The 56,385-nt window shown below is 60.8% G+C and carries 53 protein-coding genes and 1 tRNA gene (1 of these 54 only partly in view); 34 read left to right on the forward strand and 20 right to left on the reverse strand.

Features of this window, described 5'->3' with window-relative positions; genetic code table 11:
* The first annotated feature begins 199 nt into the window (after positions 1–199).
* From ssd to HMPREF2807_RS06170, 7 genes are all read left to right on the forward strand, one after another.
* Positions 200–1,216 carry a septum site-determining protein Ssd gene (gene ssd / locus HMPREF2807_RS06140; protein ID WP_070511212.1) on the forward strand — a complete coding sequence of 339 codons (1,017 nt, stop codon included), beginning with the start codon at positions 200–202 and terminating at the stop codon, positions 1,214–1,216.
* Positions 1,213–2,349 (forward strand): TadA family conjugal transfer-associated ATPase, encoded by a 1,137-nt coding sequence (locus tag HMPREF2807_RS06145; protein WP_070511214.1) that lies wholly within the window; start codon positions 1,213–1,215, stop codon positions 2,347–2,349. Before ssd ends, HMPREF2807_RS06145 begins: the two co-directional genes overlap by 4 nt.
* Positions 2,346–3,095: a type II secretion system F family protein gene (locus HMPREF2807_RS06150; RefSeq protein WP_070511216.1), complete on the forward strand. Its 750-nt coding sequence runs from the start codon at positions 2,346–2,348 to the stop codon at positions 3,093–3,095. The genes HMPREF2807_RS06145 and HMPREF2807_RS06150 overlap by 4 nt, the downstream gene beginning before the upstream one ends.
* Positions 3,095–3,652, forward strand: coding sequence for a type II secretion system F family protein (locus HMPREF2807_RS06155; protein WP_046647875.1), 558 nt, complete (start codon positions 3,095–3,097; stop codon positions 3,650–3,652). Before HMPREF2807_RS06150 ends, HMPREF2807_RS06155 begins: the two co-directional genes overlap by 1 nt.
* A 79-nt stretch (positions 3,653–3,731) precedes the next feature.
* On the forward strand, positions 3,732–3,920 hold the full coding sequence (locus HMPREF2807_RS06160) for a DUF4244 domain-containing protein (RefSeq protein WP_046647874.1): 189 nt from the start codon (positions 3,732–3,734) through the stop codon (positions 3,918–3,920).
* Positions 3,920–4,243 (forward strand): hypothetical protein, encoded by a 324-nt coding sequence (locus HMPREF2807_RS06165; protein WP_070511219.1) that lies wholly within the window; start codon positions 3,920–3,922, stop codon positions 4,241–4,243. Before HMPREF2807_RS06160 ends, HMPREF2807_RS06165 begins: the two co-directional genes overlap by 1 nt.
* Complete coding sequence (locus HMPREF2807_RS06170) at positions 4,240–4,584, forward strand: Rv3654c family TadE-like protein (RefSeq protein ID WP_070511221.1); 345 nt, start codon at positions 4,240–4,242, stop codon at positions 4,582–4,584. The genes HMPREF2807_RS06165 and HMPREF2807_RS06170 overlap by 4 nt, the downstream gene beginning before the upstream one ends.
* Here HMPREF2807_RS06170 and HMPREF2807_RS06175 read toward each other — a convergent pair.
* On the reverse strand, positions 4,581–6,953 hold the full coding sequence (locus tag HMPREF2807_RS06175; protein WP_070511223.1) for a DEAD/DEAH box helicase: 2,373 nt from the start codon (positions 6,951–6,953) through the stop codon (positions 4,581–4,583). The genes HMPREF2807_RS06170 and HMPREF2807_RS06175 overlap by 4 nt on opposite strands.
* A gap of 91 nt (positions 6,954–7,044) precedes the next feature.
* On the opposite strand from HMPREF2807_RS06175, the gene HMPREF2807_RS06180 reads away from it, so the two are divergent.
* Positions 7,045–7,248 carry a cold-shock protein gene (locus HMPREF2807_RS06180; RefSeq protein WP_010189920.1) on the forward strand — a complete coding sequence of 68 codons (204 nt, stop codon included), beginning with the start codon at positions 7,045–7,047 and terminating at the stop codon, positions 7,246–7,248.
* Here HMPREF2807_RS06180 and HMPREF2807_RS06185 read toward each other — a convergent pair.
* Positions 7,245–7,838 carry a DedA family protein gene (locus HMPREF2807_RS06185; protein ID WP_154761934.1) on the reverse strand — a complete coding sequence of 198 codons (594 nt, stop codon included), beginning with the start codon at positions 7,836–7,838 and terminating at the stop codon, positions 7,245–7,247. The two genes, HMPREF2807_RS06180 and HMPREF2807_RS06185, sit on opposite strands and share 4 nt — an antisense overlap.
* A gap of 201 nt (positions 7,839–8,039) precedes the next feature.
* On the opposite strand from HMPREF2807_RS06185, the gene topA reads away from it, so the two are divergent.
* Positions 8,040–10,970, forward strand: coding sequence for a type I DNA topoisomerase (gene topA / locus HMPREF2807_RS06190; protein ID WP_070511228.1), 2,931 nt, complete (start codon positions 8,040–8,042; stop codon positions 10,968–10,970).
* A gap of 544 nt (positions 10,971–11,514) precedes the next feature.
* On the opposite strand, the gene HMPREF2807_RS06195 is transcribed toward topA, so the two are convergent.
* Both HMPREF2807_RS06195 and HMPREF2807_RS06200 read right to left on the reverse strand, forming a co-directional pair.
* Positions 11,515–12,888 carry a DUF418 domain-containing protein gene (locus HMPREF2807_RS06195; protein WP_046647867.1) on the reverse strand — a complete coding sequence of 458 codons (1,374 nt, stop codon included), beginning with the start codon at positions 12,886–12,888 and terminating at the stop codon, positions 11,515–11,517.
* Positions 12,889–12,920: 32 nt separating this feature from the next.
* Positions 12,921–14,453 carry an adenylate/guanylate cyclase domain-containing protein gene (locus tag HMPREF2807_RS06200; RefSeq protein ID WP_070511233.1) on the reverse strand — a complete coding sequence of 511 codons (1,533 nt, stop codon included), beginning with the start codon at positions 14,451–14,453 and terminating at the stop codon, positions 12,921–12,923.
* Between HMPREF2807_RS06200 and HMPREF2807_RS06205 the strand changes: the two genes are divergently transcribed.
* Complete coding sequence (locus HMPREF2807_RS06205; RefSeq protein WP_083306691.1) at positions 14,452–15,699, forward strand: DNA polymerase III subunit delta'; 1,248 nt, start codon at positions 14,452–14,454, stop codon at positions 15,697–15,699. The genes HMPREF2807_RS06200 and HMPREF2807_RS06205 overlap by 2 nt on opposite strands.
* Before the next feature lie 103 nt (positions 15,700–15,802).
* Positions 15,803–15,878: transfer RNA gene (locus tag HMPREF2807_RS06210), tRNA-Thr, on the forward strand.
* A gap of 84 nt (positions 15,879–15,962) precedes the next feature.
* Here HMPREF2807_RS06210 and HMPREF2807_RS06215 read toward each other — a convergent pair.
* Positions 15,963–17,111: a site-specific integrase gene (locus tag HMPREF2807_RS06215; protein WP_070511235.1), complete on the reverse strand. Its 1,149-nt coding sequence runs from the start codon at positions 17,109–17,111 to the stop codon at positions 15,963–15,965.
* On the reverse strand, positions 17,098–17,820 hold the full coding sequence (locus tag HMPREF2807_RS06220) for a hypothetical protein (protein ID WP_070511237.1): 723 nt from the start codon (positions 17,818–17,820) through the stop codon (positions 17,098–17,100). Before HMPREF2807_RS06220 ends, HMPREF2807_RS06215 begins: the two co-directional genes overlap by 14 nt.
* Before the next feature lie 111 nt (positions 17,821–17,931).
* Here HMPREF2807_RS06220 and HMPREF2807_RS06225 point away from each other — a divergent pair, with 111 nt between their 5' ends.
* The 12 genes from HMPREF2807_RS06225 to HMPREF2807_RS06280 all read left to right on the forward strand — a co-directional run bounded on the left by HMPREF2807_RS06225 (position 17,932) and on the right by HMPREF2807_RS06280 (position 25,997).
* Positions 17,932–18,135, forward strand: a complete 204-nt coding sequence (locus HMPREF2807_RS06225) for a helix-turn-helix transcriptional regulator (RefSeq protein WP_070511240.1) — start codon at positions 17,932–17,934, stop codon at positions 18,133–18,135.
* Positions 18,136–18,507, forward strand: a complete 372-nt coding sequence (locus HMPREF2807_RS06230; protein ID WP_070511242.1) for a hypothetical protein — start codon at positions 18,136–18,138, stop codon at positions 18,505–18,507.
* Between the two features lie 15 nt (positions 18,508–18,522).
* Positions 18,523–19,074: a hypothetical protein gene (locus HMPREF2807_RS06235; protein WP_158010532.1), complete on the forward strand. Its 552-nt coding sequence runs from the start codon at positions 18,523–18,525 to the stop codon at positions 19,072–19,074.
* 87 nt (positions 19,075–19,161) lie between these two features.
* Positions 19,162–19,413 carry a hypothetical protein gene (locus HMPREF2807_RS06240; protein ID WP_070511246.1) on the forward strand — a complete coding sequence of 84 codons (252 nt, stop codon included), beginning with the start codon at positions 19,162–19,164 and terminating at the stop codon, positions 19,411–19,413.
* A gap of 178 nt (positions 19,414–19,591) precedes the next feature.
* A complete protein-coding gene (locus tag HMPREF2807_RS06245; protein ID WP_158010533.1) occupies positions 19,592–21,724 on the forward strand; it encodes an AAA family ATPase in 2,133 nt (710 codons plus the stop codon).
* 231 nt (positions 21,725–21,955) lie between these two features.
* Positions 21,956–22,321 carry a helix-turn-helix domain-containing protein gene (locus tag HMPREF2807_RS06250; RefSeq protein WP_070511251.1) on the forward strand — a complete coding sequence of 122 codons (366 nt, stop codon included), beginning with the start codon at positions 21,956–21,958 and terminating at the stop codon, positions 22,319–22,321.
* A 30-nt stretch (positions 22,322–22,351) separates the two neighbouring features.
* On the forward strand, positions 22,352–22,633 hold the full coding sequence (locus tag HMPREF2807_RS06255) for a hypothetical protein (protein ID WP_070511253.1): 282 nt from the start codon (positions 22,352–22,354) through the stop codon (positions 22,631–22,633).
* 5 nt (positions 22,634–22,638) lie between these two features.
* Complete coding sequence (locus HMPREF2807_RS06260; protein ID WP_070511255.1) at positions 22,639–23,145, forward strand: hypothetical protein; 507 nt, start codon at positions 22,639–22,641, stop codon at positions 23,143–23,145.
* Positions 23,146–23,147: 2 nt separating this feature from the next.
* Complete coding sequence (locus HMPREF2807_RS06265) at positions 23,148–24,047, forward strand: major capsid protein (RefSeq protein WP_070511257.1); 900 nt, start codon at positions 23,148–23,150, stop codon at positions 24,045–24,047.
* Positions 24,048–24,073: 26 nt separating this feature from the next.
* Positions 24,074–24,454, forward strand: coding sequence for a capsid cement protein (locus tag HMPREF2807_RS06270; RefSeq protein ID WP_070511259.1), 381 nt, complete (start codon positions 24,074–24,076; stop codon positions 24,452–24,454).
* 16 nt (positions 24,455–24,470) lie between these two features.
* Positions 24,471–24,956 (forward strand): phage protease, encoded by a 486-nt coding sequence (locus tag HMPREF2807_RS06275; RefSeq protein ID WP_070511261.1) that lies wholly within the window; start codon positions 24,471–24,473, stop codon positions 24,954–24,956.
* Positions 24,957–25,481: 525 nt separating this feature from the next.
* Entirely contained in the window at positions 25,482–25,997 is a 516-nt protein-coding gene (locus HMPREF2807_RS06280) for a ClbS/DfsB family four-helix bundle protein (RefSeq protein ID WP_034969882.1), read from the forward strand.
* Here the strand turns inward: HMPREF2807_RS06280 and HMPREF2807_RS06285 are convergent.
* From HMPREF2807_RS06285 to HMPREF2807_RS13500, 4 genes are all read right to left on the reverse strand, one after another.
* Positions 25,966–27,117: a recombinase family protein gene (locus HMPREF2807_RS06285; RefSeq protein ID WP_198531383.1), complete on the reverse strand. Its 1,152-nt coding sequence runs from the start codon at positions 27,115–27,117 to the stop codon at positions 25,966–25,968. The genes HMPREF2807_RS06280 and HMPREF2807_RS06285 overlap by 32 nt on opposite strands.
* Before the next feature lie 38 nt (positions 27,118–27,155).
* Complete coding sequence (locus HMPREF2807_RS06290) at positions 27,156–27,713, reverse strand: DUF4442 domain-containing protein (protein WP_232751635.1); 558 nt, start codon at positions 27,711–27,713, stop codon at positions 27,156–27,158.
* Between the two features lie 165 nt (positions 27,714–27,878).
* On the reverse strand, positions 27,879–29,117 hold the full coding sequence (locus tag HMPREF2807_RS06295; protein WP_070511267.1) for an MFS transporter: 1,239 nt from the start codon (positions 29,115–29,117) through the stop codon (positions 27,879–27,881).
* Positions 29,118–29,513: a hypothetical protein gene (locus tag HMPREF2807_RS13500; RefSeq protein ID WP_070537291.1), complete on the reverse strand. Its 396-nt coding sequence runs from the start codon at positions 29,511–29,513 to the stop codon at positions 29,118–29,120.
* 231 nt (positions 29,514–29,744) lie between these two features.
* Between HMPREF2807_RS13500 and HMPREF2807_RS06305 the strand changes: the two genes are divergently transcribed.
* From HMPREF2807_RS06305 to nagE, 4 genes are all read left to right on the forward strand, one after another.
* Positions 29,745–30,623, forward strand: coding sequence for a poly(ethylene terephthalate) hydrolase family protein (locus tag HMPREF2807_RS06305; RefSeq protein ID WP_070511271.1), 879 nt, complete (start codon positions 29,745–29,747; stop codon positions 30,621–30,623).
* A 176-nt stretch (positions 30,624–30,799) separates the two neighbouring features.
* Positions 30,800–31,957, forward strand: a complete 1,158-nt coding sequence (locus HMPREF2807_RS06310) for an N-acetylglucosamine-6-phosphate deacetylase (protein ID WP_070511273.1) — start codon at positions 30,800–30,802, stop codon at positions 31,955–31,957.
* Between the two features lie 19 nt (positions 31,958–31,976).
* Positions 31,977–32,756 carry a glucosamine-6-phosphate deaminase gene (gene nagB, locus HMPREF2807_RS06315; protein ID WP_049157623.1) on the forward strand — a complete coding sequence of 260 codons (780 nt, stop codon included), beginning with the start codon at positions 31,977–31,979 and terminating at the stop codon, positions 32,754–32,756.
* A 42-nt stretch (positions 32,757–32,798) separates the two neighbouring features.
* Positions 32,799–34,931 (forward strand): N-acetylglucosamine-specific PTS transporter subunit IIBC, encoded by a 2,133-nt coding sequence (gene nagE / locus HMPREF2807_RS06320; RefSeq protein ID WP_070511275.1) that lies wholly within the window; start codon positions 32,799–32,801, stop codon positions 34,929–34,931.
* 178 nt (positions 34,932–35,109) lie between these two features.
* Here the strand turns inward: nagE and HMPREF2807_RS06325 are convergent, their stop codons facing one another.
* Complete coding sequence (locus HMPREF2807_RS06325) at positions 35,110–36,783, reverse strand: acyl-CoA synthetase (RefSeq protein ID WP_049157619.1); 1,674 nt, start codon at positions 36,781–36,783, stop codon at positions 35,110–35,112.
* Positions 36,784–36,958: 175 nt separating this feature from the next.
* On the opposite strand from HMPREF2807_RS06325, the gene HMPREF2807_RS06330 reads away from it, so the two are divergent.
* From HMPREF2807_RS06330 to HMPREF2807_RS06340, 3 genes are all read left to right on the forward strand, one after another.
* On the forward strand, positions 36,959–37,774 hold the full coding sequence (locus HMPREF2807_RS06330) for a GDSL-type esterase/lipase family protein (protein ID WP_049157617.1): 816 nt from the start codon (positions 36,959–36,961) through the stop codon (positions 37,772–37,774).
* Between the two features lie 66 nt (positions 37,775–37,840).
* Entirely contained in the window at positions 37,841–38,992 is a 1,152-nt protein-coding gene (locus tag HMPREF2807_RS06335; RefSeq protein ID WP_070511277.1) for an S-(hydroxymethyl)mycothiol dehydrogenase, read from the forward strand.
* On the forward strand, positions 38,993–39,628 hold the full coding sequence (locus tag HMPREF2807_RS06340) for an MBL fold metallo-hydrolase (RefSeq protein WP_070511279.1): 636 nt from the start codon (positions 38,993–38,995) through the stop codon (positions 39,626–39,628).
* Here HMPREF2807_RS06340 and HMPREF2807_RS06345 read toward each other — a convergent pair.
* The 8 genes from HMPREF2807_RS06345 to HMPREF2807_RS06380 form a co-directional block, all read right to left on the reverse strand.
* Entirely contained in the window at positions 39,625–40,419 is a 795-nt protein-coding gene (locus HMPREF2807_RS06345; RefSeq protein WP_070511281.1) for a cytochrome c biogenesis CcdA family protein, read from the reverse strand. The two genes, HMPREF2807_RS06340 and HMPREF2807_RS06345, sit on opposite strands and share 4 nt — an antisense overlap.
* An 81-nt stretch (positions 40,420–40,500) precedes the next feature.
* On the reverse strand, positions 40,501–41,370 hold the full coding sequence (locus HMPREF2807_RS06350) for a DsbA family protein (protein WP_118783624.1): 870 nt from the start codon (positions 41,368–41,370) through the stop codon (positions 40,501–40,503).
* A 148-nt stretch (positions 41,371–41,518) separates the two neighbouring features.
* Entirely contained in the window at positions 41,519–42,385 is an 867-nt protein-coding gene (rfbA, locus tag HMPREF2807_RS06355) for a glucose-1-phosphate thymidylyltransferase RfbA (protein WP_070511283.1), read from the reverse strand.
* A gap of 117 nt (positions 42,386–42,502) precedes the next feature.
* Positions 42,503–43,867 carry a sugar nucleotide-binding protein gene (locus HMPREF2807_RS06360; protein ID WP_070511285.1) on the reverse strand — a complete coding sequence of 455 codons (1,365 nt, stop codon included), beginning with the start codon at positions 43,865–43,867 and terminating at the stop codon, positions 42,503–42,505.
* A 6-nt stretch (positions 43,868–43,873) separates the two neighbouring features.
* On the reverse strand, positions 43,874–44,869 hold the full coding sequence (rfbB, locus tag HMPREF2807_RS06365; protein WP_198531327.1) for a dTDP-glucose 4,6-dehydratase: 996 nt from the start codon (positions 44,867–44,869) through the stop codon (positions 43,874–43,876).
* A 20-nt stretch (positions 44,870–44,889) separates the two neighbouring features.
* Positions 44,890–46,248, reverse strand: coding sequence for a M1 family metallopeptidase (locus HMPREF2807_RS06370; RefSeq protein WP_070511287.1), 1,359 nt, complete (start codon positions 46,246–46,248; stop codon positions 44,890–44,892).
* Between the two features lie 94 nt (positions 46,249–46,342).
* Positions 46,343–47,422 carry an alpha/beta hydrolase gene (locus tag HMPREF2807_RS06375; protein WP_070511289.1) on the reverse strand — a complete coding sequence of 360 codons (1,080 nt, stop codon included), beginning with the start codon at positions 47,420–47,422 and terminating at the stop codon, positions 46,343–46,345.
* Positions 47,423–47,460: 38 nt separating this feature from the next.
* Positions 47,461–48,882, reverse strand: coding sequence for an alpha/beta hydrolase (locus tag HMPREF2807_RS06380; RefSeq protein WP_070511291.1), 1,422 nt, complete (start codon positions 48,880–48,882; stop codon positions 47,461–47,463).
* A gap of 675 nt (positions 48,883–49,557) precedes the next feature.
* On the opposite strand from HMPREF2807_RS06380, the gene lpdA reads away from it, so the two are divergent.
* The gene (gene lpdA / locus HMPREF2807_RS06385; RefSeq protein ID WP_070511293.1) at positions 49,558–50,970 is read left to right on the forward strand and encodes a dihydrolipoyl dehydrogenase; all 1,413 of its coding nucleotides are present in this window, start codon (positions 49,558–49,560) and stop codon (positions 50,968–50,970) included.
* Positions 50,971–51,468: 498 nt separating this feature from the next.
* Here the strand turns inward: lpdA and ramB are convergent, their stop codons facing one another.
* Positions 51,469–52,875 carry an acetate metabolism transcriptional regulator RamB gene (ramB, locus tag HMPREF2807_RS06390; protein ID WP_046647846.1) on the reverse strand — a complete coding sequence of 469 codons (1,407 nt, stop codon included), beginning with the start codon at positions 52,873–52,875 and terminating at the stop codon, positions 51,469–51,471.
* Positions 52,876–53,276: 401 nt separating this feature from the next.
* Here ramB and HMPREF2807_RS06395 point away from each other — a divergent pair, with 401 nt between their 5' ends.
* The 3 genes in view from HMPREF2807_RS06395 to HMPREF2807_RS06405 are tightly spaced (at most 15 nt apart) and all read left to right on the forward strand, a layout consistent with a single transcriptional unit that may run on beyond the window.
* Positions 53,277–54,032, forward strand: coding sequence for a succinate dehydrogenase cytochrome b subunit (locus HMPREF2807_RS06395; protein ID WP_046647845.1), 756 nt, complete (start codon positions 53,277–53,279; stop codon positions 54,030–54,032).
* A gap of 15 nt (positions 54,033–54,047) precedes the next feature.
* Positions 54,048–56,069: a fumarate reductase/succinate dehydrogenase flavoprotein subunit gene (locus tag HMPREF2807_RS06400; protein WP_046647844.1), complete on the forward strand. Its 2,022-nt coding sequence runs from the start codon at positions 54,048–54,050 to the stop codon at positions 56,067–56,069.
* Positions 56,069–56,385, forward strand: partial view of a succinate dehydrogenase/fumarate reductase iron-sulfur subunit gene (locus HMPREF2807_RS06405; RefSeq protein ID WP_046647843.1) — the 5' portion only. Its footprint extends 433 nt past the window's final position; the window shows 317 of its 750 coding nt (coding positions 1–317); the start codon lies at positions 56,069–56,071; the stop codon falls past the right edge of the window. The genes HMPREF2807_RS06400 and HMPREF2807_RS06405 overlap by 1 nt, the downstream gene beginning before the upstream one ends.

Below are 56,385 nucleotides of genomic sequence, written 5' to 3' on the forward strand. Positions count from 1 at the left end.
CGGTTTATCCACACGAAATGTCCCTTAAGCCCGCTTAAGAGGAAAGTTTTTGGTTCCCTGTGAATTATCGGTACCTAAGCCCCGTAACTTTGTTTAAGAGTCAGCAAAATGGGTGCGAATGACGCGAAAACAGCCGAGTTATCCACAGGCGGCTAGGTAGCCCTAGCGCGCGGTTGGTTCCCTCGCGCATGCTTCAGGCATGAGCACGTTTCACCTAGTTATCGCCGTTGGGGACTCCACACTGCGAGCAGAGGCAGCATCGACGGCCGCTGCCAGTACTGCGGAAGTGAGCACTGTGGAGGATCCGCGGGACTTCTCCCGGCTCCTGCCCAAGGCGGATGCCGTCTTGGCTGATTCGCTGACAGCTCGCCTGGTGGCGGGACATCCACGGGTGTACTTCGTGGCGCTCGACCCGGGGCCGATCGACTATGAAGCTGCACTATGCTGCCGGGCTACAGCTGCCTTTATCCTGCCTGCGCAATCCAAGGAACTCCTAGGGGCGCTCGCCACAGAATCCAGTCCCGAGACAACGGTGTCCACTGGCGTGACCGTAGCGGTGACCGGTTCCGCTGGTGGCTTGGGGGCCTCGACGGTGGCGGCGGCGCTGGCCCGTGAGGTGGGCGCGGACCTTCTGGTTGATGCGTGCCCCAATTCCGGAGGGCTCGACTTGCTCATCGGCATTGAAAACAAGCCCGGCGCGCGGTGGCCGGATCTCGCTGCGGGGACCGGTGCGGTTGATGCGGCAGACCTCGTCCGTGCATTGCCCACCACCCCAGATGGCATCGCGGTTCTCTCGGCTGCGAGGTCGGCCAGCGCAGAGGCGGTTGCGATGAGCACGACACGGCGCGCGGCCATTATGCAGGCCGCCTGCTTATACCCAGGGACCGTGGTTGTGGACTGCCCTCCGTGGGATATCCCCGATGCGGCGGATCACGTAGTGTTGCTGACCGCCGCAGAGGTGCGGGCGGCTGCCGCCTGCGCGCAGCTGGTAGCAGAGCTTCGCGCCCGGCCGCAGGACTGCTCCGTCGTCGTGCGCCACCGCCAGTGGGCAGGCCTCGATTCCAGCGACATTGCCACGGTCACCCATGCGGATCCCATCGCTGACCTGCCGACCATCCGTGGTCTGACCCGCACGGTAGAAACGAGTGGGTTGCCGCGGCAGCTGCCACGCGCCCTGACGCGGGTGGCCCGCCAGATTTGGGAGGCCGTGGCATGAGCCTGCTCGATACGATGCGCACCATCGTGGCCTCCGAGCCGCAGCTTGCCCACGATGCTCCGGCCTTGGCGCGGCGTATTCGTCAGGAAGCCGGCGTCATCAGCGATGTTGATGTGCTTGACCTCCTGCAGCGTCTGCGCCACGATTCCGTGGGGCTGGGGCTGCTGGAACCAGTGTTGTCGCTGCCAGGCCTTACCGATGTCGTTGTCAACGGCCCCGATTCCTGCTTCGTTGATTGCGGGCAGGGCCTGCAGCCGCGTGACATTGGCTTTAGCGATGATGTCGAGGTGCGCCAGCTTGCTACACGGCTGGCTGCGGTGGCGGGCGTGCGGCTTGATGACGCGCAGCCTTTTGCCGATGGGCGCCTGACCCGCCCCGATGGCACGAGAATCCGGCTCCACGCGCTACTTGCTCCTCCTTCGGCAAGTGGAACCTGCATCAGCCTCCGCGTGCTGCGCCAGGCGCAAACCAGCCTGGGGGAGTTGGTGGCCAATGGGAGCATTGACGCCAGCCTGGAGCATGTCTTGCGTGCCGTGGTTAACCAGCGGGCATCCTTCCTGGTCACTGGTGGGACTGGCTCCGGCAAGACGACGTTGCTCGCCGCCTTGCTGGGGTGCGTGCCCGCCACCGAGCGCTTGCTTATCATCGAGGACACCCCGGAGCTTTCGCCCAATCACCCGCACGCGGTGACCTTGGTCTCGCGCCGGGCTAATGCGGAAGGACGCGGCGAGATATCCATGTCGCTCCTGCTCCGCCAAGCGCTACGCATGCGCCCGGACCGCATCGTCGTCGGGGAGATCCGCGGCGCGGAGGTCGTGGAGTTGTTGGCTGCGCTCAACACCGGGCACGATGGTGGTGCGGGCACCGTGCACGCAAACTCTGTTGATGAAGTGCCCGCCCGGATGGAGGCACTCGCCGCTCTCGGCGGGCTCGACCGCGTAGCGCTGCATTCGCAGCTTGCGGCCGCAGTGCACGTGGTCCTCGGGATGGAGCGCACACCGCAGGGGCGTCGGCTAGCGCACCTCGGCGTGCTGGAGGGAAACCCGGTTACACCGCAGCTGGTGTGGACGGTCGAAGACGGCCCCCTTCCTGGGTTTGCGCAGCTGTGCTCGCGGCTGGGGGTGGAACCATGATGTGGCTATTCCTTGCAGCGGCGTGTTTGCTCTCACAGCCTGCTTCGGTGACGCGGCTGGAATCGCCGAAGCCTCGCTCGCTGGCACCCGGGGCGCTCTTCCTCGGGGTCGGGTGCTGTGTCTTCTTCGGAAGGCCGACGGTTGTGGTGGCGGCCGGCTGCATCCTGGCCTGTGCGTTGTGGTTTGCCAACGACCTTGCGGCTTCCCGGCGCGAGCGCCGCGGCGCAGAAGCGCTCGCCTCCTACTTTGGCTCTGTTGCGGCCGAACTGCGGGCGGGATCGACGACGGCGGGCGCGCTTCGCCGGGGCGCCGACGCTCTTCCAGACTCCACCCCGGAGAATCTCCGTGCCGTGTTGAGCACGGCAGCGGGCCTCGCGGCGCAGGGCGGGGAACCCGCAGTCGCTCTCACCGCGCCGGAGGTTAGGCGCTACGCGGCGTTGCTCACGCTCTCCGGACGCCATGGCGTGGCCTTGGCGAACCTCATTGAGCAGGCCCAAAGCCAGCTGGATACCTCGCGCCGTCACGCCGGTGAGACCGCCGCCTCTCTGCAGGGGCCGCAGGCCACCGCGGTAATCCTGGCGTGCTTGCCGCTGGCGGGCATCCTCATGGGCGGGGCGATGGGCGCGAATTCTTTGGGGTTCTTGCTCAGCGGTGGTCTCGGGGGCCTGCTTCTCGACGTCGGCGTGGCACTCGTGTGCGCCGGATTCATCTGGTCGCGCTTGATATTGCGGAAGGTGGCGCAGTGATGGTCTTGACGTATATCTCCGCTGCACTCATGGCCGCGACACTCGCTGTTACCTCTGCTGCACCGTCTGGACGAATAGCCCAGTCGGGGTCGCGGACACCGCGCCCGAAGACGCCGCGCGATGGCCCAGCGGCAGAATACGGCCCGCTCGATGCGGCAAGCGACTTGGAGCTTTTTGCTGCTTGCCTAGAGGCTGGTCTCTCCACGCGCAGCGCGGTGCTAGCAGTCGCTGAAGCCTCACCACACTGGTCGGAGGCGGCGGCGCTCATCGGGGTGGGGGTTCCCATGAGTACGGCATGGTCGGCGTTGGCCAGTCAGCCGCATTTGGAAGAACTGGTGCGGCTTACGCAGCTATCGGGTGAATCGGGCGCGGCCATGGCGACTGGGTGCCACCGTTTGGTGGCGCAGCTGCGTGCCGAAGCCTCGGCACAAGCTACCGCGCGGGCGGAACGCGCTGGCGTGTTCATCGCAGCACCGCTGGCGGTGTGCTTCCTTCCCGCATTCCTAGTCCTTGGGTTGATACCTGTCCTCATCAGCTTGGGGCAGCAACTCTTCTAAATCAGCACATACAACTAACCACTCACCAACTCAGTACACATAACTGACACAAACAAGGGAAAAGAAAGCTAGGTACATCATGCAGAAAAAGGTAAACTACCAGTCACTATTAGGAAATGATGATGGTATGTCCACGATTGAATATGCCATGGGTAGTTTGGCCGCGGCAGCGCTTGCCGCGGTCCTCTATGCCGTGGTCAATGGTGGCGAAGTTACCAGCGCCATCACGTCCATCATCACCGACGCCCTGTCCAACTCCCCAGGCTAATGCGCGCGCTTGATGACGCCGGCTCCGTCACCATCGAGGCGGCATTGTCGCTGTCCGCGCTCGTCATCGTTGCCGCGGGAATCGTGGGTGGCATCGCCACGTTGTCGGCCCACCTCGCTGCCGTTGACGCCGCGGGTGCTGCAGCTCGCTCTGCCGCCATCGGGGTGGACTATCACCGCGATGGAGTGACAGTCAGCTTAAGCGAAAGCTCCGGTCTCATCACTGCTGAGGCCGCTGTGCCGGCACCCTTAGGGACCATGCGCGCGCAGGCGGTGTTTCCCGCGGAGATGGGTTCCGGTGGGGACGCGAAGGCGCGGCCATGAGGCGTCGTCAGCGCAGATGGGCGAGACTCCTAGCGGGTGAGGACGGCTATGCCACCGTTGTTACCGTCGGGATCATCGCCGCAGTCGCGTCGCTGCTGCTCGCGGTGGCGGCAGTCGGCTCGGTTGTGGTGGCGCGGCACGAAGCGCAGGTAGCGGCGGACCTCGCCGCGGTCTCGGGGGCGTGGGAGGTGGCCAAAGGCAGGGACGCCTGCACGAAGGCTGAGGAGGTTGCCGCGCTAAACGGCGCGAATCTCGACTCTTGCGTCATCGATGATCGCGATGTTGAGGTCACCGCCCGGCTGCGGGGGCGCACCGCTATTGCCCGCGCTGGTCCGGTCTAAGAGGTCATGGTGACCAGCGCGCCGAGGAGGGCTATAGCGCCTGCCTTGTCCAGTGGGTTGTTGCCGTTGCCGCATTTGGGGGATTGCACGCACGACGGGCAGCCGGACTCGCAGGGGCAGGAGCGCACGGCCTCAAAGGTGGCCTTGATCCACTCGGGGAATCGGCGGAAACCTTCCTCGGCGAAGCCGGCGCCGCCGGGGTGGCCGTCGTAGACGAAGACCGTGGGCAAGCCCGTATCGGCGTGCTGCGCGGTGGACACGCCGCCGATGTCCCAGCGGTCGCAGGTGGCAATGAGCGGCAGCAACCCAATGGCGGCGTGCTCGGCCGCATGGAGGGTGCCCGGGGTGCGCCCGGCGGTGACTCCCATCGCTGCGAGTGCCAGCGGATCGATGGTGTAGGCCACCGCTCGGGTCACCAGGCGCTGCTCCGGCAGGTCAAGGGGGATATCCTCGCCCACGGAGCCATCGGGAAGCCGCACCTGGTAGCCGGTGACCTTGTCGGTCACCTCAACCTCCAAGCTGGCCACCCACAGGCCGGGGGCGTAGTTCACCAGGTCATCGGCTTCGCGCAGGATGCGGATATCCGTCGTGGACTTCGGCTGCGTGGTGTAGTCCGGGGCCTTTGGCACGGCGAGGGCCACGCCCGGCTCGGCGGACGCCGAACCATCGCCTCCGCCGAGGTGAAGTTCCTCGATGACGAAGCTCTCCCCACGGTGCAGATACACCGCGCCGGGATGCACCTGGCTGACCGCGCGCGCGGAATCGATGGTGCCCAGCAGGCGGCCATCGGAGGAATCCACAATCATGACCTCCTCACCTGAACCGCCGCGCAGCGAGACGGCCGTGTGCGCGGTCTCCGGGGTGAGCTCGCTGGAGCCAGCCGGCAGGGGAGCGGCGAACCAGCCCTGCGGGCGCCGGCGCAGCAGGCCCTGCTGGGCTAGGTCGTGGACCACGGCTTCGGCGCGGAAGGCGGCTACGTCGGCATCTGTCAGCGGCTTCTCCACCGCCGCGCAGTACACGTGCCCGGCCAGGATGTAGGGGTTGGCGGGGTTGAACACGCTGGCCTCCACCGGTCGGCCCAACAATGCCTCTGGGTGGTGAACCAGGTAGGTGTCCATCGGTTCATCGCGGGCCACCAACACCACCAGCGAGCCCTGGCCGCGGCGGCCCGCGCGTCCGGCCTGCTGCCAAAAACTAGCGACGGTACCTGGGAACCCAGCGGTGACCACGGCATCGAGCCCGCCGACGTCGATGCCCAGCTCCAAAGCCGAGGTGGTGGCCACGCCGAGCAGGGAGCCATCGTCCAGCGCCTGTTCCAGCGCGCGGCGGTCCTCGGCCAGATACCCCGCGCGGTAGGCGGCAATCCGGCGTGCAAAATCCGGCCGGCCCAGCCTCCCGGAGAGCTCTTCTGCTGCCCGCAGCGCGGTGGTCTCTGCCGCGCGCCGCGAGCGCACAAAGGTCAACGTTCGAGCACCTTGCGCCACGAGCGCGGCCATCATCCAGGCCGCTTCCGTCGTGGCGGCGCGGCGCACAGGAGCGCCGTTTTGTCCCTCGATACCCTCCATGAAGCCCGGCTCCCACAGCGCGACCGTCCGCGCACCCGTCGGCGCGCCATCCTCGGTTACAGGGAGAAACTCGCGCCCCGTCAGCCGCGCGGCATGCCGGGCGGGATCCCGCATGGTCGCCGAAGCCGCAATAACCACCGGCCGCGAACCGTAGTGTGCGCACAGCCGCAGCAAACGCCGCACCACGAGTGCCACGTTCGCCCCGAAAACCCCGCGGTAGGCATGCGCCTCATCAATCACGATGAACTTCAAGTGCCGCAGCACCCGCGCCCACCGCTGGTGCGCGCCCAGCAGAGAAGAATGAATCATGTCCGGGTTGGAAAAGATGAACCGCGCCTGATCGCGGATGCCGGCGCGCGCTTCGGTGGGGGTATCGCCGTCGTAGGGGGCGGGGTGGACGTCGTGAAGCGCAGCGATGCTCTGCGTGAGCTCGAGCACCGTGCGCAGCTGGTCCGACCCCAGCGCCTTCGTCGGCGTGATGTAGAGCGCGCACGCGGTCGGGTCCTCCGCCAGGCGGGACAGGATGGGCAGACGATAACCCAGGGACTTTCCGGAACTCGTGCCGGTGGAGACCACCACGTCGCGCCCCTCCCACGCGGCCTGTGCCACGGCGACCTGGTGGGCATAGAGCTTGGCGACGCCTTGCTCCTCCAACGCCGACCGCAACTCCGGCAGCACCCACTCTGGCCACTCGGCATAGCTCGCTGGCTGGGCGGGCAGGGTAGTGGAGTGTGTTAGCTCGGACTCGGGGAAACGCTCAACGAGGTGCTCGACGAGCTCCTCACCCAGAGGGTTCTCACTCACGCTTGCCTCCACTAATCTGCTGCAGGTGTCCAAACGTGGCACACTAGTGCACTAGTTTGCATTAATTTATTTCCGCAAAGGACAACTCATCATGGCATACGGTACCGTCAAGTTCTTCAACGCCGAAAAAGGCTACGGCTTCATTGAGCAGGAGGACGGCTCCGGCGACATCTTCGTGCACTACACCGAAATCCAAGGAACCGGCTTCCGTACCCTCGAAGACAATCAGCGCGTCTCCTTTGAGATTGGGGAAGACGCTAAAGGCCAGCAGGCCACCAACGTCGAGGTGGTCTAGGGGGATTCGGCGTAGCCGCGCCGGGTATCCCACCATTCCAGCAGCTTATTCTGCCCCTTTTGCAGGCCGAAGCCGATGATGACGGCGGCGATGATGGAAATGAGCATGGCTATCGCGGGTGAGCCGGAGAAGGCCACGCCGCCGAGGTAGCCAATGGCTAGCGCCTGCGCCACCCACAACAGAACACCGAAGGTGTCGAAGAAGAAAAACAACGGCCAGGGGTAGCGCATGGAGCCCAGCAGAATCGTCATAAACAGGCGGGCCGAGGGGATGAAGCGCGCGATGATGATGGCCGCGCCGCCGCTGCGCCGAATATTACGCTTGACCCACGTTAAGGCGTCATAAGCCTTCGTTCCCTTTTGGGCTCTATTAATAAGGGCGATGAGCCGCGTTCCCAGGAGGAAGCACAAGTTATCCCCCAAAATTGCGGCAACCATGGCGACGAAAAACATGGTGGGAAGATGGGGAAAACCTTGGGAGCCAGACCAGGCGCCCACCATGTTGAGGGGAACCTCCGAAGGCAAAACGGGGAAGAAGCAGTCGAGGAAAATCAGTGAACCCACCAGCGGATAAATCCACTGTGTGGCCATGATGACCTCGAACCATGCAGTAATAGACGCAATCACGCTGTCTCCCAGTTGTGTGCTGTGAGGCGAATCCTCGGACGGCCAGTATAGACCCCCGGTTGTGTGGACGTGAACTGGCCTGAATAACTAGAGTAAGCCTCTATCTGTGTACTCTAGGGGCAATTGCCCAGCAGAGGACTAGCCATCGGAAGGGATGAAGTCGAAGTGGCAGAAGCTACCGGCCCGGGGAAGACCCTGGTCATCGTCGAGTCAGCAACCAAGGCGAAGAAGATTCAGCCTTACCTCGGCGATAAGTACATTGTTGAGGCCTCCGTCGGCCACATCCGGGACCTTCCCCGCGGCGCCGCCGACGTCCCCGCCAAATATAAGAAGGAATCCTGGGCGCGCCTCGGTGTTAACCCGGAGGATAACTTCACCCCGCTGTACGTCATCAGCCAGGACAAGAAGAAGAAGGTCGCTGACCTCAAGGCCAAGCTGAAGCAGTGCGACCAGCTCTACCTCGCAACAGACCCCGACCGCGAGGGCGAGGCCATTGCCTGGCACCTGCTGGAAGTACTCAAGCCCAAGGTGCCGGTGCGCCGAATGGTCTTCAACGAGATCACCAAGTCCGCCATCCTGGAGGCCGCGGAAAACACCCGTGAACTCGATGAAAACCTCATCGACGCCCAGGAAACCCGCCGCATCCTGGACCGCCTCTACGGCTACGAGGTCTCCCCGGTGCTGTGGAAGAAGGTCATGCCGCGCCTATCGGCTGGCCGCGTGCAGTCGGTAGCTACCCGCGTCATCGTCGAGCGCGAGCGCGAGCGCATGGCATTCATCCCCGCCGAGTACTGGGATCTCACGGCAACGCTGAAATCCACGCCGGATTTCGATGCGCGCCTGAGTGCCCTCGATGGCAAGCGCGTGGCCGCGGGCCGCGACTTCAACGATAGGGGTCAGCTGAAGAGCGACGAGGTGGTCGTCGTCAAGCAGGCCCAGGCGGAGCAGCTGGCCAGCGCGCTGGAGGGCTCCACCATGACCGTGGCTAGTGTCGAGCACAAGCCTTATTCGCGCAAGCCTTCCGCGCCGTTTATGACGTCGACGCTGCAGCAGGAGGCTGGCCGCCGCCTGCACTACACCTCGGAGCGCACGATGCGCATTGCGCAGCGCCTCTACGAGAACGGTCACATCACCTATATGCGTACCGACTCGACCTCCCTGTCCAAACAGGGCCTGGACGCTGCGCGTGAGGCTGCCTCCTCCATCTTCGGCGCGGAGTTCGTCTCAGATGGACCGCGCCGGTATGACCGCAAGGTGAAGAATTCCCAGGAGGCCCACGAGGCCATCCGTCCCGCCGGCGAGCGTTTTGCCACCCCGGGCCAGCTGGCCGGGCAGCTCGACGCCGAGGAATACAAGCTTTATGAGCTGATTTGGAAGCGCACCGTGGCCTGCCAGATGGCAGATGCCAAGGGAACCTCGATGAAGGTGACCGCAGCTGTCAACGCCGGCGGCCACGACGCTGACTTCTCCGCAACCGGCCGCACGATTACCTTCCCGGGCTTCCTCAAGGCCTACGAGGACGTCGCGGCGAAGGGCTCGAAGGAAGAGTCGCGCCTGCCGCACCTCAATGAGGGCGACACGCTGAAGACCGCTGCGGTTACTGCCGACGGCCACTCCACCAACCCGCCGGCGCGCTATACCGAGGCCAGCTTGGTCAAGAAGATGGAAGATTTGGGCATTGGGCGCCCGTCGACGTACGCCTCCATCATCAAGACCATCCAGGACCGCGGCTACGTGCTCTCCCGCGGCAACGCGCTGGTGCCCTCGTGGGTTGCCTTCGCGGTCGTTGGCCTGTTGGAGAATAACTTCACTGAGCTGGTGGATTATGACTTCACCTCCTCCATGGAGGATGAGCTCGATGCTATTGCCGCCGGTTCGGAGAACGGCACGGATTGGCTGAATAACTTCTACTTCGGCAACACGGAGGCCGGCGAGCGCAAGGCCGCATCCATCGCGCGCCACGGCGGCCTGAAGTCCTTGGTGGACATCAACCTGGAGGCCATCGATGCCCGCCAGGTCAACTCCCTGCGCCTGTACACCGACGCGGAAGGCCGCGATGTCTTCGTGCGCGTGGGCCGCTACGGTCCGTATATCGAACGCGCCGTGGGCACCAACGAGGACGGCACGGTGGAGTACCAGCGCGCCAACCTCTCGGAGACGGTCACCCCGGATGAGCTCAACGAGGCTTTGGCAGAGAAGCTCTTTGCCACCCCGCAGGGTGGGCGCGAGTTGGGACAGAACCCAGAGAACGGACGCACCATCGTGGCCAAGGAGGGTCGTTTCGGCCCGTACGTGACCGAGCTGGTGCGTGACGACGAGCGCGAGAAAGCCGAGGCCGAAGCCGAGGAGATCGTTAAAGAGGAGCGCGCCGCCGAGGACGCCCAGCGCGCGGCCGAGGGCAAGCGCGCCAAGAATTGGGAGACCAAGACTGCGGCGAAGCAGAAGGAAAAGCGCATTGCTGAGTACGTCGAGGAGAAGCTGAAGCCGGGCACCGCCTCGCTCTTTGCTTCGATGGAGCCGTCCAGCGTCACCTTGGAGGAAGCGCTGAAGCTGCTGAGCCTGCCGCGCGAGGTGGGCGTGGACCCCTCAGACGGCGAGGTCATCACCGCGCAGAACGGCCGCTATGGCCCGTACCTGAAGAAGGGCAAGGATTCCCGTTCCTTGGCCAAGGAGGAGCAGATCTTCTCCATCACCCTGGACGAGGCGCGCCGCATCTACGCGGAGCCGAAGCGCCGCGGCCGCGCGGCCGCACAGCCGCCGATTAAGCAGCTGGGTGACAACGACGTCTCCGGCAAGCCGATGACGGTCAAGGACGGCCGCTTTGGCCCGTACGTCACTGACGGCACGACGAATGCCTCGCTGCGCCGCGGTGACGATCCGGAGCAGCTTACCGACGCCCGCGCGAACGAGCTCCTCTCCGAGCGCCGCGCCAAGGACGCAGCGAACGGTGGGGCGAAGAAGTCGACGAAGAAGAGCACTAAGAAGTCGACCAAGAAATCGACCAAGAAGGCCACGAAGAAGTCGAGCAAGAAGGCGACGAAGAAGCCTTCACCGGGCACGAAGAACGTGGTCAAGGCCGGATCGCGCAGGAAGTAGCAGGACATGAAGACCAGCTTCGCCCGCGACATGCTGGACCGCACCCAAGAGGGCACCGAGGCTCTCCTGCGCGCGGTGGGCCCGGCCTTTGCTGGCCGCGATCACCTCACCCTCGGCGCGCTCGCCGCGGGGGAGACTGCAGTCTGGTCACGCCTGTTTAACTGGCGCATGCTCGGCACGGCCACGACCGCCGCTGTACCCGTGCTGTTGGCCCTGCGCCCAGACTGCGCACCGGAGACCCGCGTGGGGCTTATCGCCGCTTCGCTTGGCCAGGCCGCCAAGCGCGGCGCACCAACGACGTTCGGCGTGACGTGCGTGAGCGTGCAATACGCATCCTTCGCGTGGGCGCTGCGCGGTGCGCGCAATGATGCGCTGGGTTGGGGCCTGCGCGCCGGCGCGTGGGCCGCGGGCAGTGCACTGTCCCGTACTCGCTGCGAGCGCCGCGCCACGGCTATCGCCGGAATCCCGGCGGCTGCGCTCTCCGCGCTAGCTGGTGACCCAGCCCTGCGCGCTGCTGAATCTACGCAGGGGCTGAGCCACGGTGCTAACCTGCTTCTGGCCTCTGAGGCGCTGACGGTCCTGAACCCGGCTGAACAGCGCCAGGATGCGGGCCTGCGTGGCCGGGTTCTGGATGCGGCGCAGTCGGCGGCACAGACGGTAGGCCTGGTGCTGCTGGTGGATGGGCTGGCGCGGAAGGGCCGCGGTTAGGCGCAGCACCTAATTCCGGGCGCATCGTCTTGCCATAGGACAAGCGTCGGTGTACCCATTCGAAGGGCCCGGGCTTGCCCGCGGCCTCGAGCGCGCAGGCGATGAGGAGCGTTGCTAGCCATACGCCGGTGGCTAGCGCTGCCTGGCCCGCGGCGCTGAGCTCCGGGCCAATGTTGAGGGTAAAGGGGTAGACCAGCGCCAGGAAGAACACGGACTGCAGCACGTAGCCGGTCATGGAACGCTTGCCCAGCGCAATCAGCGGCCACAGGAACCAGGGGCGCGCACCACGGCGCTGCAGGGGTTCTAGGGCGAGTGTTGCCCCCGCCACGATGCCCGGCCCGGTGAGCATGCCGATGCAGCTATTCGCCGCGTTGAGGGGTTCCGCTAGAGCTGGGTCCAGCACCCCAATCGTCGACAAGCCCCAGGGCAGGCCGAGGAAAAGGATGATGGCTAGGGCCAAAATGGTCCACGCCCACAGCTCGCGCCGATGGCCCCCGGCCAAGGTTCCGCGGCGCGCCCACACGAAACCTACGAGCATCACCGGAAGGACCAAGGCTCCCGTCAGGGGAACGGAAAAAGCTTGGGCGCCGACCATGATGGCCTGCTCACCCAGCAGCTCCCAGTAGGATTCGGCGGCGGTGAAGCCGCTGAGATCAAACTCCGACGTATCGACAAGCGCGGCCCCAACGCCCATTCCGATACCCGCCACAACCAGCAGCGCACAGAACCCGTAGGCCACGCGCATGAGGAGCTTGTCGGTTAAAGTAAGCAGCAACGCAATGAGCATGCCCATCGCGCCGTAGAGCAGCATGATGTCGCCGGAAAAGAGGAAGAGGCAGTGCAGGGCACCGAATAAAGCAAGAAAGCCATAGCGCTTTGCCAACACGGCCTGCGCGCGCCGCAGTGGGAAGCCGCGTCGCCACAAGCTCATTGCGATAAGCCCCACGCCAAAGCCGAGAAGCGTGGAGAACATCGGCAGGCCGCGCACATGCACGAACATGGCGGAAAAGACCACATAGACTTCGTCAACGAGGGTATCGACGCCGCCGAAATAGGCATCGGGGCCATCGCCGTCGTTCATAATCCACGCGGTGCAGACATTAGCCAGCGCGATGCCCAGCAGGGCCATGCCGCGGGCGACGTCGGGGACGAGAAGACGAGGACTCGAATACTGGCGTGGCGGATGGGGCTGGTGGGGCTGATGAGGCATGGCCCCAAGCTACCAGAAGCACAAAAACTTATTTATCCGAGAGCGCGTTCCGCCAAGGTCGGGCGAATCGGGCGCGCCAGCTGCGTCATGCGGCGGCGCCCGCGCAGCTCAATAGACTTCATCAGCGTCCAGCGCGCTTGCTCCGCCTCGTTGGCGCCGCGCAGCGTGGCGGAGTTGGTGAGCACCTGGCCCGGGGTGTCCTTGGCCAGTTCGGTGAGACGGGCGGCTTCGTTGACGGCATCACCAATGACCGTGTATTCAAAGCGATCCGCACCACCAATGTGTCCGGCCACCACGTGGCCCGCGGCCACGCCGATGCCGGCCTGCAGCCGCAACCCGCGCAGTTCCTGGCGAAGCTCGCGGGCGGCCTGCAAAGCCATGGAGTTCGCGTCGTAGACCGTCAGCGGGGCACCGAAGACGGCCAGGGCGGCATCACCCTGGAATTTGTTGATGATGCCCTTGTTCCGGTGCACCACCTCAACGACGTGCTCAAAGAACTTGTTGAGCTCCTCCACCACTTCTTCCGGGGTGTGGTTGACGGCGAAGGTGGTGGAGCCGATGACGTCGATAAACAGCACCGCCACCTTGCGGTCCTCGCCGCCCAGCTCCGGGCGTTCCTCCAGGGCGCGCTGGGCCACCTCGGCGCCGACATAGCGGCCGAAAATATCGCGCACGCGCTGGCGCTCGCGCAGGCCGCGCATCATCTCGTTAAAACCGGCCTGAAGAACGCCGAGCTCGGAGCCGTCGTAGATGTCCACCTGGACGTCACTCTCGCCGCGGCGCACGCGGTTGATGGCGTCCTGCAGCTCAATGATGGGATCGACCACGCTCATCATCGCGAACATGGTTCCCATGAGCCCGGTGCCCAGCGCGGTAACGGTCAGCGCGACGATAGCCGGCATGATGTCTGAGGTCTCAGGGCTAAACAGACCCGCCTGCTGGCCCATGAGGACAAGCACGATGCCAATGAGCGGGATGCCGGAGGTCATCATCCAGGTGGAAAGCAGGCGGTACTTAATCGGCGGCTCCAAGGTGGAATCCTCAAAGCGCCGCGCCACGGCCTCCGCAGCCACGGGGCGCACGAGGCGCTCCGCCTGCAAGTACGTCAACAGCACGATGAGGCCGCCGGCCAATGCAGCAGAAACACCGACTACCACGGCCAGCCGCGCCGAGTGCTGGCCTGCCAGCACCACCGCCAAGATGATGCCCAGCAGCCACACGCCCGCGGCCACACCGGCCTGGTAGAGCGGGATGCGCAGGACCAGGTTACGCACCATATTGGGGTCATGGTCATCGGGGCTGCGCTGCCAGTCCAATACCGGTCTGAACAGCCGAAGTGTTACCGCTATGCCGATGATGACCGCAAAGGTCACGAACAGCGTGCCGTAGGTCCACAGGTGGGGCGTGTGAGCGATGAAATCGGAGATCTCCGGCATGGGGAGAAAGAAGACCACGAAGGTCATGATCGCAATGGCGCCGATGATGTTGGCTCCAAGGACGAGCGCGGCGTACATCGGCCATTGAGTACCCCATAACCAGCGGGCGCCACGCATCAGTCTGTTCATGATTAACAACTCTAGTTATCCCAGTAGGCTAGGGCGAGTGAACACCTCCAGCGTTGCCGAAAGGCTTGCCGACGCCCCCTCCGTCTCCCACACCATCCTCAGTGCTGCTCGCGCGGCTCGCGGTGAGGGCGACTCGCGAGCGATGAGCCACTCCTGGCTTTTTACCGGCCCTCCCGGTGCCGGCCGTTCGCTGGCCGCGCAGTGCTTTGCCGCGGCGCTCATGTGTACGTCCGCCGATGAGAACGGCAACCCCGGCTGCGGGCGCTGCCCCTCCTGTCAAAGCGTCCTGGACAATCAAGAGCACACCGACTTGGTCTACGTGGATCCGCAGGAGCAGTTCATCACCGTGGGCGAGGCCCGTGAGGTCATCGGGCGCGCCGCCAGCCTGCCGAGCGTGGCGCCGTGGCGCGTGGTCATCTTCAACAAGGCCGACCGCCTGCGCAATGAGGCCGCCAACGCGCTGCTCAAAACCGTGGAGGAGCCCCCGGAGCGCACCGTCATCATCATGGTGGCGCCCTCGGAGGATCCGGAGGACTTCTCGGTCACGCTGCGCTCGCGCTGCCGTCACCTTTATATTCCGGCGCCGAGCGTGGAGGGCGTCGTCAAGCAGCTCGTCGCCGAAGGTGCCAGCGAGGATGACGCGCGTCTGGCCGCCGTGACCACCCTGCGCCACGTGGGGCGTGCGCGACACCTGGTCAACGAACCCGCCGCGCAGAAGCGCCGCGCCATGGCCATCAACCTGGCCGAGGATGTCTTCCACGGCTCCCAGGCCTTTCAATCCGTTACTGCGCTGCTGAAATTCATTGAGAAGGAAGCCAAGGACTCCCACGCGGCGGCGGAGGAGGCGGAGCGCTCCAAGATTGAACAATCCTTCGGCGTCGGCGCTAAGGGCAAGGGCGCGACGAAGGCGCAGCGCGACGCCCGCAGTGCCCTGAAGGATATGGAAGAGCTCCACAAGAAGCGCGCTAAACGACGCATCTCCGACGGCCTCGACATCGCCCTCGTGGATCTCGCCGGTATTTACCGCGATGCGCTCATGCTCAAAGTCGGCGCTGAGGTGGAGATGACCCACCCGGATTTCGCGGGCCTAGCGGGCGAACTTGCCCAGCGTGTCAGCGAAGATGGCTTGCTGGCTGCTCAGTCCGCCATCCGCACCTGCCGCGAGCAGCTGCCGCAGAACGTCACCCCGCAGGTGGCTTTCGACGGCATGGTGGGCCGCCTGCGCCTGGCCTGCGGTGCGCGTTAACCTGCAGCAAGTGCTGTGCGTGCCCCACATCAAGAAGCCCGATTTCTTTCTCAGCCCCGGCCTAGGCTAAACTCTCACGCGGTGCATATACACACTGCACCGTGCCGCCTTAGCTCAGTCGGTAGAGCATCTCACTCGTAATGAGAAGGTCGCGAGTTCGATTCTCGCAGGCGGCTCCACATTAAATCCCCCGTGACCAGCATGAATGGTTGCGGGGGATTGTTTCATTCAGCGAAATACCGGCCTCCGTGGCTACATTTTGGCTACACTCCCAGACAACTGACGCTATCGTGAAGGGTGTTAAGCGCTTCTCCAACTTGGTTCAGGTCATCTGGAAACAGGTCTGCATAGACGTTCAGAGTGACCGCTGCAGACTCATGCCCAAGGAGACCTTGGACGGCCTTCACGTTGGCCCCAACACTGATAGCGAAGCTCGCGCAAGTGTGCCGAAGCCCATGGGGTAGGACTGCAGGAAATTCCCCCGGCCTCCCCTCGTCCTGCCACTTCTTCGCTGCTGCCTCAACACTTGGTTTAAACACCCGGGTGCGATAGTTCCCCACATCGAGGCGTTGCCCTTCCGCTGATAGGAACAGAGGGCTGTCTGACGGCCTCGACCCAATAAGGTCAATCAACTTTCGGCAAAGGAACTCAGGAACTGGTACCCGCCGATTCTCGTAGGTCTTCGTAGGGCCAACGACCCCATAGTCTTTCACGGACTTATCGACATGTAGTCGCCGTGAAACTGGATCGAAGTCTCCAACATCTAGTGCTGCTATCTCGCTGATGCGCGGCCCGCAATACGCCATTGTGTAGATGATGGCTTTCTCGTTGTCGGTGTTCTGCACCTGGGCAAGAGTCTCGACTTGCTCGGGCGTGAGATAAGCGCGGCGCGGGCTGCTTTCCCGTTTAACGGAGATTTTTTGGACTGGGTTCGCTGGAATCATCTTCGCCTCAACAGCGGTCTCGCAGAGCGCTCGAAGGACATAGACCGCACGAAGGATTGTGTCCCGCTTCTTGCCTTCGGATTGCATGTCAGCGACCCACTGGCGCACGTCTGGAGCTGTGATGCGGTTGACTGGCCATTCTCCCCAGCGTGGGGCTATGTGAACGTTGTAGGCCGAAAGATTGGTTCGTTTAGTGCGTGGGGCTAGAGCATCCTGGGAGGGGAGCCATAGTGAGTGGATCTCGGAGATTGTGGCGCGGCCCGCTTGGGGGTGAATGAAGGTTCCGGTGCTCTTGGTTCGTTCAACTTCGTCAGCGAACTTTTGGGCATCCTTCTTCCTTTTGAATCCGCGCTTCTTTGTCAGTTTTCGGTCTGGGGTGCGGTATTGCACCATGTACCGCATTGCGCGCTTTTTGGCCTTCTCGTCGCCTTCTTTGTACTTGAGGTAGTACGTCTCAATGTTTGCCATCTTGGTCATACTCCACTACGTGCTCGTCCTGAATCACGCCGCCGAGCTCTACGATCCAGGCTTCGACCTTCGCCAATTCAGCTTGCTTCTTCTGCATTCGATTGATGTACAGCTCTATAGCTTGCTGCTTTGATGTTTCGTCGCCCAGGACCTCGAACATCTCGAATGGGCCTCGAATCTCTCGTATTTCGTTTAAGACCTTTCGCATGTGACGAACGGCGCTTAATAGGCGTTGTTCCCTGCCTAGTTCTCGCTCGTTGCGAAGGTCTAGAGGTCCTTGTCCCCAATCTAGTTCCGACCTGTATTCGCGGCGCCCCTCGACCTCTCCTAGTTCCTCGCCGGTCTCTGGGGAGAGTACGGGGTTGAAGCCGTCTGGGAGTGTTTGACGTTCGCCGGTTATCCACATCAGCGCGTCTAGTTGGTTCACTTCTCCGGTAGCTGGGAGAAGGTTGAGGCGCCCGTCTGGGAGCTCAGGGAGTAGTAGGGAAACTGGGGGCACCCCCAGGGCCGCCGCGAGGGTTAGCCAGTCTGCAACCGAAATGGTTTTGCGTACTCCGCGCCGGTATTCGGATATCGCTGTTCGTGATAGCGGGTTTCCTAGTTTCTCAGTCCTTTCAGCGATCCAGCGGTCTGACTTTCCTTTGCGTGCTTTTTCTATTGCTTGTCCTATGTTCGCGATTATCTCTTTTTGCCACTCTTTTGACTGCATGCCAGTCACATTAGTGAGTTGTTGACAATTTTTCCAACACACTGTAAGACTAAGTGTATAGCAGTCAATACTGCTAGATTTTGACCGATATTCAGTCACTAAGGAGAAGTCATGACTGATTACACACCTGAGGATATGGCGCGCCTCTTCCCGAACACCACCCGGCAAACCTGGGCTCAAATGCGATACCGGGGAAATGGCCCGAAGTACTACAAGGTCGGCCGCAAGGTGTTTTACCGCCCCCAGGACGTTGAGGCCTGGAAGGAATCTCAGCTTCGCACCCGTACAGACGAACTCCCCAGGGAGGTGGCATAAGTGAGGAAGCACTACCTCCCCCAGGACTCGCTCGCTTATCTCGCTGACAGTGTGCTCGCTTCGCTCGACGCCGCTAACGCGGAGATTCAAGACGTCGACGGTCGTTGCCCAGAGTTCAACGAGCTACCTGACAACCTGCAGAACGCGATCTACATCCTCGACAGCATTCGCGAAGCAATCCGCCGTGAGGCGATGCATCACAACGTGCACCGCGCCACTCACTACAGCAACGGTCTTCCTGTTCGCCTGCACTACAAGGGCGAAGTCGTTACCGACCCGGAGGGCATGGCCTACCGCCCGGACAACATCACGACGATGCACCCCGGTGGCACGCCTGACGTTGCTATCCCGAATCAGAACTACGCCGCTTAAGGAGAAGGAATGTCCATGAAAAACGAGAAACCCCTCGCCGGTGCTGGGAACACCAACGAGGGAAACAACGAGACTGGTAAGAACTCGAATACACGTGAGTCTAGCAGCCATGAACTTCGCAGGGCTATCCGCAAGGTTGAGGCCGCAATCGCGAACAACAACCAGATTCTTCGTCGCATCAACGAGAAATCTATGACCGCCACCCCGGAGGTGTTTCGCGCCCTGGACGCGAAGTTCGGTGCGGTTCAGAAAGAAAACACCGCGCTGAATAAGCAGCTTCGCGCCCTCGTTGAAGAGTGCTACGAAGCTAGCCAACGTGAATGGCGTGCCGCGAGGAAGTACCGGGAAGAAGAGAAGCGTCATGAGGCCCGCATGCGTGAAGAGATCACTCGAATCACAGGGCAAGACGACTTGTCACCAATTGACCTGAAATACGAGATTGTCGAACGCTACCGCTCCGGTGGCGACTACATGACCATCCTCGACGCGATGAAAGCTGTTGACGACCTCAACCTAAAGCGCGCAGGTCTCAGCTCCTGGGGAGAAGGTGACGACGAGTGCTTCTGACAGACCTTCTCGACCAGGCCGGCGCCATCCTTGTTGCCGACGCCGAAGGCCTACTCCAACACCTCGACCTTGCGAAGGAGGCCAACTATGGCAGGTAAGAAGCGAACCGACATCGAAGAGTTCACCCTACGTCTTGAGCAAGACATCAACGAGCGCATCGCTCCAATCGAGGAGGAATACGCCGAAGAGCGCAAGAGGCTCGTCCGCGAAAACCGGCACAAAGACCTCGCAGTTTTCGACGCCCTAGAAGAGCTAGAAGACATCGCGAGTACTTGCTCCGACGAGTTTGCTTCCGGCTCCATTCGGGAGGTGATCGAAGCCCTTGAAGCTGTCTTCTAGGCCGGTGTTACGCCGAATGAGAAGACAGTCCAAGCGTTAGCCCTACTGGCAGGCGCCAGCGTTCGAGCCGCTGGAGGGCACCAGGCCCACGCACGGAAAGGTGCGCAAACAGCGTGGGCACCCCGACACAACTCCATTTCGTCTCTCCGACAGTCCACACGAAAGAAAGATTCTTGAAGTGCACAGCGCTGTTAACTCTTATCAAAGATTCCTTGAAGCCCTCGACCGAAGCGGCCTCCACTACCGTGAACTCGAATCCGGCACACGCGCGCGGTTTCAAACCCCGGGCCACAACCTACGGCACGCAAATGATTTCGGTGGGTCGGTGCTCTACAACGGGGAGCAAGTCGCGCTTTTCTTCTTCGATGAATCAGATGACGAACAGACCAAGGAGCGACTTCTCGACGAGCTTGGCCTAACATGGGCCGACCTCTTCGACAGCCCGAAGGGTGTTCGTTATGACTATGGTGATGGTCGTTTCGTGCACCGCTCGCCAGAGAAGTCGTTCAAGCAGTCTGGCAACACGAAGGGCACTAACCTTTACGGCCTGGCCTCGTTGGCTACACCTGGCCCGGTCTACGTAGTAGAGGGCGAGAAGGACGCCACCACCGCCGCCGCCGTTTGGGGTGCTGCCGCCGTATCCCAAGCACAGGGTGCGGGCACTAGCCCCGCTAGGGCCGACTGGACGCCGCTTAAGGGCCGTGAGGTCATCATCGTTGCCGACAAGGACAGCCAAGGCGAGAAACGCGCCTACAACGTCCTAACCCACCTCACCGGCCTCACCGCCCGCCCGGAATCGGTTCGCATTGTTCATGCCGCCGAAGGCAAAGACCTTACCGACCATATCGCCGCCGGGCGCACTGCCGACGACCTCGTCGCTGTTGGTGAGAAGGTTGGTCGCCGCCGCGTGAAGCTCGTCAAAGCTGGCAGCGTGAAAACCGAGAAAGTTGATTGGCTCATTCCTGAGTGGATTCCCGCGAACATGCTCACTCTTCTCGCCGGGCGCGAAGGTATCGGTAAGTCGACTATCGCATGTAGTTGGGTAGCGGAGTTCAGTAATCGGGGCATGAAGTGTGCCTACCTCAACTCCGAAGATTCCCGCTCATTCACCGTTAAACCTCGTCTGCAGGCTGCAGGGGCCAACCTCGACAACGTCTTCTTTATCGACGTTGAGACAGAGACCGGGGCCGAAGGTCTTCTTCGTCTACCGCAGGATACTGACCTTCTTTTTCGTGAGCTTTCCGACCAGGGCGTGAAGTTCGTCATCCTCGACGCCGCGAAATCATCAATGGATTCAAAGCTCAACGGTAATAACGACGACGATGTTCGCCAGTTCCTCGAACCGCTCGCAGCAGGTGCGGACAAGTACGGTGTCACCCTCATTGGCCTGGCACACTTCGGCAAGAAAGAAGGCACTGATACTGGCCGTCTTCTTCTAGGTTCTATCGCCTGGAGTCAAGTAGCCCGTAGTGTGCTCTCCGCTGCTGTAGACAACGATGGCAAGATTATCGTCACTAATACGAAAGCTAACTTGGCGCGTGGCATTGTTTCGCGCGAAGCCACTATCGTATCCCGCCTGGTACAGCTCGACGATGGAGAGCTCACCGAACTAGGTGTCATTGAATGGGGCGAGTTCACCGATACGTCCGCTACCGAACTTCTCGATCGACGAGACAGCAACGAGGGCCAAGACGAACGTAGTGAGATTGAGGCCGTTGTTTTCGACTATCTCGAATCATGCGGTGGTAGCGCCCCAGCTGGAGACGTCCTTAAGGTAACGAGGGCTGCAGGGCTTAATGACAACGCCGTCAAGAAGGCCCGAAAGAAGATCGGAATCAAGACCGAGCGTCAAGGTTTCGGCAAAGGCGCCAAGTGGGTATGGGCCATAGATTCCACCATAGGTGCCATAGATTCCCATATACACGAACGGGAATCTATGGAATCTATGCGGGAATCTATGGGAGACGCCGCACCCGCCCCGGCTCGTCCCCTCGCCGCCGAGCGCGACTCAACCGGAGAACTCTTCGCCCTCAACACCCCCACCGTAGATGCCGAAGATTCCCACTCTCACGAACGAGAACCTAAGGGCATCAATACGCCTACTGCTCCCCATGGAGACGACCTTGAGGCCACTGTTCTCGACGCCCTCGACACCGCCCGAGGACAGTCCACCGACCAGATTCAGAAACACCTCACCAAGCAACAGCTCGACCAAGCCGGCGACTTTTACACCATCATCGAACGCCTGCAGATGAAGGGGCTTATCCGCATCAACGAGCGCGGCCTGTACGTACGTAAGGAGACAGCATGAGGGCACGATTCAAGGCACCAGGCGCCAGGTGGCGAACTGGAGACCTCGGTATTAAGCGAGTTGTTAGAAGGCAGCGGCACACCGTTTTGACGGTTCAGATTGCAGGCCGTGACGGCACGACTGTGTGTTTCGAGATTAAAGACCGCGATATCTACCGCCTAGCTGACGCACTCGTCGACTCGTACGAAGAAGTAAACCCTCCTTCCCATTGCCAGAGAGGGGCTTAGTTTCATGGTTCTTTCGTTGCCGCGCGGTGGGATTGTTATTGACGCTGAGAGTGCCCGCGCGATCTGTAGTGCGCTGCTGTCAGTCAACGATAGGCTCAACCGGCACGGTGGCCGGCTGAACTTTGAGCTCATGACCCTTGTGGCACAAATTCGTTCCGCAATCGGAGAGACGGAACCTGCTCCGCGAGGGTTCAACGAGCATGTCGAATATGAACTGATTGACGCTCAGCAGGCTGCAAGCATTCTAGGTTGCTCGCCAAGGAATGTTCGTTCATTAGCCGCAAAGGGTCGGCTTCCTGGCGCTAAGCCCGGTGGGCGTTGGCAGTTCAACCGCGAGGACATCGAAGTCTATCGCGACTACAAGAACTAATAGTCCACCGTCCCCTTGGAAGGAACACGCATGACTGAACATGAGCCTCGTAGGGTCAAGTTTGTGAAGGGTAATCCGCCTTTGGCGTGCTTGCTCACCTCAAAAGAAATTCTAGAGAGCTTGCCGACCGATCATCGGTTTAGCGACGAGGGGGCCTCCCTCGCATTCACCCACATGCACCCCGAACAGTTCGCGGTACCTGTTCCCGTTTACGAGGAACTGCCCAACCTCGCGGCATGGGTGTATGGCTACATGGCCGGCGCCTCAAAGGGTTTCCCTGAAGGTAACCCGGCCGACGTGCTCGGAGAGTAGCGGACGTGAGCGCACAGAAAGTTTCGCTAAGCACTTGGGTCAACCAGCCCCAGGACGCCAACGTCGCGCAGCAGGAAACACAGAAGTTTTCTCGTTTCGATGGGGTTGAGCTAGCAAAGGTCGGCACATGGGCCGCGCTGACCGGCACGTTGAAACTTTCAGCCGCCGACCTTGCTGCAGCCGTCGCCGCCGCGCCGCGCCTGCCGCGCATTCCCATCAAGATTGGGCACACAGATTCGCGGTTCGATGGAGAGCCAGCACTTGGCTGGGTTGAGAACCTACGCACAACCAACCGGGGAACTGTCCTCGTTGGTGACATCGTCGACGTGCCCGTGTGGCTGGCCTCGTCACTGCCTACCGCGTATCCGCGCCGCAGTATCGAAGCAATCCAGAACTATGAACGTGACGGAGCCACATACAGGTTTGTGCTCACCGCGCTCAGCTTGCTGGGGGTCACAGCCCCTGCAATCAACGACCTGAACCAACTTCAGCAACTACTTGAAAGGAAATAGAAATGCCCTTCTATCCAGGCAGCGCCGACTATCGTGATGGTCTTATCACCATCAAGGACGCGCTTACTAACCCCACATCAATCGAGCAGCGTATTGCGGAAATCGCAGACAAGAACCTTCTCGTAGACTCCTTGTTCACCTCCGGTGGGGAGGTCACGGGAGGCGCGGTGATCTACAGCTCGATTACCGAAAAGCACCTCTACACCAGTGATATTGCCGACCGTCAGCCCGGCGACGAATACAAGGTTGTCTACGCCGAGCGCCCCGAAGCACGCCTTGCGAAAGTTCAGGACTTCGGTGGCAAGTTCGCAGTGTCAGACGAAGCGCGCAAGCGTAACCTCACCGTCGACTTCGATAACGACGTGACCATGCTGACGAACACCATCGTGCGCAAGATTAACGCGAACGCTATCGGCACGCTGGACGCAGCAATCGAAACGGGCGAAGTAAAGACCCTCGCCGTCACCGCCCCATGGGATACTGTCGCCCTCGACGGTAACCCCGCTAACATCTCTCCTTCGTCCGAACGGCCAACCGCTGACTTCGCCCACGCGCAGCAGATGGCCGACGAGCTGGAAATGGGGATCCAGTACACCAAGCTGTTGGTTAGCCCCTCCGTCCACGCCACCTTGAAGGTCATCTACGCCGAACGCCTCCAGGACGTCATGGACGCCTTCGGGCTGGAGATTCTCTCCAGCGTGCACATGCCAGCCGGTAAGGCCTACCTCGTCGACCCCGGCAAGGTTGGCTTCGTCCGATATGAGGAGCCCCTCACCGTGAACACCTGGCGAGATGAAGCCCACCGCCAAACCTGGGTACAGGGCTACGCCATGCCGGTCATGGGCGTGACAAACCCGAACGCCGTGTGTGTCATCAACGGCACCACCAGCACCAGCTCGTAGGAATAAACGACAAGGAAGGATATCCCATGTTCAGCAATCCCATGCACGACATCTACAACCCCGGTACTGACATCACAGCAGTTGCAACCGAAGCAATCAGCGGAAAGACCATCGTGAAGGTCGCCGGCCCTATGGTTTCGGGACTCATCCAGGTAGCGCCCGCTGCAGCAGGTGAGGCCGCGATTGGTGTCGCCAAGTACGACGCGGACAAAGGCGACAAGGTTGGTATCGCCCGAGGTGCTGGCCGCGTGGTGACCATCACCGCCGGTGCTGCAGTCACGGCAGGCCAAGAAGTTGAAATCGATGCTAAATCCACTGTTTCGCCAAAGTCTGACGGCCAAGCAATCGGTGTTGCCGTAGACGCTGCAAAGGCTGGCGAAGACGCAAAGATTAGCCTCTACCGATAACGTAAGGAGTCACGAAATGAAGCGGGTAATTTTGTCTGAACGAGACCCGATTGAAGAGGCCATTCCTCCGCTGACGAAGGATCAGTTCTTCACTCTCGTTGATGCTCTCGACCTGGAGGACAACGCCACAATCGACGATGTCATCGCTAAGGTGCTTGAGCTCGTTGAAGCTACGGACTCTAAGGTCACTCAAGACGATGAAGCTCCGGTAGCCGCTTCCGACCTGCAGGCGCTACGTCAGCGCGTTGCGGAGGGCGATAAGGCTATCAAGAAGCTGGAGTACCTCGACGCTGAGAAGCTCGTTGACGACGCTATCCAGCGTGGCAAGGTGCTAGCCGCGAAGCGTGAAGAGTTCATCCAGGCCGCGATTGCAGACCGTAAGTCTGTTGAGTTCATGTTCTCCCACATTCCAGACGAGGCTGCAGTCCCCTTGAACGAGAAGGGCCGTGGTGGCTCTGACGAAGCGCGCGGCGTGTTTGAGGGCAAGGGCTGGGTTCGATAGGCCCAGAGAGCTGTTAGCGGGGCCACCGCCAGATTCTTGAGCGGGTTGCCCCTCTGACTCCCCCTCCTGGCCGCGAGTCAGCGGTCTCTCTCCCCTGAGCTTTTTAGGGTTGGTGGTGGCGGCTTGTGGTTCGGTTGCTCGTGTTAGTGGCCGGTGGTGGCGTGGTGTTTCGTGGCTACGAAATGGCTACACTTCCACGAAATTGGACGAGATTTAGGGGTAGTCGGGAAGATTGAAATACCTGGTAAAGTAGGGTTTCTGACTGTCTTGTTTCCCCATATTCTTTCTCGTAATGAGAAGGTCGCGAGTTCGATTCTCGCAGGCGGCTCCACTTAGACGTCGGATTTGATAAGTACCCTTTTGCGTTAGCGAGTATCGCTTAGGGGGGGTGTGAAAAATCGCTTGCGTTAGCGGGTTTGGGTTTTGCGTTAGCGGGTATCTTGTTTGCCCTAGTAAAATGCGTATTCAGGGTTTAACGCGCTAACGAAGCGTTAAACCTAAGGCCGTTTCACGAGGAGGTGTGTGGTGAGATCGTATGCGTCCGGCGATGAACTAGCCGCAGAGATTACTAAGCGTGGCGAACTTTTTATCGGCGAGTTCGTAGGCGTTCCTGGCGATGGTTGGGACCGGCTGGTTGACGGTGTTGACCGCACGCCCCGGCAGATGATCGCCTACCAGCTTGGCTGGATGGAATTACTGCTCGGCTGGGAACGTGACGAACAAGCCGGTCTTGACGTGGTGACTCCGGCACCTGGTTTTAAGTGGAATCAACTGGGCGGATTGTATGAATCGTTCTACCAACGCTGGGAGCAGGTATCTACTGAGGATTTGATCGACAGGTTCAAGATCCTGCTTGGTGAGATAGTCAAAATGGTGGGCGGTCTAACCGAATCAGAATTGTTTAGTTCGGGTCAGCGTGCGTGGGCTTCTTCCACCCCGTCGGCGTGGCCGGTGTGGAAATGGGTGCATATCAACACCGTCGCGCCATTTACGACGTTTCGCACCAAAATCAGGAAGTGGAAGAAACTGGCAGCCTGCTAGCAATAGGCACGGTGATTTCAGTGCCGATTCTGAAGACGAACTGGATCTCGTTGGCTCCGATAACGGCATGGTCGATAAGCGCTGTCCACTGGGATGGTTGAAAATGCTGGATGGGCTTGTCGGCCAACTGGGTGTAGGCGGTTTTGATCGCAGTGGCCTTGGCACTCTTGGCAGCAATCTCGGCCTCGATGGCTTGTTTGCGGCCCAGGGTTTTCTGGTATCGCGCTTCTAGCTGGGTGTAGCGGGCGAGGTATTGGTCCTGGTCTTGCGCTACCCGCTGATTTTCTGCAACCAATGATTCAATCTCGCTGGCAAGAGCGCGGATTTTCTCGTCTAGGCGCTTGGACTCCGCTTCGAGCTGGTCTGTATTAAACATGGCGTCGATGACCTGTGGTAGGTGGCTTTGTCCGCGATATTGTTCAGCCAGCTGGTTTAGCGCGGCGAGGAACGCGGTCTGGATTTGCTCATCACGCAAGGTAGCGGTCTGGCAGGGACGGGGATGGTCGTATTTTTGGTTGCACCGCCAGATCGTGTGCTTGTATTTAGTGTTGGATGCCCAGGTTTTGCGTCCGTACCAGGATCCGCAATCTGCGCATTTGAGTCGGCTGGCAAATAGGCCGATTTTGGAGCTGTTGGTTGCGTGGCGGGTGGCCAACTCGTATTGAACCTGATCCCAGACGGGCGCATCAATAATCGGCTCGTGGTTTCCGGTGACGTAGTATTGCGGGACTTCGCCCTCGTTTACTTCGATTCGTTTGGTTAGGAAGTCAGCGGTGAACGTTTTCTGGAGCAGGGCGTCGCCTTTATATTTCTCATTGGTCAAGATGGAGCGCACGGTTGAGGTGGACCAGTTGGTTTTACCTCGCGGAGTCAAAATACCGCGACGCTGTAGCTCGGCACGGATTTCGGTGATCGATGAGCCGTCTAGAAACAGCTGGTAGATCAAGCGCACGGTCGGGGCTTGAGTCTCATCAATAGCGAGGTTACCGTCAGCGCCTTTCTTATATCCCAGTAGCGAGGAGTAGGGCACCATGACTTTCCCATCAGCGAAGCGTCTGCGATGTCCCCAGGTGACGTTCTCAGATATGGAGCGAGATTCTTCCTGGGCAAGACTACTCATGATGGTGATGAGTAGTTCGCCTTTAGAATCAAGGGTGCTCAAAATGGCTTCAAAGCACTAGATAAACACAGCACAAGAATTTCGGGAAGCACCCTCAGTAGTCCAAGCGTCACTAGCCAGCGTCTGTGGCCAAGTGCAGCTTGTTTCTGCTTGCGCCGGTAATAGACTTGGCGGCGCACATGAGCGACGACATCGCCTTCCTCATCGATGATGTCCACGTCGAACCAATGCAAATACTTCTCACCGTTGGCCGTCTTTTCTTCGATGAGCGCGTAAGTCTCCTCGGGGATACGCATATCGGCGGTGACCGTGCCGCGGCCGGGTTTCAGGTACTTAATCTCACCAGCGGCATCCCAGATGCGGTACTCCTTGCCCAGTCGATGCATGGACGCAAGCATGAAGAACGGGTCCGTCATGGCGGAGAGCGTGCCACCGAAGGCAACACCCATGGCGTTCTTGGTCAGCATGTTTGGCCTGTGGCTGACAACGACGCGAGTGCCGTCATCAGCAAATTCTTGGATCTTGATGCCAGCGCCCAAGAAGGGCGGCCAGAATCCCATGAAGCGCTTGAGCTGGCGTGCAGAAAAGCGGGCCATGAGGAAAGCTCCGTATGAGTTGTGGGGGACAGGTGGGCTAAATGGCGCCAACTCTACCGTTACGGGATAGGGGATAGTTTCGGTCCGTAGCGTGCCGTTTGCCATGGTGACATTTGGCTATATCTCCAGATAACTGGCGAAGTAGATTTACTACAAAATTAATTGCTATTTGCCGTCGTTGCCTTGGTTACCGGAGTCACCGTACATGGTGGTCTTCAGTGTTGGGCCCGTAGTGAGGATAGAGGTGCCAAACCCTGATACGACAAGGGCCGCAGCTGGGCCAATGGCACTTACAACAGGTGCCCCGATGATGTATCCAATAAGCATTGCGGAGCTGTTAATTGAACCCATCGTAGAAAGGGCTTTGGGTTTCACTTCATCAGGTACGGATCCGACAACGACTATTCGTAGTGCGGCTACCTGAGCGGCATTGCAGACTCCGCCCAGGAGGAAGCATGGGATGCAGAGCCATAATGAGGGGAATAGTCCAGGTAAAGCTATGAAACACCCCATAGCGAATCCTGCCCCGGTCAGGACCTTCTCGGCGTTCTGTGAGTGAAGGCGAGCTGAAAGCCGTGCTCCAAAAATGCGGCCCACGATAAATGCTTGGGCAATGATGGCATATAACGTACCGCTGACGTGGAGGGTCTGTGTCGCATAGAAGACAAGCGAAACGTTGAAAATCGAGGTGCAGATAATTGCTCCCCAAATGCTGGTTAACGCGGACCGAGCGCTTCTATTCTTCAACAAAAGGGAAGGTGCTTCGAGGACCTTCTGGAGAAAACTCGGTGAAGAGTCTTTGGTTTCAGGATGCCGCAATGATTTCTGGGGCGAGGATTTATAAAGGAAATAAAAAGCAAGCAGCGAGACCCCAACGGCGCAGGCTTCAACGAAGAGCGCTGTCTGCAGGTTTCTTTGGTCCAGTAGTAATCCACCTAGAGGCGGTCCAAGGAATCCGCCGCCAAGTCGGGCTGTATCTAAGAGGGAGAAGGCTTTCGCCTGCTGACCTTCGCCGACCTGAGAATCAGCGATGGTGAAAATGGATGGAATTGACAGGCCGCTTAAGCATGCGGTGACGAGGTTTCCAAGAATGAGGATCGAAGGCTCTGGATAGGCCGCCATTGATAACAAGCCCAGAAGATCCAAGAAAAGCGCAGCAAGCGCAATGTGATAGCTGTTGAATGTGTTGAAGAGCGGAGTCAGAAAGGGGACTGCAAAAACTTGAGCGCAAGTACCCGAGATGAAGATGCTTGCCACCAACAGTTCGCCTTTGTTGAGTTCGGCGAAGTGGAGTGAAATCGAGAGGCTGGTCATTGACCCGCACACTGACAATAAAAAATATGTGGTGGTCAGGGTGTAGATAGATAAAAACCCTTTGCCACCACTATTTCTTGGAGGATGCATTTAGGCTGACTTTATCCAATGCTCAATTGAAATATCGTCTTGGTGCACTCCCATTGAGCTGAACATATTCGAATGTCGAGCGTCCTGAAATACGCTTTTCTTTTCTTTGAAAAATCCCATGTCGTACCAAGCGACTCCGAAGTGGACAACCGCGCTTCCATCTTCGAGGACTTCCTTGATGACGAACTGCCAATCGTATGGTCCTGGGACTTTTGGACCTCTTTCTGCCAGGCGGGCGTCGGACACCTCGAGCTGATAAAGGCACTTGTCCAAGGATTCTGTGTCAGAGAGTCGGATTGAAACTTTGCTTTCAGCAACCGCTTCTCGGCCTTGAACTCTGGATGGAGTCGAACCTCCTACTGTTACTATTTCTGGAAGTGTTTCAAATATGAACATGATTACTCCTGGGTGTGATGGTTATGACATTAGATAGAATAGTGATGTGCACAACACATTACAAGGGAGTGGGGAAAGAAGCGATCTTTCTGAAGATTTGTGGCGTCACTTTTTTACACCTCTAGACCTGTATGCCCCCGCTTCAAATGGAGGCAGGTCATGCTCTGTGTACAGGAAAAAGTAGCGCTAGCGCTAGTGTCTTTCGCTCTTGTGAACTTCAAAATGTAGAGCATGAAAAAGTTTGTGATTGGCATAATTGCTGTAGTAGCCGTGATTGTCGTGGCGTTTGTCGGGTTTGTGGGATTCATGCAGTGGGTAGACGCAGATAGCGTGACAGGTGATGACGGCGTGGCTGCCGGCTATAGCGCTGAAACGGGTGGCCCGCTGGAAGCATCGTTTGCGGGCGAGGGGCCGCACGAGGTCGATGTGCGGCGTGACGGTGACGTGACCGTTGTGGCACCGACGGGCGCGGGACCATTTCCGGCGGTGGTCATGGCTAATGGCACGAACACGCCATTGAGCAGCTACCTACCCGTGGCGGAGCATCTGGCTAGTTGGGGCTTCGTGGTTGTCGGCGATGAGACTCCCCAAACCGGAACCGGGGAGAATGTCGTGCACTTAATTGAGCGCTTGCCGGAACTGGAATCCCGTGTGGACCGATCGCGGGTCGGTATTTTCGGACACTCACAAGGCGGTGCGGGCGCTATCAACGCAGCGTCCCACACGGAGGTAGCAGCTGTGTATGCGGCGAGCCCGGCCTCCCACAAAGTGGCAAAGTCCAATGACTGGGACTACACCACCGCGGGCGTCGAGGCACCGCTATTCCTGATGACGAGCGATGGCCGTGCAGACCGCTGGCTTGTCAGCCCGTGGTCAGACTTGCAGGAGAGCTTTGAATCAGCTGGTGGTCCGGCAATCATTGCCCGCCGCCTGGGCGCGGACCACAAGGACGTTTTAGAGTTCGGGGACGGTTATGCCACCGCGTGGTTCCGCTACATTCTTGCTGATGATCCTGATGCGCGAGACGTGTTCGTTGGCACCTCACCAGCGGGCGCCGGTGAGCTAGCGAGCAACGCGCTTTGGGACCGAGTGGCCACCCGCGGCTGGTAGTTCGCGGGGTCTTTCGCCATCCCATGCGGTGTACCGAACACGCAAAAAGCTACCTGTGCTCACACGCCTCTTTGCAGGAGGCGTGGTTCACAAAAATCGGCAGCCCTGATAAATTTCAAATGAAGTGTCAACCGGGCGGTGCCACGCCAGCCTGTACAAACAGAATCGAATGAGTTATGCAGACAAAGGCGAAAGGCCACGTCGAGGGCCTCTACATTGATGAGAACTTCGAGCTGCGCGCCGGAGCCGTCACGTTCGGGGAGAACATTGAGGGCATAAAGCTTGGCGACGTCCCCGCAGCCGAGGCCGCCTGGCACGCCGGGGACCCGGATGCGCTGCTCTGGGTGCCCGGTTTCGTGGACCTGCACAACCACGGCGGCAACGGCGGGGGATTTCCCAACGGCGACTACGAGCAGTGCCTAGCCGCCGCCCGCTTCCACCGCGCGCACGGCACCACGACGTTGCTGGCCAGCTTGGTCTCCGGCACACAAGAAGAGCTGTGTGCCCGGGCCGAGCTTTTGGCCCAGCTGGCTGAAGAAGGCGAGATCACCGGCATCCACATGGAGGGCCCCTTCATCGCGGTGGCCAAATGCGGCGCACAGGACCCTTCGCGCATCGTGCCCGGTGACCCGGACTTCTTCCGAGCAGTCATCGCCGCGGCCCGCGGCCACCTGCGTTCGATTACCTTCGCGCCGGAGACGGAGAACGTCGACAAGCTGCTCGAAGTCTGCGCGGAGCATGGCATCATCGCCAGCCTGGGCCACACCGAGGCCGATTACGACACCACGCTGAGCGTTATCGCCAAGGCTAAGGAGCTCGGCGTCACCGTGACCGGCACGCACCTCTTCAACGCCATGCCACCTATCCACCACCGCGCGCCGGGCCCGGTCGCGGCTTTGCTTACCGCGGCGAAGGCGGGGGACGTGGCCGTCGAGCTCATCGCAGACGGCGTGCATCTTGTCGACGGCACCGTAGACATGGCCCACAGCCACCGAGCCTTCGCCATCACTGATGCCATGGCGGCCGCTGGAATGGCCGACGGTGACTATGAATTGGGCTCCCTTCCCGTCACGGTGAGCGGGGGAGTAGCGCGTGTGCCCAGCGGCGCCATCGCGGGTGGTACCTCCACCTTGGCCCAGCAATTCGTCAGTTTCGCCGCGCGCCATGGTCTGGGCGAGGCGGTGCGTTTTACCTCCACCACGGCCGCCGACGTGTTGGGGGAAACGAATCTAGGCCGAATCGCGGTTGGCGCTCGTGCCAATCTGGTGGGTCTCAATGCCCAGTTGGAACCAGTGCGCGTCATCGTCGACGGCGCGGACATCCCACTCTCTTAAACACACAGGAAGGCATCTCATGGAAATCCTCATCCGCTCCACGCCGGCCGAAGTGGCCGTGGAAGCCGCGAACATTTTCGCGCACTACGCCAACGCTGGGTCCACCCTGGGCCTCGCCACGGGATCGACCCCGGTGGCGATGTACAAGGAACTCATCGCCCGCTATGAGCGCGGCGAGGTCAGCTTCGCCGACAGCCGCGCATTCCTGCTCGATGAATACATCGGGCTGGAGCGCACCCACGAGCAGTCTTATTACTCCACCATTCGCCGCGAATTCACCAGCCACGTGGATTTCAACGACGACCTGGTGAAAAGCCCCGCTGGTGACGCGGACGACCCGGCAGCCGCCGCGGCCACCTATGACAAGGCCATCCGTGATGCTGGCGGCGTGGATATCCAACTGCTGGGCATCGGCGCCAACGGACACGTCGGCTTTAACGAGCCTTCCAGCTCCCTGACGTCGCGCACCCACGTCACTACTCTGCACCCGCAGACCGTGAACGATAACTCCCGATTCTTTGACACCGTGGACGAGGTGCCGCGCTTTGCCGTAACCCAAGGACTGGGAACGATCAGCGAGGCGCGTCGTCTGCTCTTGCTGGCTACCGGAAGCAACAAGGCCAATGCCGTGCGCGACATGGTGGAAGGCCCACTGTCTGCACACTGCCCGGCCTCAATCCTGCAGTTGCACCAGCACGCCACGGTGATTGTGGATGAATCCGCTGCTTCCCAGTTAGAGGACCGCGAGTACTACATTTTCGCCGACCAACATCGTCCTCACCGCCCACTCTTTTCCTAAAAACTCCATCTAATTCCTTACTAGTGTGAAAGGACTCCTCGCATGAAAGTCGATGTCATGGGGCCGCTGCAGCGGCTCGGAAAAGCCCTCATGGGCGCCGTGGCGGTGCTGCCCGTCGCGGCGATCCTCTGCGGTGTTGGTTACTGGATCTCCAGCGCCGCCGGCCCGGATAACCTCGCCGCGCAGCTGCTCATCAGCTCCGGTGATGCGGTGCTGGCTAACCTGGGCTGGATCTTCGCCATCGCGATTTCCTTCGGTCTGGCCAAGGATTCCAACGGCGCCGCAGCACTATCTGGTTTCCTGGCCTTCGCCACGTTTATGAAACTGCTCGGCCCGGAGGCCGTGGCCGGCTACCGCGGCATCGAAGACCCCACCGCGTTGACCGGCGATGAGGCGCTGGAATGGGCCGCGGAAGGCTGGAATGCTGTGGGCGGCGGCAACGTCCTCTTCGGCATCCTCGCCGGCATCATGGCGGCCTGGGTATATAACCGTTTCCACGGCACTAAGCTGCCGGACTTCCTCGCCTTCTTCTCTGGCCGCCGATTGGTGCCGATCCTTACCGCGATCTTCGCCATGGTTGTCTCCGGGATCCTCTACTTTGTGTGGCCGTTCATCTACAACGCGCTGTTCAACTTCGGTACCTCCATCCAGGGCCTGGGCGCGGCGGGTGCCGGCATCTACGGCGTGGCCAACCGCCTGCTCATCCCGACTGGCCTGCACCACGCACTGAACTCCGTCTTCTGGTTCGACGTCATCGGTATCAACGACATCGGTAACTTCCAGGCCGGCCAGGCCACCATCGACGCCGCCGCGGCCGCGACCTCTGCCGCTGATTGCCCGGGTATTTGGGCCAACGGCCAGTGCACGGTCGAGGGCGTCGTGGGCCGCTACCAGGCGGGCTTCTTCCCGGTCATGATGTTCGGTCTGCCGGGTGCGGCACTCGCCATGTACCTGCGCGCGGATAAGAGCAAGCGCAAGGTCGTCGGCTCCCTCATGGCCGCCGGCGCTTTGGCTTCCTTCTTCACCGGAGTGACCGAGCCGCTGGAGTTCTCCTTCATGTTCGTCGCCCCGCTGCTCTACGTGGTGCACGCGCTACTGATGGGCCTGTCCGTCTTCATCGCCTCCGCCATGGAGTGGACCGCCGGCTTCGGTTTCTCCGCCGGTTTCGTGGATATGCTGCTCTCCTCCCAGAACCCGCTGGCCAACAAGTGGTACATGCTGCTGGTCATGGGCGTGGGCTTCTTCTTCCTCTACTTCGTCATCTTCTACTTCCTCATCGGCTGGCTGAACCTGAAGACGCCGGGCCGCGGCGAGGATGAGGCCGACGACGCGGCGGATTCCGTCAGCGGCGATGACAAGACCGCAGCCGATGCCGCGCGCATCATCGAAGGCCTCGGCGGCAAGGACAACATTGACTCCCTGGACTACTGCACCACGCGCCTGCGCGTGGGCGTCAAGGATCGCGCGCTTGTCGACGACTCCGTAATCAAGCGCGCCGCCGTCTCCGGCGTCATCCACCCCTCGGAGAAGAGCGTCCAGGTCATCGTGGGCCCGGCCGTGCAATTCATGTATGACGAGGTCAGTCACCAGCTGCGTCACGGTTCTCCGGCGCTGGCCACGGCGGGTGCTGCGAGCGCGGCTGGAGCTGCGGGTGTTGCAGCCAGTGTGCCGGCCAGCGCCGGCGTTAAGAGCGTCAACGGTGAGACGGACGTCGACGTACGCGCCCCGTTCGCGGGTGACGTCGTCGAGCTCTCCCAGGTCCCGGATGCGTCCTTTGCACAGGGCATGGTGGGCGAAGGCTTCGCCGTTATGCCTGAAACCGTCGATGCCTTCGACGTCTGCGCCCCGGTAGACGGCACCATCACCATGATCTTCAAGACACGCCACGCCTTCGGCATGAAGACCGCGGACGGGCTGGACCTGCTCATTCACATCGGCATCGACACCGTGGAGCTCAAGGGCGAAGGTTTCACGGCCCTGGCCAAGAAGGGCGATACCGTCACCGCCGGCACGCCGATCATCGCGGTGGAGGCGCAGAAGCTGCGCGAGCGCGGCGTCAACCTCATCACCCCGGTGGTGTGCCCGACGGCCAAGCAAGTCGCTGGTGTCGACATTGCCCGCGAGGGTCATGTCCAACCGGGCGAGGTTGCGGCCACCGTCAAGCGCAGCAACTAACCTGATTCGGCCCATCTCAAGGGATGGGCCGGCGGGGCCAAATCCCAGATATAAAAACTGCCCGAGTTGCCAAAAACAACGTTGCTCCCTGCGGTGAGGAGCGAAGGTTTTGGCAACTCGGGCAGTTGTGGCTCGGAGGGCCCTATTTCAGCCGGGAAATCTGGAGTGAAGACGCCGGCTAGTCGGTGTTGCTCAGCAGGCGCGGCACCACCTTGCCCGTGGCATTGCGCGGCAGCTTGTCTAGGAAGTGGACGTCGCGCGGCACGGAGTGGTCGGCGAGGTTCTCGCGGACCCAGGTGCGGATGGCGTCGGCAGTCACGGTGTTGCCCAAGGCATCGCGCGTGGTCACGGCCCACACGGCGATGCGCTGGAAGGTGGTTTCATCCTCCACGCCGCCGGCATGCACTTCCGCGATGCCCGGCATGGTTTCAAGCACCTCCGTCACCGACTGCGGGTGCACGTTCTCGCCGCCGACGATGATCATGTCATCGGCGCGGCCCACCACGTGCAGGTAGCCCTCGGGGTCGATATAGCCCAAGTCACCGATGGAGATGAGGCCATCAACCTTGTTGAGCGGAATCTTCGGGTTGGTATAGCCAATGAGCGCGGTGGAGTTGGTCAGATAGATTTCGCCGACCTCGCCGCGCGGGACTTCTTTGCCATCCTCATCGAGGATGCGCAGCTTCGTGCCAGAGGCAATCTTGCCGCCGATGGTTGGGTCCTTAGCCACCTCTTCCATGGTGGCCGTCGATGCCAGCGCCAGCTCCGTGGAACCATAGACGTTGCAGAGAATCGGGCCGAAGCGCTCGTGGGTTTCTTTGACGATCTCCGGGGTTAGCGCATGTCCTGCAGAAGCAATGAACTTCAGGCTGGAGGTGTCATAGGCCGAATCTGGGTCGGCCTGCACCATCTGGCGGAAGAAAACGGGGGAGGAGAGCAGGCCATCAAGTTGGTAGCGCTGGATGTCATCGAGCGCGGCCGCCGGGTCAAAGACGCGGCGGGTGACAATGGTGTTGCGCAGGCCCAGCGCGATGTTGAGGCAGGCCCAGCCCCACGTGTGGAAGATGGAGGCGGTCATTTGCACCTTTTGGTCCCCACGCCACGGCACCGCATCCACGATGGAGGCAACCACCACGGGCAGAGTGGGCTCTGGGCGCATAATGCCCTTGGGGATGCCGGTGGTTCCGGAGGACATGAGCACGATATGTCCGTGCTTGGGCCAGGTGGGAAGCTTCTGCTTCTCGACGTCCCGCGGGTTCACCACGATTTGGTGCAGCGTCGGGGCCTCGGCCAGCTCGGCCGGGATCTCCTCGCCGGAATCATGACCAATCACGACCTGCAGTCCAGCAACGGGGCTGGGGCTAGCGCTGTCTGCGGGGGCAAGGCGGTCAACGAATTCATCGTCGATAACGAGCACGTTGATGCGGTTTTCCTCAATGCATCCGGCGAGCTGCTCAGGGGAGGAGCCAACGTTGAGTAGGAAGATGTGCGCTCCGGCATAACCTTTGGCGGCCAGCGGGGTGATAATGCCGCGGCCGTTGCGGGCCATGACGCCGAGACGGATCTCGTCGAGGCCCAGAGAGAGCAACCAGCGCGCGAAGGTCTGGGATTGTTCACGCAGCTGGCGGTAGGTGAGGGCCCCGTCGTCGTCGATAAGCGCTAGGCGTTCTGGGCAGGTCAGGTATGCCTGCTCCACCTCGCGGGCGGTGGTGAAGCGGTAGCGGGCGAGAACCGGCGCGGTGGAGAGTACTGCCCGTGGGCCGCCAGCGGGGCTAATAAGGCCGGCGCGAAAGAGGGCGGGGACAAAACGCGCGAGAGCGGCGGCATGGAAGGTGAGATCAGAAAGCTTCATAGAGTTCTCATCGTAGGGAAGAGGTAGAAGGTTACGGGGGAGGCGGCTAACGCGCCTGTTTTTAAAACGACAAATTGTTACAGTTGTTGCTATTGTTACACAAGATTAACTGCTAGCTTAGTTTAATATGGTTTCGGTTAAGAACATACCCTTTTCTTGAAAGGACATCAGTCACGTGAAGTTTACTCAGCGCATCACTGCCCTCTGCGCCTCCCTCCTCGTGGCAGTAGGCCTGTCCCAGGCTCCGCAGGCCGCCGCCGGCGAGCGAAACCTCGTCGCCTTTGGTGATTCCGTTTTGGCGGATCCGCAGCTGGATGTTTACCTCTCCTCGCGCCTTGGCTCCTCTAACCGCAACCCGAGTCTCGACTGTCCCTCCGGCAATAACTACGCCAAGCGCGTCGCGTCCAAGCTGGGCATGCCGGTGGCGGATTTCTCCTGCTCCGGTGCGGTCTCGATGTCTCAGGGTCCGCAGATGAACGCGCAGGTCGATGATGCCATCCGCCGCGGTGCGCTCAGCCCGGACACCCAGCGCGTGCTCTATGCGGGCGGCTTTAACGATACGTATAACAATGCCCAGCTTTCCGACGCCGACATGCGCGCCCGCTTTGTTGGCGCAAATGCGCCGATTATCAACAAGATTCGTGCGGCGGCCCCCAATGCCCGCATTCAGATCGTGGGTTATCCGACCATCGGCTCCGGTGACCGCTACTGCCTCCTCCACTTTGGCCCGAAGCCAGCCGATGCTACGGCCCTGCCGATGGTGCAGCGTTATGAAAACGTCACGCAGTGGATGCAGGTGGACCTAGCGCACGCGACCGGCACCGAATTTGTGGATATGAAGCCGATGACCTGGGATCGCGGTATGTGTGCCGATGCCGATAAGCGGCTGTGGGCGGGTCTGGTGGACTTCTCTGCCGGCCCGGGCAACCTACCGCTGCATATCAATGCTCGTGGTCACGAGTTTGTGGCCAACCATCTCGCGAGCTTCTAGAAACGCGTTCTTATGACTTTAAGGCCCGGGCAACGTTGCCTGGGCCTTTCGCGTACCCTCGCGGACATGACTGTTAATGAAAACCTAAATGAAAATAACTCCCATCAAGGCTCGGAGGTTGTCCGCGGCGTGATTGCGCGCGCGAAGGGCGAGCCCGTCGAGACCGTGAACATCGTCGTGCCGGCTCCGGGCGAGCACGACGTCGTGGTCAAGATTCAGGCCTGCGGCGTGTGCCACACCGACCTGGCTTACCGCGATGGCGATATCGAGGATGCCTTCCCGTTCTTGCTTGGGCATGAGGCGGCGGGCGTCGTCGAGCGCGTGGGCGATGCTGTTACCCACGTCGAGGTTGGGGACTTCGTGGTCCTGAACTGGCGCGCGGTGTGCGGCGAGTGCCGCGCCTGCAAGAAGGGCGAGCCGAAGTACTGCTTCAACACCCACAATGCGTCCGCTCGGATGACGCTTGCCGAGAGCGACGCCGACGCCGGAACCGAGCTCACCCCGGCACTCGGCATCGGCTCCTTCGCGGAGAAGACCCTGGTTCATGAAGGCCAGTGCACCAAGGTCAATCCGGAGGCAGACCCGGCCGCCGCGGGCCTGTTGGGCTGTGGCGTGATGGCCGGCCTGGGTGCTGCGGTCAACACCGGTGACGTTAAGCGAGGCGAGTCCGTCGCGGTCTTCGGCTGCGGTGGTGTCGGCATGGCAGCCATCGCCGGCGCGGTGCTGGCGGGTGCCTCGAAGGTCATCGCCGTGGACCTGGATCCGGACAAGCTGGAGCTGGCCAAGCAGTTCGGTGCGACCCATACCATCGCGGCGAAGGACAAGTCCGAGGACGAGGTCATCGAGGCGGTCCGCGAGCTCACCGATGGTTTCGGTACCGACGTGGCTATCGATGCCGTGGGCATCCCAGCCACCACCCGCCAGGCCTTCTACTCCCGCGACCTGGCCGGCCGCATGGTCATGGTGGGCGTCCCGAACCTCACCAGCCGCTTCGACGTCCCAGCCATCGACTTCTTCGGCCGCGGCGGTTCCCTCAAGTCCTCCTGGTATGGCGACTGCCTGCCGGAGCGCGACTTCCCCATGTACGTTGACCTCTCCCTGCAGGGCCGCTTCCCGCTGCAGGACTTCGTGTCCGAGCGCATTGGCCTCGACGACGTGGAGGAGGCCTTCGCTACCATGAAGGCTGGCAAGGTACTTCGATCCGTAGTGGAGCTGTAAATGATTATCGAACAGTTTGTAACCTCAGGAAAGTTCCGCCTGGATGGCGGTGAGTGGGACGTGGACAATAACGTCTACATCCTGGCCGCAGGCGGCGCGTCAAGCGACGCCGAGTGCTACATCGTCGATCCTTCCCACGACGCCGAGCGCGTCATCGACGAGGTAGGAAAGCGCACCGTTAAGGGCGTTATCCTCACCCACGCGCACAACGACCACTGCGAGCTCGCGCCCCAGGTGGCTGAGCACTTCGGCGTGTCCGTGTACCTCCACCCGGATGACCGCCCGCTGTGGGAGGAAACGCACGAGGGTGCGACCTTCGTTCCGCTGGAGGATAACCAGCTATTCACCGTGGGCGATAGTGACTTCGTGGTCTTCCACACGCCTGGTCACTCGCCAGGGTGCGTGGTGCTCTACATCGCGGACGAAGCCACGCTTCTGTCGGGAGATACCCTTTTCAATGGCGGGCCCGGTGCCACCGGCCGCAAGTACTCCGACTTCGACGTCATCATCGAGTCCCTGCGCAACCGAGTGCTGAACCTTCCGCCGGAGACCCGCGTCCTGCCGGGGCACGGCGACGAGACCACCATTGGTGCTGAGGCTGCGCGTATCGACGAATACATCGCACGCGGCTACTAGGCCGGGGTGCGGGCAGCCTTGATGCCTGCCACCACCGTGGCGGCAAGTGAGAGCCCGAACCATACCCACGCGTCAGCGACGCCCGCGCTCACAGCGCGGGCTTTTTCTTGCACCGCGAACTGCGCATCCGTACTCAAGACCGCGGGCAAGGTCGCGGTGCCATAGCTGGCAATGAATAGCGCGCCGATGAGCACGAAGAACGCGCCCGACACAATGGACAAGGTGTTCGTGCGCACGGGGCCGAGGACCACCTCGCGCCCGCGCAGCCAGGACCACGAGCCCACATTGAGGCGCTCCCACAGCGCCGCCAGAACAAAGAGCGGTGCGGCCATGCCCGCGGCATACGCCACCATGATGATCCCGCCGTAGAGTGCGCTGCCTGATGCGGCTGCAGTGGTGAGCACAGCACCTAAGAGTGGGCCCGCGCAAAAGCCCGCGAAGCCATACACCGCGCCGAGCAGAAACACCTTTCCCCTCGCCTTACCGGACAGGGTATCCATGCCGGGGATGCGGAAACCGCCGCCCAAGGCGGTAAAGATCCCCAGCGCGATGATGATCCAGCCCGCCACCGTGATGACCTGGCCGCGGTATTGTGCGAGGATTGCAGCCAGACCCATGCCGATGGGAACGAGCGTGGTGCACAGGCCTAAGAAAAAGACCAGGGTTTTCAGCAGCAGCTGGCGCTGCGACTCAAAGGCATAGGCAAAGAAGGCTGGCACCAACAGCGCTGAGCAGGGGCTGATCAAAGTCAACACGCCGGCGATGACGGCGCCAAAAACTCCGATACTCATACGCTCACCCCCACTGCATAGCCGCCTAAGAACGCGGTCAGAACGACGAGCGCGATGAAGATCCACACGATGAGCGGCGGCTTATCCATTGGCCGCCTTGCCTAGCTGTTCCCGGATGGTCTGCTCAAAGACTTCCGGTGGCTGCGCGCCACCAATGAACTGATCCCCCACCACGAAGGCCGGGGTGCCCGTAATACCAATCTGGGAGGCGTAGCTGGTGGCCTTCTCGATGACCTCGGTGTAGGTATCATCCGTGGCCTGCTGGCGGAACTTATCCAGGTCCGAAACGCCGGCTTTCTCAGCGAACTTCATGAAGTCCTCGATGCCGAATTCTGGGTGACCACTGATGTCCTTGCTAGCGGTGTAGAGCTCGTGCTTGAACTCCTGAAACTTGCCCTGTGCCGCGGCCGCGCGCCCGGCCTTAGCAGCCTCGACGGCGGCAGGGCCGTTAACGGGGAAGTCATTCCACTCGATGCGCACCAGGCCCTTCTCCACGTACTTCTTGAGGAGGTCTGGCTCAGTGACGTTGGCGTGGCGGGAGCAGAACGGGCACTCGAAATCGGAGAACTCCGAAATCACCACGGGTGCATCCACCGCTCCCACGGCGAAAGGATCATCCTCCTTCTTGCGGTGCACCACCGTGATATCGCCGCTCTTGGTGTCACCGCCGGGGCCGAACACCATCGGATCCCCCTTCCCGTCGGAGAACTTCGTGCCGGGCGTGGCCTTGTCAGCATCCTTTGCCAAATCTTCGGTGGGCGCCGCGCTCGTCGCGGTCTCCTGCGCCGCTTGAGTCCCGGCATCGCCGGAAGAATTGCGCTCTGCCAGAAGGAAGCCGATGATGATCGCCAGGATGACAACGAGCACCAACAGGCCCCACGCCACGGGGCTGATGGTGGATAGCGCTGATTTCTTGGGATTGCTGGTGGGGCGGGAGGATGAAGTAGGCATGCGATTACCTTAACGCGTCTAGGCCCGTTTGGGTGATGGTGGCCTCTGATGCTGCGTGGGGACGCTTTGGCAAGTACGGATCGATCAAATTAGGTCCCAGATCCCGTGGGCGGTTTCGGTCCTTAATTGATCGATATGTACCTCGAGCTCAACTCTCTTGGGCAGCGGCCAGGAGATAGCGGCCATAGCCGGACTTCAGGAGGGGCTCGGCCAGCTCGGTGAGTGCGGCGGCATCGATGAAGCCCTCCTCGAAGGCGGCAACCTCCGGTGAGCCGATGACGGTGCCGGTGCGTTTTTGCATCACCTCCACGTAGGCCGAGGCCTCACTCATGGAGTCCACCGTGCCGGTGTCCAGCCAGACATCACCGCGCTGCAAGCGTTTGACGCGCAGCTGCCCGCGGCGCAGGTATTCCTCGTTGACGGTGGTGATTTCTAACTCCCCGCGTGCGCTGGGCGTAATGGACTTGGCAATCTCCACCACGGAATTGTCATAGAAATACAAGCCCACCACGGCGTGGTTGGATTTGGGCGCAGCGGGCTTTTCCTCAATGGACAATGCTTGGCCCGAGGAGTCAAAGTCGACAACGCCATAGCGCTGCGGATCGGAGACCTCGTAGGCAAAGATGATGCCGCCGCCCGGGTGGCTGCACTCATTCAGCGCCGTGGAGAAGCCGTGGCCGTCAAAGATGTTGTCACCCAAAACGAGGGCCACGTCATCTTCAGCGATGAAGTCTTCCGCGATGAGGAAGGCCTGGGCCAAACCTTCGGGCCTGGGTTGGACCGCGTAGTGCAGCATGAGGCCTAGTTGGGAGCCGTCGCCAAGCAGGCGTTGGAAGGCGGCCTGGTCTTCTGGGGTGGTGATGATGAGGATCTCGCGTATGCCGGCCTGGATCAGGGTGGTCAGAGGGTAGTAGACCATCGGCTTGTCATAGATGGGCATGAGCTGCTTCGAGATGCCCTTGGTGATGGGGTAGAGGCGGGTCCCTGAACCGCCAGCGAGGATGATGCCCTTCATGGGCTTCAAGCTTAACGGAGGGGTCCCGCGCCGGGGTGCGGCGGCGCGGGCTGGCGAACATAACACTTAACTTCCCACTCAACATAACACCTGGGAAGCTAAGTGTTATGTTAAGTGTTATGCCGGGTAAAGGCCCAGGTAAAGCGCTAAAGCGGCCCGCCAATTCATCGGCTTAAAGCCGGTGGCTTCAATCTTGGACAGGTCGAAGGTGGACTCCTTCGGGCGGGGAGCTTCAGGCCCGGCGATCTCGCGGTACTGCTCGGTGCTGACCGGCGTGACACCAGCGGGGTCTTGGCCCACGCCGGTGAAGACGGCCATGGCGATTTCATCGCGACCCACCGCATCACCGGAGTTGGAGATGTTGTACACGCCGTACTCGGCTTTGGTCTTGAGCAGGTGGATGATGCCCTTGGCCAGGTCCTCGGCGAAGGTGGGGCGCCCGCGCTGATCATGGATGACGGAGGGCTTGACCCCCTTAGCCGCCAGCGAGCGCATCGTGGCCATGAAGTTGGCTCCATCGCCGAAGACCCAGGAGGTACGGATGACATAGTGGCGCGGCGCGGTTTGCGCGGCGGTATCGCCCGCGGCTTTCGATGCCCCATAGGCCGACAGCGGGGAAGGCATTTCATCCTCGGAGTGGACCTCGTTAGAGCCATCGAAGATGTAATCACTGGAGACGTGCACCAAGGTCAGGTTATTCTCCGCCGCAATGCGCGCGAGCTTCGCCGGGGCGGAAGCGTTGACCGTCCAGGCCGCGGCGCGATCGTCCTCCGCACCGTTGACATCGTTATAAGCCGCGCAGTTGATGATGGCGGAATACTGCTTCCACGGGCGGGCAGGCGGGTTGGTGATATCGAAATCCTCGTGCCCACAGAACTCCACCGCGCCCAGACCAGCGGTGGGCAGGAATTTCTTTAAAGCGCGGCCCAGCTGCCCGTTGGCGCCGGTGACCAGGATGCGGCGCGGGGGCATGGGGGAGACGTCGGCAAGCGCGGGGTGTGCCTTGTCTTTGTCGGAGATCTCCGTCGGCTCCAGCGGCCAGTCCACCATGTTGAGGTTGACGCAGGTGTAGTCCGCATCCGGGGACCAGTGGTCATTGACCAGGTAGGAGTAGGCGCAGGCCTCCAGCGCCTGGAAACCGTTGGCCACGCCGCGCGGCACGAAGACCGCCACGTCTTCGCGCAGCTCGTGGGTCACCAGCTGCCCGAAGGTGGCAGAGCCCTCGCGCAGATCGCACCACGCACCGAAGGCCCGGCCGGAAGCCACGGAGACGAGCTTGTCCCAGGGCTCCGCGTGCAGCCCGCGCGTAACCCCCTTCTCCGCATTGAAGGAGACATTATTCTGCACCGGTTGGAAGTCCGGCAAACCTGCCGCCACCATCTTCTCACGCTGCCAGTTCTCCTTGAACCAGCCGCGGTTATCCCCGTGGACGTCGAGCTCCACAATGAGCAGGCCCTCAATGGCCGTTGACTGCACCTTCATGGAAATTTACTGTCCTTGCTTCGCGTAGTTGGCTTCGACTTCTTCCTTGCCTGGGCGCCACCAGTCCTCGTGGGCGCGGTACCACTCAATGGTGGCAGCCAAGCCCTCGCGCAGATCCGTGTAGCGCGGGCTCCAGCCCAGCTCGCGGCGCAGTTTGCTGGCATCCATGGCGTAGCGCTGATCATGGCCCGGGCGGTCCGCCACGTGGATGTAGTTCGCGCGGCCGTCGTCAGTAGCACCCAACAGCTCACAGATCATCTCGATGACCTGGCGGTTATTCGTATCCTCCTGATCGGCGCCGATGTTATAGGTCTCACCGATGCGCCCGCGGTCCAGGATGGCAAGCACCGCCTCGTTGTGATCATCCACGTGAATCCAATCCCGCACCTGCTCGCCCGTGCCATAAAGCTTGGCGGGCTGGCCCAGAAGCAGGTTGGTGATCTGCCGCGGGATGAATTTCTCAATGTGTTGGTAAGGGCCGTAATTATTGGAGCAATTCGAAATGGTTGCCCGCAGCCCAAAACTGCGTACCCATGCACGCACTAGGTGATCCGAGCCGGCCTTCGTGGCTGAATAGGGCGACGACGGGTTATACGGTGTCTCCTCCGTGAAGTAGGTATCGGCGCCAATCTCCAAATCACCAAAAACCTCATCGGTGGAAACATGGTGGAGGCGCACATCGTGGCGGCGGCAGGCCTCCAGCAGCACGAAGGTGCCCATGACGTTGGAGCGGAGGAAGGGCGAAGGATCCCGCAAAGAGTTGTCATTGTGGGATTCCGCCGCGAAGTGCACCACGGTATCGGCCTGGGCCACGAGCTTGTCGACGACCCCCTCATCCGCCACGTCCCCCACCACCAGGGTGGCGTCCACGCCGTCAAGGTTGGCGCGGTTGCCCGCGTAGGTGAGCTTGTCCAAGACGGTGATGTCCACGTCGGGCCGTTGCTGGGCTACGAGCCTCACGAAGTTTGCACCAATAAAGCCGGCACCGCCGGTAACAAGCATCCTGCGCATGGTGAACAAGTCTAGACCGGGAACTTGGGCAGCGCGGTGTGGTTGAGCCACTCGTCCAACAAAGCATCGACCGCAGAAGGATCTGTCGCTTCCTTCTTCACACGGCTGATGAGATCCTCCGGGGTGACCACGGAGTGCTGGGATGCGGTGAGGTAATCCCGGACCGTGCGGAAGAAGACCTCATCGCCCACGAGGCGGCGAAGTGCGTGAACAGTCAGCGCGCCGCGCTTGTAGACGCGGTCATCGAACATGTCGCGCGTGCCCGGATCACCGAGCACGATGTCCTGCTTCTTGCGTGCGAGCACTTGATAGTGCGAACGCGCCGATTCATGCACCGGGCGGCCATGCGCGTGCTCGAACCACAGCCACTCGCAGTAGCAGGCAAAACCTTCGTTGAGCCAGATATCCTTCCACTCACTAAGGCCCACGGAGTTGCCGAACCACTGGTGGGACAGCTCGTGGGCGATGAGTCGCTCAAAGAGGTGGTCGCCCTTGACGTGGTTGGATCCGAAAATGGACAGGCCTTGGGCCTCCAGCGGGATCTCCAGCTCATCATCGGTGATGACCACTTGGTAGTCGGGGAAAGGGTAGTGGCCGAAGAGCGAGGAATAGAAGTCCAGCATTTCCTGCTGTTGGGCGAACTCTTCGAGGACTACCTGCTTCAGGCGAGCCGGCGCCCAAGCGCGGACGTCTCGGCCCAGGTCAATCTCTGAGTATTCGCCGATCTGCACCGTGGCGAGGTACGTGGCCATAGGGTGCTTGACGCGGTAGTGCCAGCGCGTCATGGAACCGCCTGCGCTGCGGCGGGAGACCAGCTTGCCGTTGGAAATCACCACGAAAGGATCGTCAGCGGTGATGCGAATATCGTAGGTGGCCTTTTCCGACGGGGTGTCATCGCAGGGGAACCAGCTGGGTGCACCGTTGGGTTGGCTGGCCACCAGGGAGCCGGAATCTGTTTCCTCCCAGCCGATTTCACCCCACGGAGTGCGCAGTGGCCGCGGCGAGCCGCCATAGCGAATGTGCAGCTCAAACTCTTGGTTCTCCACGATGGTGTCGGCAAAGGTCAGCCGCAGTTTGCCGGCGGACAGGCGAAACTTGGCCACGCGGGGTGCGTGTTTCGCCGTGATGCGGCGAGCCACCATGGCGCCCCCGAGGTCAAGCGTGAGTTTGTCAAAGTCCTCCAGCGCGCGAATGTGGAGGATGGCTTCGCCCTGCAGCATGTTGGGTTCCACGCGGTAGGTCAGGTCCAAGTCATAGTGGGTGACCTCGAAGCCGAGGTTGAAATCCACCCTCGTGTAGCTATCCCGAGTAAGTGCAGCGCGGTCGCGAGCGGCGGAGATATGCGAAAGGGCGGTAGAAAGCAGCTTCATAATGCCGCTATCCTACCGCCCTGTCTGGGTTATCCGAAGCCAGGGGAGCGAGCACGCCGCGCCAGACCGTGGGGCGACACGCTCCGCTCACTTTTTAGGAGTTGAAAGCTTCCTCAAAGGTGGGCCAGGACTTCACCAGGTCCTCGCGCCAGCCCGGCCAGGAGTGCGTGCCCACGTTGCGGAAGTTGTAGGTGGCTGGAATGTTCTGCTTATCCAGCTTGGCCTTGAGCATATGGGTGCAGTGGTTGACCGCGGCCTCGATGATGCCGCCCTCAACCTGCAGCTGTGCCGAACCCGCGTAGGCGGCCAGCGGGCTGTAGCCCTTGTTCATGTAGTAGGACGGGGTATCCTGCTCACCCGCGAAGCCCGATGCGGAGGAAATGTACAGCTTGGTGCCGCGCAGTTTCTCGGAGTTCATCAGGGCATCGTTGTAGCGGTTGTAGTCACCGCCCATCGGGCCCCACATCTGTTCCGGTTCTCCGCCGCCGCGGTTCACGGTGAGGCGCAGGAACTGGTACTCCGTGGGGTAGGCGGTTGCGGCGCAGCCGGCGAAGGAGCCAACCGCGTCATAGAAGCCCTGGTTGTGCTGCGCCAGCAGCAGGGAAGACGTTGCGGACATGGACATGCCGGCAATGGCGCGCTTGTTGCTTGCGTTCAGGCGAGACTCCAGCGGGCCAGGCAGCTCCTTGGTCAGGAAGGTCTCCCACTTCTGTGGGCCCTTGAGGTACTTGCCGTTGGGCTCCTCCAGCCAGTCGGTGTAGTAGGAGAAAGCACCTGCCTGCGGAACGACAACGTTGACGTCCTTGTCCGCGTAGAAGTCCACGGCATCGGACATGTACAGCCAATCGGAGTCCTGCTCCGCGGAACCGGCGCCGTTGAGCAGGTACAAGGTCGGGCGGTCCGGGTTCTTAGCAGGGATAACAGCCAGCGGAATCGCGCGGCCGTTCATGGCCGGTGACGTAGCCTCCAGCTTGAGAACGCGGGCGTCATCTTTGAAGTGCTCGTACCACTTCTGGCTCTGCACCTCCGGGGTGACGTTCAAGTCCGAGATGGTGGACAGCGGCGTGTCACCCGCAACCTGCTGCGGGGTGATGGTGGCCGCACCCGCAACGGGGCTGATAAGCGCGGCAGCGCAGAGCGCGCCGGCGGCGAGGAGAGAGCTAAGACGCTTCATTACGTTCCTTATTTAACAATCAATATGGCGAGTTGAGCTTACTGTTCGATGGCCTCAGGGGCTACTGGCCGGGAGTCGGCCGGGGTCTTGGGATCGTTCTCGGCCTCTTCCATATTCTGCTTATCGGCATCCTCAGCTTTGGCGTTAGCGTCCGTGTTCACCGCGCTTTCCGACGCCCGCGTGGAGACCGGCTCCACCGGCAGACCAAAGGCACGAGCGAAGGTGGGCCAGGAGGAGTTGATGTCATCGAACCAGCCCGGCCAGGAGTGGGTACCGGTATTGCGCAGGTTGAAATCCGCTTTGACACCTTCGCGCTGCAGTTTTGCCTGCAGGTCGTGGGTGCACGCATTCATCGCTGCCTCGATGACGCCGCCTTCCACCACCAGGGTGGAGGAGGACTTCAAGGCTCCGGCCAGGCCTTGCTTTTCAATCCTGGACGAACCCAAATCGTTCATTCCGGCAAACCCCGAGTTAGCGGAGACGTAGACCTGGGAATTACCCATGTTGTTCTTTGTGGCGTTGATGAGTCCATCGTTGTAGCGGTTGTAGTCACCGCCCATCGGGCCCCACATCTGCTCGGTGCTTCCACCGCCACGATTCACGGTCAGCTGCGTGTAGAAGTTCGGCAGTGGAGTCGAGGTGGCCGCACAGCCAGAGAAGGACCCGATAGCGTCATAGAAGTTGGGGTTGTGCTGGGCCAAGACGAGCGATGAGGTAGCAGACATGGACATGCCTGCGATGCCGCGCTTGCCGTTGGCGTTGATGTGCTTCTCCAGCGGTCCCGGTAGCTCCTTGGTGAGGAAGGTCTCCCACTTCTGCGGGCCCTTGAGGTAGCTGCGGTCCGGGCTGGTAACCCAGTCGGTGTAGTAGGAGAATGCGCCTGCCTGCGGGATGACGACGTTGACGTTTCGGTCACCGTAGTAGTCATCGAGTTCTTGGGTGCCCTCCTTGTTGGGATCCAAGTCTTCGCGCGTGGTGGCTATCAGCCAGTCCATGCCCTGCTCGGCACCGCCAGCACCGTTGAGTAGATAAAGGGTGGGGCGGGAAGAATCAAAGGTGCCGTCTGGGGTAATTACTGCAAGAGGGACGGTGCGGTCCATCGCTGGTGCGGTGGCATTGAGGGCCTTGACGCTCTGACGGTAGTCCGGGTATTTCAGGACGTAGCCCATCCACTGCTTGCTGTCCGGGATCTCATTGACGTCAACGTCCTTAAAAGTGACGTTCTTACCAATGGCGTCTTCATATTCTTGGCGGGAGGGCGACGGGTTTCCGGCGGAGTCCTTGGGCAGGTACTTTTCAATCTCCCCGTAGATGTCGAGCTCGGAAATGGTGGACGGTGTGGCATCACCGCGGATTTGTTCCGGGGTGACCTCGGATGCGCCCGCGGTAGGGGATGCTACGGCGCCAAGTGCTAGGGCAGTGGCTGCCGCAAGCGTCGTGAGAGAGCGCGCAATCTTCATAGAATCTCGCTTTCTAAGTGATGAGCGGAAATGTAGGGGCAAGTGTAAAAGATGCTCCGGACACGCCACCCATGAGATGGGCAATAGTGCTGGTAGATGGGAATTTCAGCACCCCAAGATAAGGGTAACGTGTTTAAACATACCAAGATATTAAAGTTAATGGTGGTATTGAAGTGGAAACCGTGTCATAATCTTTCCGTGCGTTAACGTGGGCTATGTAACGCAATGTCCGGCCTATTCGTTAGTCGAACCAGATGCGGAGACCGTTACTGCGGCGGCCGTCCTGCAAGGCAGAAGGTGGCAGTGCCGCATAGTGACATCGCACGAGGCCGTGAAGGCTGCTAGAAGACCAACAGAAAGAAGAAGAATGAACCTCTTTGACACCATCCTCGTTTCCATCAACCAGGTGCTGGGCCAGTTCGCTCACTCCGGCTCCTCTACTTCCTCCAAGATCGCCCTGGATTGGGGTCTTTACTAAACAGCTGCGGGGCGTGCGGCCCCACGTTTCTCTCCCCCTAATCGCCCCCTCGGGTGGTTGGGGGTTATTTTGTGCGTTGTGTGCCCTCTACGCATCAGTGCACTGTGGCTTGCGTATCAGGAATGTTATGGACTGATACGAGAGCACAGCATGGGGGTGGTGGGACAGCGGGCACAAAGTTACGTATCCTATAGGGCGTGACTAATGAACATTTTGACGTTGTAGTACTCGGCGCGGGCCCCGGCGGCTACGTGTCCGCCATCCGCGCTGCCCAGCTGGGCAAGAAGGTTGCCGTTATTGAGAAGCAGTACTGGGGCGGTGTTTGCCTCAACGTGGGCTGCATCCCGTCCAAGGCTCTTCTTAAGAACGCTGAAGTTGCACACACCTTCAACCATGAGGCGAAGGCCTTTGGTATTTCCGGCGATGTTTCCTTCGACTTCGGTGTTGCGCACAAGCGCTCCCGCAAGGTCTCGGAGGGCATCGTCAAGGGCGTGCACTACCTGATGAAGAAGAACAAGATTACGGAGATCAATGGCCTCGGCTCCTTCAAGGACGCCAAGACCATCGAGATTACCGAGGGCGATGACAAGGGTAAGACCGTTACCTTTGACAACTGCATTATCGCCACCGGCTCCGTCGTCCGTTCCCTTCCGGGCGTGGAAATCGGCGGCAACATCGTGTCCTTCGAGGAGCAGATCCTCAGCGATGAGGCCCCGGATTCCATGGTCATCGTTGGCGCAGGCGCCATCGGTATGGAGTTTGCGTACGTTCTGGCCAACTATGGCGTAGACGTGACCATCGTGGAGTTCATGGACCGCGTCCTTCCGAACGAGGACAAGGATGTATCCAAGGCTATCGCCAAGGAATACAAGAAGCTTGGTGTGAAGCTCCTGACTGGTTACAAGACCACCGCCATCACGGATAACGGTGACAATGTCACCGTTGAGGTCGAGTCCAAGGACGGCTCCAAGACCGATACGCTGACCGTGGATCGCTGCATGGTCTCCATCGGCTTCGCCCCGCGCACCGAGGGCTACGGCCTGGAGAACACCGGTGTCGAGCTCACTGAGCGCGGCGCCATCGCTATTGATGACTACATGCGCACCAACGTTGAGGGCATTTACGCCATTGGTGACGTCACCGCGAAGCTGCAGCTCGCTCACGTGGCTGAGGCGCAGGGCGTTGTGGCTGCTGAGGTCATCGCCGGCGCTGAGACCCAGCTGCTGGGTGACTACATGAACATGCCGCGCGCCACCTTCTGCAACCCGCAGGTGGCCTCCTTCGGCTACACCGAGGAGCAGGCTCGTGAGAAGTTCGCTGACCGCGACATCAAGGTTGCTACCTTCCCGTTCTCCGCTAACGGTAAGGCAGCTGGTCTGAATGAGACCGCGGGCTTCGTCAAGCTCATCGCCGACGGCGAGTTTGGTGAGCTCATTGGTGGTCACATGGTGGGCTCGAACGTGTCCGAGCTGCTGCCGGAGCTGACCCTGGCGCAGCGCTTCGATCTCACTGCAGAGGAGATCGGACGCAACGTTCACACTCACCCGACGCTGTCTGAGGCTATGAAGGAAGCAGCCGAGGGCATCGGCGGCCACATGATTAACCTCTAAGAACTAAAACAAGAACACTCCCCCTCATCCCATCGACGTGAATCGGTGGCGGTGAGGGGGAGTGTTGGTTTTAGCGCCGAAGCGCGACTGGCCTTAGCCGAAGAGCTTGGAAGACAGTGCGAACGGTGCGTTGACGATCGTCAGCACGAGCTTCTGGATCTGGCCAAGGAAGTTCTCGCCAAAGCTGGACATAATAATAATCCTTTCTGTTGGTGATTATCGGTCGCTGACCATGATAGAACAACCGAGTCGGGAAAATCCATCAGATTTGGCAATGAAAACCATGGGGTGGGGCTTGTAGGACAATGTATAGCGCCGAGGGTTTGGGTCATAATTCCAGCTCATCGCACTAAGTAGGCCCCTTTCTTGCTTCAGTATCTTTCTTCGGAGGCTTTCGCTCGATGGAGAGTGCTCCCCAGCTTTTAAGATTCATCTGCGTTAACGGCGTAAAGATGGATGATTTAAAACCTGTGCGATTACGCCGTTAACTAGCTTTAGTTAATAGGGTGCCACTGCAGAGCGGTGGGCGTCGACGACAAGCTGTTCGTTAATGGCGGGAAATGCCCGCTGGGAGCAATTCTGGCGCGGGCAGGTGCGGCAGCCGGCGCCAATGGGAGTGGCGGCGGAAAGGGCATTGAGGTCTAGCCCCTGGGCGTACACGGTGCGATTAGCATGGCGTGCCTCGCAGCCCAGACCGATGGAAAAGAGCTTGTTCGTATCCCCAAAACGGCCTTGTGGGTAGCTCACCGTTCGTGAGATCCATAGGTAATTGCGCCCATCTGGCATCTGCGCCAACTGGCGGGAAATGGTGTTGGGGTGTGAGAAGGACTCGTACACATTCCATAGGGGGCAGGTGCCGCCGGAGTTGGAGAAGTGCACGCCGGTGGCGGATTGGCGTTTGGACATGTTGCCGGCGCGGTCAACGCGCACGAAGGTAAAGGGGATGCCGCGCTTGTTGGGGCGCTGCAGCGTGGAGAGGCGGGAGGCAATCGTCTCGTAGCCCACTCCGAAGACATTGCAGAGGTATTCCACGTCGTACCCCGACTGTTCGGCTTCGCTATGGATGAGGCCATACGGGAGGAGCGTGGCCGCAGCGTAATAATTGGCGATACCCCGCTTGGCCAAGTTGATGGAGGCCTCTGAAGTAAACGGTTCTTCCTCCACGAGCTCGTCGAAAAGCGCGCCCGCTTCGAGGAAGCCAAGCTCAGCTGCCATGCGGAAGGCGCGCTGGCCGACGCTCAGCCGGCTGGCAAGGCGAAGGGTCCCGCTGTCCTTGTCGAAGCGGTGCAGCGTGCCATCCATGCGATCGGTGGTGAGGATCTCCACGCCGTGCTGGGTGGTGAGTCTGTCGTCCAGAGCCTGTTCGATGTCGCGGATGTGGAAGGGGACGACGTCGAGCTCCGCGGAGATCGCCTCTGCATGCTGATCTAACTCATCGAGATAATTCTGGCGGGCATAGAAGAAATCCCGAACCTCATCGTGCGGCATGGACAGCGCCTGGTTGCCGTCGGAGCGGCGGGTATCGGTGGCGAGGGAAAGCTTGTCGCGGATATTGCGGTAGCGGCGGTGAATGTCGACGAGCGTGCGCGCAACGGTGGGGTGGTTGTAAACCAGTTCGGACAATTCCTGTAATTCCACGGGGGAGGGGCAGATTTCTTGGTCCTGGACGACATCTTGAATCTCGGCGAGTAGCCGCGAGTCATCGTCACGGGAAAAGAAAGTGGCATCCACACCAAATGCTTCAGTAATCCTAAGCAAGACCGGAACGGTGAGGGGGCGTACGTCATGTTCAATCTGATTAACGTAACTAGCGGAAAGCCCCAGCGTAGCGGCGAGGGAGGCTTGGCTGAGATCACGTTCGCGGCGCAGCTGGCGCAGGCGCGAACCTACGTATGTCTTGCTCATGTGAGCTAGGTTACCTAGTGCCTTTCGGTCATAACAATAGTTTTGCAAGGAATGTGTGAAGCATTTTAACTTCGCTGCGAAGTGGGGGTGTTAGCGGGGCGTGAAGGGGCGGTGAGGGGTGTGTACCAAGCGAAAGTTTGACACCTAAAGGGGTAGGGTCGTCACTCGAGTCACACCCTGTGACAAAAGTCTCAACCGCGAAATGTTTTCGCAAGGTTAATATTGCGTAAAGCGAAGTGATCAAGGTAGACCGGCATAAGTCGGGGGACACTTAAGGCAACCCTTGCCTTAACTCATTTCTGTCAGGGGCCTGTAGGTGGGGGAGGGGGCGTTAAAAGCAAAGGGATAAGTAGTGGTCAGCGCGCAGTCCTGCGTAAGGTAAGGGCGACAATGGAGGTGTCATGTCTGTAAAAAATCCTGACCGTGAAGCCCTTGCTCACGGCCGCATTACTAATGAAACGATTCGTCCTAAGCCAGGAATTCCGTCCTGGGCTTTGAAACTGACGATGGCAATTACCGGTCTGTTCTTCGCGCTGTTCGTTGTAGGACACATGGCCGGCAACTTGAAGCTCTACCTGCCGGCCCACAACGGCGAGGAAGCCATCGATGCCTACGGCGCATTCCTGCGCAGCATGGGTGATCCGCTGATTCCGAGCGGGCACCTTCTGTGGATCATCCGCATCGTCTTGCTGGCGTGCGTGATCGCCCACATTTACGGCGCCTTTGCGCTGACCGCTCGCTCCAAGGCATCCCGCGGTAAGTTCAAGCGCACCAACCTGATGGGCGGCATGGATTCCTTCGCAACGAAGACCATGCTGGTGACCGGCGTCGTGCTGCTCCTGTTCATCGTCTTCCACATCTTGGACCTGACGATGGGTGTTCAGCCGATCGCTCCGGAGGCTTTCGCTCATGGCGAAGTGAAGGCCAACATGATCGCTACCTTCTCCCGCTGGCCGGTGACCATCATTTACATCGTTGCCATGCTCTGCCTCTTCCTGCACCTGACCCACGGCATCCGCCTTGCGGCTTCCGACCTGGGCATTACCGGTGCTAAGTGGCGCGAGGTCTTTGTCATCCTGGCGTACATCGTCCCGGCCGTCGTGTGCCTGGCAAACATCGTTATGCCGTTGTCCGTCGCCCTGGGCTGGGTCAGCTAAAGGAGTTTTGAACCCATGACTAACGCGAATACTGAACTCAAGCGCGAGCACCCGAACTTCTCGCACCCGCAGTCCATCGTCCCGGGTGTCAAGCCGGGCCGCATCCTGGAGTCCCACGAGCCGCACGGCGTCCCGATGAAGGACATGTGGAGCTACCAGAAGGACCACATGGAGCTGGTCTCCCCGCTGAACCGCCGCAAGTTCGAAATCATCGTCGTCGGTACCGGCCTGGCTGCTGGTTCCGCTGCGGCTGCCCTCGGCGAGTTGGGATACAAGGTGAAGGTCTTCACCTACCACGATTCCCCGCGTCGCGCGCACTCCATTGCTGCGCAGGGTGGTGTGAACTCTTCCCGCCACAAGAAGGTGGATAACGACTCCGCCTACCGCCACACCAAGGACACCGTCAAGGGCGGCGACTACCGCTGCCGCGAGTCCGACTGCTGGCGCCTGGCTTATGAGTCCATCCGCGTCATCGACCACATGAACGCCATCGGCGCTCCGTTCGCTCGCGAGTACGGCGGCACCCTGGCTACCCGTTCCTTCGGTGGCGTGCAGGTCTCCCGCACCTACTACACCCGTGGTCAAACAGGCCAGCAGCTGCAGCTGTCCACCACTTCTGCGCTGTACCGCCAGATTGGCCTGGGCAACGTGGAGCTCTTCGCTCACCACGATATGCAGGACGTCATCACCTACAACGACAACGGCACCAAGCGTGCCGGCGGCATTGTGACCCGTAACCTCATCACCGGCGAGCTCAAGGCCTTCACCGGCCACGCAGTCATCCTCGGTACCGGCGGTTACGGCAACGTCTACCACATGTCCACGCTGGCTAAGAACTCCAACGCTGGCGCCATGATGCGTGCGTACGAGGCTGGTGCTTACCTGGCTTCCCCGGCATTCATCCAGTTCCACCCGACCGGCCTGCCGGTCAATTCCGAGTGGCAGTCCAAGACCATCCTCATGTCTGAGTCGCTGCGTAACGACGGCCGCATCTGGTCTCCGATCAAGGAGGGCGATGACCGTCCTGCTAACGAGATTCCGGAAGAGGAGCGCGACTACTTCCTAGAGCGCCGCTACCCGGCCTTCGGTAACCTCGTCCCGCGTGACGTGGCTTCCCGTGCCATTTCCCAGCAGATCAACAAGGGTCTGGGCGTTGGTCCGCTGCACAACTCCGTGTACCTGGACTTCCGCGACGCCATCGAGCGTCTGGGCAAGGACAAGATCCGCGAGCGTTACTCCAACCTCATCGAGATGTACGAAGAGGCCATCGGTGAGTCCGCCTACGAGACCCCGATGCGTATCGCTCCGACCTGTCACTTCACCATGGGTGGCCTGTGGACGGACTTCAACGAGATGACCGCCATCGACGGCCTCTTCGCCGCCGGTGAGTGCTCCTGGACCTACCACGGTGCGAACCGCCTGGGTGCTAACTCCCTGCTGTCCGCTTCCGTTGATGGCTGGTTCACCCTGCCGTTCACCATCCCGAACTACCTGGCTCACCACCTGGGTGAGGCCAAGCTGGCTGAGGATTCCGCCGAGGCTAACGACGCCGTTGCTCGCGCACAGGCTCGCATCGACCGCCTCATGTCCATCCAGGGCGAGGATCCGCACGGCCCGGCGTACTACCACCGCCAGCTGGGTGACATCCTCTACTGGGGCTGTGGTGTGTCCCGTAACGTTGAGGACCTCAAGGTTGCCATTGAGAAGGTCCGCGCACTGCGCAAGGACTTCTGGGCTAACGTCCGCATCACTGGTGACGCCAACGACATGAACCAGGTCCTCGAGTACGGTCTGCGCGTTGCTGACTACATCGACCTGGGTGAGCTCATGTGTATTGACGCCCTTGACCGCGACGAGTCCTGTGGTGCTCACTTCCGCGAGGACCACCTCTCCGAGGACGGCGAGGCCGAGCGTGATGACGAGAACTGGTGCTTCGTTTCCGCATGGGAGCCGGGCGCTGCTGAGGGCGAGTTCATCCGCCACGCTGAGCCGCTGTACTTTGATTCGATCCCGCTGATGACAAGGAACTACAAGTAATGAAACTGACACTTGAGATCTGGCGTCAAGCCGGACCGACGCAAGAAGGCAAGTTCGAAACCGTGCAGGTTGACGACGCCGCCGAGCAGATGTCCATCCTGGAGTTGCTCGACCACGTCAACGACGGCCTCATTGAGGCCGGCACCGAGCCGTTCGCATTCGCTTCCGACTGCCGTGAGGGCATCTGTGGTACCTGTGGCCTCCTGGTCAACGGTCGCCCGCATGGCCCGGGTCAGAACACCCCGGCCTGCCAGCAGCGCCTCTTCCAGTTCAAGGACGGCGACACCATCAAGCTGGAGCCTTTCCGCTCCGCTGC

This window comes from Corynebacterium sp. HMSC074A09, from assembly GCF_001811545.1.
Classification (GTDB): Bacteria; Actinomycetota; Actinomycetes; order Mycobacteriales; family Mycobacteriaceae; genus Corynebacterium; species Corynebacterium hiratae.

Bases quoted from the DNA above. Each gene is read 5' to 3' on its own strand.
- ssd (WP_070511212.1), top strand. From the start codon at position 200: ATGAGCACGTTTCACCTAGTTATCGCCGTTGGGGACTCCACACTGCGA.
- HMPREF2807_RS06145 (WP_070511214.1), top strand. From the start codon at position 1,213: ATGAGCCTGCTCGATACGATGCGCACCATCGTGGCCTCCGAGCCGCAG.
- HMPREF2807_RS06150 (WP_070511216.1), top strand. From the start codon at position 2,346: ATGATGTGGCTATTCCTTGCAGCGGCGTGTTTGCTCTCACAGCCTGCT.
- HMPREF2807_RS06155 (WP_046647875.1), top strand. From the start codon at position 3,095: ATGGTCTTGACGTATATCTCCGCTGCACTCATGGCCGCGACACTCGCT.
- HMPREF2807_RS06160 (WP_046647874.1), top strand. From the start codon at position 3,732: ATGCAGAAAAAGGTAAACTACCAGTCACTATTAGGAAATGATGATGGT.
- HMPREF2807_RS06165 (WP_070511219.1), top strand. From the start codon at position 3,920: ATGCGCGCGCTTGATGACGCCGGCTCCGTCACCATCGAGGCGGCATTG.
- HMPREF2807_RS06170 (WP_070511221.1), top strand. From the start codon at position 4,240: ATGAGGCGTCGTCAGCGCAGATGGGCGAGACTCCTAGCGGGTGAGGAC.
- HMPREF2807_RS06180 (WP_010189920.1), top strand. From the start codon at position 7,045: ATGGCATACGGTACCGTCAAGTTCTTCAACGCCGAAAAAGGCTACGGC.
- HMPREF2807_RS06185 (WP_154761934.1), bottom strand. From the start codon at position 7,838: ATGGCCACACAGTGGATTTATCCGCTGGTGGGTTCACTGATTTTCCTC.
- HMPREF2807_RS06195 (WP_046647867.1), bottom strand. From the start codon at position 12,888: ATGCCTCATCAGCCCCACCAGCCCCATCCGCCACGCCAGTATTCGAGT.
- HMPREF2807_RS06205 (WP_083306691.1), top strand. From the start codon at position 14,452: ATGATTAACAACTCTAGTTATCCCAGTAGGCTAGGGCGAGTGAACACC.
- HMPREF2807_RS06200 (WP_070511233.1), bottom strand. From the start codon at position 14,453: ATGAACAGACTGATGCGTGGCGCCCGCTGGTTATGGGGTACTCAATGG.
- HMPREF2807_RS06215 (WP_070511235.1), bottom strand. From the start codon at position 17,111: ATGGCAAACATTGAGACGTACTACCTCAAGTACAAAGAAGGCGACGAG.
- HMPREF2807_RS06220 (WP_070511237.1), bottom strand. From the start codon at position 17,820: ATGCAGTCAAAAGAGTGGCAAAAAGAGATAATCGCGAACATAGGACAA.
- HMPREF2807_RS06225 (WP_070511240.1), top strand. From the start codon at position 17,932: ATGACTGATTACACACCTGAGGATATGGCGCGCCTCTTCCCGAACACC.
- HMPREF2807_RS06235 (WP_158010532.1), top strand. From the start codon at position 18,523: ATGAAAAACGAGAAACCCCTCGCCGGTGCTGGGAACACCAACGAGGGA.
- HMPREF2807_RS06240 (WP_070511246.1), top strand. From the start codon at position 19,162: ATGGCAGGTAAGAAGCGAACCGACATCGAAGAGTTCACCCTACGTCTT.
- HMPREF2807_RS06250 (WP_070511251.1), top strand. From the start codon at position 21,956: ATGGTTCTTTCGTTGCCGCGCGGTGGGATTGTTATTGACGCTGAGAGT.
- HMPREF2807_RS06255 (WP_070511253.1), top strand. From the start codon at position 22,352: ATGACTGAACATGAGCCTCGTAGGGTCAAGTTTGTGAAGGGTAATCCG.
- HMPREF2807_RS06265 (WP_070511257.1), top strand. From the start codon at position 23,148: ATGCCCTTCTATCCAGGCAGCGCCGACTATCGTGATGGTCTTATCACC.
- HMPREF2807_RS06270 (WP_070511259.1), top strand. From the start codon at position 24,074: ATGTTCAGCAATCCCATGCACGACATCTACAACCCCGGTACTGACATC.
- HMPREF2807_RS06275 (WP_070511261.1), top strand. From the start codon at position 24,471: ATGAAGCGGGTAATTTTGTCTGAACGAGACCCGATTGAAGAGGCCATT.
- HMPREF2807_RS06285 (WP_198531383.1), bottom strand. From the start codon at position 27,117: ATGAGTAGTCTTGCCCAGGAAGAATCTCGCTCCATATCTGAGAACGTC.
- HMPREF2807_RS06290 (WP_232751635.1), bottom strand. From the start codon at position 27,713: ATGGCCCGCTTTTCTGCACGCCAGCTCAAGCGCTTCATGGGATTCTGG.
- HMPREF2807_RS06295 (WP_070511267.1), bottom strand. From the start codon at position 29,117: ATGCATCCTCCAAGAAATAGTGGTGGCAAAGGGTTTTTATCTATCTAC.
- HMPREF2807_RS13500 (WP_070537291.1), bottom strand. From the start codon at position 29,513: ATGTTCATATTTGAAACACTTCCAGAAATAGTAACAGTAGGAGGTTCG.
- HMPREF2807_RS06305 (WP_070511271.1), top strand. From the start codon at position 29,745: ATGAAAAAGTTTGTGATTGGCATAATTGCTGTAGTAGCCGTGATTGTC.
- HMPREF2807_RS06310 (WP_070511273.1), top strand. From the start codon at position 30,800: ATGCAGACAAAGGCGAAAGGCCACGTCGAGGGCCTCTACATTGATGAG.
- nagB (WP_049157623.1), top strand. From the start codon at position 31,977: ATGGAAATCCTCATCCGCTCCACGCCGGCCGAAGTGGCCGTGGAAGCC.
- nagE (WP_070511275.1), top strand. From the start codon at position 32,799: ATGAAAGTCGATGTCATGGGGCCGCTGCAGCGGCTCGGAAAAGCCCTC.
- HMPREF2807_RS06325 (WP_049157619.1), bottom strand. From the start codon at position 36,783: ATGAAGCTTTCTGATCTCACCTTCCATGCCGCCGCTCTCGCGCGTTTT.
- HMPREF2807_RS06335 (WP_070511277.1), top strand. From the start codon at position 37,841: ATGACTGTTAATGAAAACCTAAATGAAAATAACTCCCATCAAGGCTCG.
- HMPREF2807_RS06340 (WP_070511279.1), top strand. From the start codon at position 38,993: ATGATTATCGAACAGTTTGTAACCTCAGGAAAGTTCCGCCTGGATGGC.
- HMPREF2807_RS06345 (WP_070511281.1), bottom strand. From the start codon at position 40,419: ATGAGTATCGGAGTTTTTGGCGCCGTCATCGCCGGCGTGTTGACTTTG.
- HMPREF2807_RS06350 (WP_118783624.1), bottom strand. From the start codon at position 41,370: ATGCCTACTTCATCCTCCCGCCCCACCAGCAATCCCAAGAAATCAGCG.
- rfbA (WP_070511283.1), bottom strand. From the start codon at position 42,385: ATGAAGGGCATCATCCTCGCTGGCGGTTCAGGGACCCGCCTCTACCCC.
- HMPREF2807_RS06360 (WP_070511285.1), bottom strand. From the start codon at position 43,867: ATGAAGGTGCAGTCAACGGCCATTGAGGGCCTGCTCATTGTGGAGCTC.
- rfbB (WP_198531327.1), bottom strand. From the start codon at position 44,869: ATGCTTGTTACCGGCGGTGCCGGCTTTATTGGTGCAAACTTCGTGAGG.
- HMPREF2807_RS06370 (WP_070511287.1), bottom strand. From the start codon at position 46,248: ATGAAGCTGCTTTCTACCGCCCTTTCGCATATCTCCGCCGCTCGCGAC.
- HMPREF2807_RS06375 (WP_070511289.1), bottom strand. From the start codon at position 47,422: ATGAAGCGTCTTAGCTCTCTCCTCGCCGCCGGCGCGCTCTGCGCTGCC.
- HMPREF2807_RS06380 (WP_070511291.1), bottom strand. From the start codon at position 48,882: ATGAAGATTGCGCGCTCTCTCACGACGCTTGCGGCAGCCACTGCCCTA.
- ramB (WP_046647846.1), bottom strand. From the start codon at position 52,875: ATGAGCAAGACATACGTAGGTTCGCGCCTGCGCCAGCTGCGCCGCGAA.
- HMPREF2807_RS06395 (WP_046647845.1), top strand. From the start codon at position 53,277: ATGTCTGTAAAAAATCCTGACCGTGAAGCCCTTGCTCACGGCCGCATT.
- HMPREF2807_RS06400 (WP_046647844.1), top strand. From the start codon at position 54,048: ATGACTAACGCGAATACTGAACTCAAGCGCGAGCACCCGAACTTCTCG.